General features: G+C 59.3%; 55 protein-coding genes (1 of these 55 running past the window's edge). 25 read left to right on the forward strand and 30 right to left on the reverse strand.

The genetic code is table 11. The features are described from left to right. Nucleotides 1–1103 (forward strand): calcium-binding protein (locus tag BM317_RS31365; protein WP_139236066.1); only part of this gene is annotated, 1103 nt, incomplete at its 5' end. Between the two features lie 90 nt (nt 1104–1193). On the opposite strand, the gene BM317_RS25300 is transcribed toward BM317_RS31365, so the two are convergent. From BM317_RS25300 to BM317_RS25355, 12 genes are all read right to left on the reverse strand, one after another. Continuing rightward, the gene (locus BM317_RS25300) at nt 1194–2018 is read right to left on the reverse strand and encodes a DUF4198 domain-containing protein (protein ID WP_092164722.1); all 825 of its coding nucleotides are present in this window, start codon (nt 2016–2018) and stop codon (nt 1194–1196) included. 8 nt (nt 2019–2026) lie between these two features. Next, on the reverse strand, nt 2027–2359 hold the full coding sequence (locus BM317_RS25305; protein WP_092476693.1) for a hypothetical protein: 333 nt from the start codon (nt 2357–2359) through the stop codon (nt 2027–2029). A 62-nt stretch (nt 2360–2421) separates the two neighbouring features. Then, nucleotides 2422–3540, reverse strand: a complete 1119-nt coding sequence (locus BM317_RS25310; protein WP_092476694.1) for a metal ABC transporter substrate-binding protein — start codon at nt 3538–3540, stop codon at nt 2422–2424. Beyond that, nucleotides 3537–4442 (reverse strand): metal ABC transporter permease, encoded by a 906-nt coding sequence (locus BM317_RS25315; protein ID WP_092476696.1) that lies wholly within the window; start codon nt 4440–4442, stop codon nt 3537–3539. The genes BM317_RS25310 and BM317_RS25315 overlap by 4 nt, the downstream gene beginning before the upstream one ends. Further along, on the reverse strand, nt 4439–5119 hold the full coding sequence (locus BM317_RS25320; protein WP_256574248.1) for a metal ABC transporter ATP-binding protein: 681 nt from the start codon (nt 5117–5119) through the stop codon (nt 4439–4441). The genes BM317_RS25315 and BM317_RS25320 overlap by 4 nt, the downstream gene beginning before the upstream one ends. Before the next feature lie 23 nt (nt 5120–5142). Next, nucleotides 5143–6075 carry a metal ABC transporter solute-binding protein, Zn/Mn family gene (locus tag BM317_RS25325; protein ID WP_092164712.1) on the reverse strand — a complete coding sequence of 311 codons (933 nt, stop codon included), beginning with the start codon at nt 6073–6075 and terminating at the stop codon, nt 5143–5145. After that, nucleotides 6072–6806, reverse strand: a complete 735-nt coding sequence (locus BM317_RS25330; protein ID WP_092476700.1) for a DUF6162 family protein — start codon at nt 6804–6806, stop codon at nt 6072–6074. Before BM317_RS25330 ends, BM317_RS25325 begins: the two co-directional genes overlap by 4 nt. Further along, on the reverse strand, nt 6806–7294 hold the full coding sequence (locus BM317_RS25335; protein ID WP_092476702.1) for a DUF6644 family protein: 489 nt from the start codon (nt 7292–7294) through the stop codon (nt 6806–6808). Before BM317_RS25335 ends, BM317_RS25330 begins: the two co-directional genes overlap by 1 nt. A 39-nt stretch (nt 7295–7333) precedes the next feature. Then, entirely contained in the window at nt 7334–7816 is a 483-nt protein-coding gene (locus BM317_RS25340; RefSeq protein ID WP_092164709.1) for a DUF6644 family protein, read from the reverse strand. Between the two features lie 21 nt (nt 7817–7837). Next, a complete protein-coding gene (locus BM317_RS25345; protein WP_092476703.1) occupies nt 7838–9346 on the reverse strand; it encodes an alpha/beta hydrolase domain-containing protein in 1509 nt (502 codons plus the stop codon). A 33-nt stretch (nt 9347–9379) separates the two neighbouring features. Beyond that, nucleotides 9380–10144, reverse strand: coding sequence for a hypothetical protein (locus tag BM317_RS25350; protein ID WP_092476705.1), 765 nt, complete (start codon nt 10142–10144; stop codon nt 9380–9382). A gap of 64 nt (nt 10145–10208) precedes the next feature. Continuing rightward, nucleotides 10209–10592, reverse strand: coding sequence for a DUF6152 family protein (locus BM317_RS25355; RefSeq protein ID WP_092164706.1), 384 nt, complete (start codon nt 10590–10592; stop codon nt 10209–10211). Between the two features lie 227 nt (nt 10593–10819). On the opposite strand from BM317_RS25355, the gene BM317_RS25360 reads away from it, so the two are divergent. After that, nucleotides 10820–12157, forward strand: a complete 1338-nt coding sequence (locus BM317_RS25360; RefSeq protein WP_092476707.1) for an alginate export family protein — start codon at nt 10820–10822, stop codon at nt 12155–12157. A gap of 126 nt (nt 12158–12283) precedes the next feature. On the opposite strand, the gene BM317_RS25365 is transcribed toward BM317_RS25360, so the two are convergent. The 3 genes from BM317_RS25365 to BM317_RS25375 all read right to left on the reverse strand — a co-directional run bounded on the left by BM317_RS25365 (nt 12284) and on the right by BM317_RS25375 (nt 15820). Further along, nucleotides 12284–12847, reverse strand: a complete 564-nt coding sequence (locus tag BM317_RS25365; protein WP_092476709.1) for a cytochrome b — start codon at nt 12845–12847, stop codon at nt 12284–12286. A gap of 106 nt (nt 12848–12953) precedes the next feature. Further along, complete coding sequence (locus BM317_RS25370) at nt 12954–14408, reverse strand: aldehyde dehydrogenase family protein (protein ID WP_092476711.1); 1455 nt, start codon at nt 14406–14408, stop codon at nt 12954–12956. Between the two features lie 38 nt (nt 14409–14446). Then, the gene (locus BM317_RS25375; protein ID WP_092164672.1) at nt 14447–15820 is read right to left on the reverse strand and encodes an aspartate aminotransferase family protein; all 1374 of its coding nucleotides are present in this window, start codon (nt 15818–15820) and stop codon (nt 14447–14449) included. 215 nt (nt 15821–16035) lie between these two features. Between BM317_RS25375 and BM317_RS25380 the strand changes: the two genes are divergently transcribed. The 3 genes from BM317_RS25380 (at nt 16036) to BM317_RS25390 (ending at nt 19445) form a co-directional block, all read left to right on the forward strand. Then, a complete protein-coding gene (locus BM317_RS25380; RefSeq protein ID WP_092164671.1) occupies nt 16036–17004 on the forward strand; it encodes a helix-turn-helix domain-containing protein in 969 nt (322 codons plus the stop codon). A gap of 58 nt (nt 17005–17062) precedes the next feature. Further along, complete coding sequence (locus tag BM317_RS25385) at nt 17063–17803, forward strand: IclR family transcriptional regulator (RefSeq protein WP_092164670.1); 741 nt, start codon at nt 17063–17065, stop codon at nt 17801–17803. 193 nt (nt 17804–17996) lie between these two features. Further along, entirely contained in the window at nt 17997–19445 is a 1449-nt protein-coding gene (locus BM317_RS25390) for an APC family permease (protein WP_092164669.1), read from the forward strand. Between the two features lie 66 nt (nt 19446–19511). On the opposite strand, the gene BM317_RS25395 is transcribed toward BM317_RS25390, so the two are convergent. Then, on the reverse strand, nt 19512–19895 hold the full coding sequence (locus BM317_RS25395) for a winged helix-turn-helix transcriptional regulator (RefSeq protein WP_092164668.1): 384 nt from the start codon (nt 19893–19895) through the stop codon (nt 19512–19514). Nucleotides 19896–19996: 101 nt separating this feature from the next. Here BM317_RS25395 and BM317_RS25400 point away from each other — a divergent pair, with 101 nt between their 5' ends. Continuing rightward, entirely contained in the window at nt 19997–21115 is a 1119-nt protein-coding gene (locus BM317_RS25400) for an NADH:flavin oxidoreductase (protein WP_092476713.1), read from the forward strand. Between the two features lie 73 nt (nt 21116–21188). Here the strand turns inward: BM317_RS25400 and BM317_RS31370 are convergent, their stop codons facing one another. The 9 genes from BM317_RS31370 to BM317_RS25445 all read right to left on the reverse strand — a co-directional run bounded on the left by BM317_RS31370 (nt 21189) and on the right by BM317_RS25445 (nt 29548). Then, the gene (locus tag BM317_RS31370) at nt 21189–22481 is read right to left on the reverse strand and encodes a methyl-accepting chemotaxis protein (RefSeq protein ID WP_170866282.1); all 1293 of its coding nucleotides are present in this window, start codon (nt 22479–22481) and stop codon (nt 21189–21191) included. Nucleotides 22482–22593: 112 nt separating this feature from the next. Then, nucleotides 22594–23271, reverse strand: a complete 678-nt coding sequence (locus BM317_RS25410) for an energy-coupling factor ABC transporter permease (RefSeq protein ID WP_092476717.1) — start codon at nt 23269–23271, stop codon at nt 22594–22596. Between the two features lie 59 nt (nt 23272–23330). Continuing rightward, nucleotides 23331–23771: a nitrile hydratase accessory protein gene (locus BM317_RS25415; RefSeq protein WP_092476719.1), complete on the reverse strand. Its 441-nt coding sequence runs from the start codon at nt 23769–23771 to the stop codon at nt 23331–23333. After that, complete coding sequence (gene nthB, locus BM317_RS25420; RefSeq protein WP_092476721.1) at nt 23768–24421, reverse strand: nitrile hydratase subunit beta; 654 nt, start codon at nt 24419–24421, stop codon at nt 23768–23770. Before nthB ends, BM317_RS25415 begins: the two co-directional genes overlap by 4 nt. A 19-nt stretch (nt 24422–24440) precedes the next feature. Next, a complete protein-coding gene (gene nthA / locus BM317_RS25425) occupies nt 24441–25079 on the reverse strand; it encodes a nitrile hydratase subunit alpha (RefSeq protein ID WP_092476723.1) in 639 nt (212 codons plus the stop codon). 76 nt (nt 25080–25155) lie between these two features. Next, nucleotides 25156–26670: an amidase gene (locus BM317_RS25430; RefSeq protein WP_092476725.1), complete on the reverse strand. Its 1515-nt coding sequence runs from the start codon at nt 26668–26670 to the stop codon at nt 25156–25158. Between the two features lie 237 nt (nt 26671–26907). Beyond that, nucleotides 26908–27432 (reverse strand): group I truncated hemoglobin, encoded by a 525-nt coding sequence (locus BM317_RS25435; protein ID WP_092164654.1) that lies wholly within the window; start codon nt 27430–27432, stop codon nt 26908–26910. Nucleotides 27433–27538: 106 nt separating this feature from the next. Further along, nucleotides 27539–28405: a transporter gene (locus BM317_RS25440; RefSeq protein ID WP_092476727.1), complete on the reverse strand. Its 867-nt coding sequence runs from the start codon at nt 28403–28405 to the stop codon at nt 27539–27541. A gap of 87 nt (nt 28406–28492) precedes the next feature. Then, a complete protein-coding gene (locus tag BM317_RS25445) occupies nt 28493–29548 on the reverse strand; it encodes an aliphatic aldoxime dehydratase (RefSeq protein WP_092164650.1) in 1056 nt (351 codons plus the stop codon). 562 nt (nt 29549–30110) lie between these two features. Between BM317_RS25445 and BM317_RS25450 the strand changes: the two genes are divergently transcribed. Further along, nucleotides 30111–31046, forward strand: a complete 936-nt coding sequence (locus BM317_RS25450) for an AraC-like ligand-binding domain-containing protein (RefSeq protein WP_092164648.1) — start codon at nt 30111–30113, stop codon at nt 31044–31046. A gap of 104 nt (nt 31047–31150) precedes the next feature. On the opposite strand, the gene BM317_RS25455 is transcribed toward BM317_RS25450, so the two are convergent. Beyond that, complete coding sequence (locus tag BM317_RS25455; RefSeq protein WP_092476728.1) at nt 31151–31696, reverse strand: cytochrome b/b6 domain-containing protein; 546 nt, start codon at nt 31694–31696, stop codon at nt 31151–31153. Further along, on the reverse strand, nt 31696–31962 hold the full coding sequence (locus BM317_RS25460; protein WP_065926014.1) for a PepSY domain-containing protein: 267 nt from the start codon (nt 31960–31962) through the stop codon (nt 31696–31698). Before BM317_RS25460 ends, BM317_RS25455 begins: the two co-directional genes overlap by 1 nt. Before the next feature lie 147 nt (nt 31963–32109). On the opposite strand from BM317_RS25460, the gene BM317_RS25465 reads away from it, so the two are divergent. Both BM317_RS25465 and BM317_RS25470 read left to right on the forward strand, forming a co-directional pair. After that, nucleotides 32110–32772 (forward strand): response regulator, encoded by a 663-nt coding sequence (locus BM317_RS25465; RefSeq protein ID WP_092476730.1) that lies wholly within the window; start codon nt 32110–32112, stop codon nt 32770–32772. Then, nucleotides 32769–34193, forward strand: coding sequence for a sensor histidine kinase (locus tag BM317_RS25470; RefSeq protein ID WP_092476732.1), 1425 nt, complete (start codon nt 32769–32771; stop codon nt 34191–34193). Before BM317_RS25465 ends, BM317_RS25470 begins: the two co-directional genes overlap by 4 nt. 144 nt (nt 34194–34337) lie before the next feature. On the opposite strand, the gene BM317_RS25475 is transcribed toward BM317_RS25470, so the two are convergent. From BM317_RS25475 to BM317_RS25485, 3 genes are all read right to left on the reverse strand, one after another. Continuing rightward, nucleotides 34338–35756, reverse strand: coding sequence for a sugar porter family MFS transporter (locus tag BM317_RS25475; RefSeq protein ID WP_060742453.1), 1419 nt, complete (start codon nt 35754–35756; stop codon nt 34338–34340). A gap of 96 nt (nt 35757–35852) precedes the next feature. Continuing rightward, on the reverse strand, nt 35853–36812 hold the full coding sequence (locus BM317_RS25480; protein WP_092476734.1) for a sugar phosphate isomerase/epimerase family protein: 960 nt from the start codon (nt 36810–36812) through the stop codon (nt 35853–35855). Next, nucleotides 36809–37837 (reverse strand): Gfo/Idh/MocA family oxidoreductase, encoded by a 1029-nt coding sequence (locus tag BM317_RS25485; RefSeq protein ID WP_092476736.1) that lies wholly within the window; start codon nt 37835–37837, stop codon nt 36809–36811. The genes BM317_RS25480 and BM317_RS25485 overlap by 4 nt, the downstream gene beginning before the upstream one ends. A 340-nt stretch (nt 37838–38177) precedes the next feature. Between BM317_RS25485 and BM317_RS25490 the strand changes: the two genes are divergently transcribed. The 16 genes from BM317_RS25490 to BM317_RS25565 all read left to right on the forward strand — a co-directional run. After that, the gene (locus BM317_RS25490) at nt 38178–39203 is read left to right on the forward strand and encodes a LacI family DNA-binding transcriptional regulator (RefSeq protein ID WP_092476739.1); all 1026 of its coding nucleotides are present in this window, start codon (nt 38178–38180) and stop codon (nt 39201–39203) included. Nucleotides 39204–39502: 299 nt separating this feature from the next. Further along, on the forward strand, nt 39503–41203 hold the full coding sequence (locus tag BM317_RS25495) for an AMP-binding protein (protein ID WP_170866283.1): 1701 nt from the start codon (nt 39503–39505) through the stop codon (nt 41201–41203). A 45-nt stretch (nt 41204–41248) separates the two neighbouring features. Beyond that, on the forward strand, nt 41249–41515 hold the full coding sequence (locus BM317_RS25500; RefSeq protein ID WP_170866284.1) for an acyl carrier protein: 267 nt from the start codon (nt 41249–41251) through the stop codon (nt 41513–41515). Between the two features lie 11 nt (nt 41516–41526). Continuing rightward, on the forward strand, nt 41527–42549 hold the full coding sequence (locus tag BM317_RS25505; protein WP_092164630.1) for a hypothetical protein: 1023 nt from the start codon (nt 41527–41529) through the stop codon (nt 42547–42549). Beyond that, the gene (locus tag BM317_RS25510; RefSeq protein WP_139236067.1) at nt 42534–43574 is read left to right on the forward strand and encodes a fatty acid desaturase family protein; all 1041 of its coding nucleotides are present in this window, start codon (nt 42534–42536) and stop codon (nt 43572–43574) included. Before BM317_RS25505 ends, BM317_RS25510 begins: the two co-directional genes overlap by 16 nt. Beyond that, on the forward strand, nt 43571–46186 hold the full coding sequence (locus tag BM317_RS25515; RefSeq protein ID WP_092164626.1) for an aminotransferase class III-fold pyridoxal phosphate-dependent enzyme: 2616 nt from the start codon (nt 43571–43573) through the stop codon (nt 46184–46186). The genes BM317_RS25510 and BM317_RS25515 overlap by 4 nt, the downstream gene beginning before the upstream one ends. Nucleotides 46187–46200: 14 nt before the next feature. Next, complete coding sequence (locus BM317_RS25520) at nt 46201–46653, forward strand: SRPBCC family protein (RefSeq protein ID WP_060742444.1); 453 nt, start codon at nt 46201–46203, stop codon at nt 46651–46653. After that, a complete protein-coding gene (locus tag BM317_RS25525; RefSeq protein WP_092476748.1) occupies nt 46650–47780 on the forward strand; it encodes a hypothetical protein in 1131 nt (376 codons plus the stop codon). The genes BM317_RS25520 and BM317_RS25525 overlap by 4 nt, the downstream gene beginning before the upstream one ends. Before the next feature lie 18 nt (nt 47781–47798). Continuing rightward, on the forward strand, nt 47799–48485 hold the full coding sequence (locus tag BM317_RS25530; protein ID WP_060742442.1) for an ABC transporter ATP-binding protein: 687 nt from the start codon (nt 47799–47801) through the stop codon (nt 48483–48485). Next, nucleotides 48482–50842, forward strand: a complete 2361-nt coding sequence (locus BM317_RS25535) for an ABC transporter permease (RefSeq protein WP_092476750.1) — start codon at nt 48482–48484, stop codon at nt 50840–50842. The genes BM317_RS25530 and BM317_RS25535 overlap by 4 nt, the downstream gene beginning before the upstream one ends. Continuing rightward, entirely contained in the window at nt 50839–51618 is a 780-nt protein-coding gene (locus tag BM317_RS25540) for an outer membrane lipoprotein-sorting protein (protein WP_060742440.1), read from the forward strand. The genes BM317_RS25535 and BM317_RS25540 overlap by 4 nt, the downstream gene beginning before the upstream one ends. 16 nt (nt 51619–51634) lie before the next feature. Then, nucleotides 51635–51880 (forward strand): acyl carrier protein, encoded by a 246-nt coding sequence (locus BM317_RS25545; RefSeq protein WP_060742439.1) that lies wholly within the window; start codon nt 51635–51637, stop codon nt 51878–51880. An 8-nt stretch (nt 51881–51888) separates the two neighbouring features. Beyond that, on the forward strand, nt 51889–53106 hold the full coding sequence (locus tag BM317_RS25550; protein WP_092476752.1) for a beta-ketoacyl-[acyl-carrier-protein] synthase family protein: 1218 nt from the start codon (nt 51889–51891) through the stop codon (nt 53104–53106). Continuing rightward, nucleotides 53103–54074, forward strand: a complete 972-nt coding sequence (locus BM317_RS25555) for an SDR family NAD(P)-dependent oxidoreductase (RefSeq protein WP_092476754.1) — start codon at nt 53103–53105, stop codon at nt 54072–54074. Before BM317_RS25550 ends, BM317_RS25555 begins: the two co-directional genes overlap by 4 nt. Nucleotides 54075–54085: 11 nt before the next feature. Then, nucleotides 54086–55615: an acyl-CoA dehydrogenase family protein gene (locus tag BM317_RS25560; RefSeq protein WP_139236068.1), complete on the forward strand. Its 1530-nt coding sequence runs from the start codon at nt 54086–54088 to the stop codon at nt 55613–55615. Continuing rightward, on the forward strand, nt 55612–56648 hold the 5' portion of the coding sequence (locus tag BM317_RS25565; protein ID WP_092476758.1) for a hypothetical protein. Its footprint extends 199 nt past the window's final position; 1037 of the gene's 1236 nt are visible here — the first part of the coding sequence; it begins with the start codon at nt 55612–55614; the stop codon falls past the right edge of the window. The genes BM317_RS25560 and BM317_RS25565 overlap by 4 nt, the downstream gene beginning before the upstream one ends.

The raw sequence follows: 56648 nt of genomic DNA on the forward strand, positions 1-56648 counted from the left end.
ATCAGGGTCGCGACAGCCTGACCCTCACTTATGCCGCGAGCGCGTCGAGCAGCGTCGTCGACCTGAACCTCAGTAATCTGCGCAACGTCGAAAGCGTCATCCTGAGCGGTACCGGGGCGTTCACCGTGATTGGCAACGAGCTGAGCAACAGCCTGATAGGCAATGCCTCGGCGAACAACCTCCAGGGTGGGGCGGGCAACGATAACCTCGATGGTGGCGCGGGTGCCGATACCTTGAGCGGCGGTACGGGCAATGACATCTACACGGTCGACGACCTCAAGGATGTCATCAGCGAAACCAGCACCTTGGTGGGTGAAACCGACACTGTGCGTTCGTCGGTCAACTGGAGCCTGGGTGCCAATCTGGAGAACCTCACGCTGACCGGCAGCGCCAACCTCAACGGCAGTGGCAACGCCTCGAACAACGTGATGACCGGCAATGCCGGCAACAACGCGCTGAGCGGCGGCGCTGGCAACGATACGCTGGACGGCGGCGCTGGTATCGATACGCTTATTGGCGGCGCAGGCAACGACACCTATGTGATCGACAACGCTCAGGACGTCATCAGGGAAACCTCCACACTGACCAGCGAAACCGATACGGTCGTCTCGTCTGTGAGCTGGATCCTGGGGGCCAATCTGGAGAACCTCACGCTGACGGGGACCACCGCCTTCATGGGGATCGGTAACGAACTGGACAACGTGCTGATCGGCAACGCCGGAAATAACGCCCTGGACGGTGGGGCCGGCAATGACACACTGATCGGCGGCCTGGGTGGGGACAGCCTCCACGGTGGAGACGGAGCCGACCGCTTTGTTTTCAACACGCTGGGTGAACTGGGCAAAGGATTTGGCGGTGACTCCATTTCCGACTTCAATAGCCTGCAGGGCGACAAGTTGGACCTGTCGAAATTCGATGCCAATCTCCTGACCACGTTTGTCGACACGTTCAGCTTCATCGATTCGAATGATTTCACGGCAGCGGGACAACTGCGCTTCGTCGACCAGGTGCTGTACGGCAACGTCAATGGTGATCTGGGCGCGGATTTTGAAATCCAGCTGACGGGTGTCAATACCCTCAACGCCAACGATCTGATCGTTTGATAGCTCGGGCCCTGTGAGGAAAATCCAGGGCCCTTTCTGTATCAAGTGTCGCGTTGTCACCATGTGCCTGCTGCTTGCGCTGGCGCCTGGTCACTTCATGTCCCTGGCCTGTACCCATAGCACTGCATCTTGCGAAAGGGGTTTGCCCTTGTGGGTTTTCGTCGTACCGATGTCGAGCGCCGCAATGCCCCACCAGCCGGCGCGAGGCAGGCCGATGGTCACGATTCCTTGGGCGTCCGAGTACGTACTCTGGGCTTTGAATGAGGCCTGGGGTGCCGTGACGTAGTCTTGCTGGCCGAAGGTATTTTTATCGAGATCAACGGAATGGTTGACGTATTCGATTTCGACTTCGGCGAATGGAACCGGCTTGCCATCGGCCAGCACCACGGCGCGGAACACGCTGCCCGTCCAGTTGGCATAGGGCTTGTTCAAAGGCTGGATCTCCACCGGCAAGCCTTGTGGTTCCGTCCAATTGCCGGGGACTCCGCCCACGTTCACGATCAGCTTGGTGAACTGTTGGATGTAGGCGTCTTCCTCGGTTTCCAGGTAAGGCTCGGGTTCGAGTACGAAGATATGGTCACCCAGTGAGCGCACCAACTCCCGTGGAATCGAGGCACGATAGGCCGTCGTTCGGTTGTCGCGACTCTGCCACTCGACGGGGCGCAGGTATTTGCGCAGATCGATTTTTTCCGCGCCGTGGGAACTGACATGACTGAATGCTCGGGGTGCATCCATGGTCATGGTGGGGCCGCCGGAGAAAGGATGGGTGAACACCAGCGCGAACTCGAGTTGTTCTGCGCGTTGCAGTGCCGTTTCTTCGACGTAGAGCATCTGGAAATGAGCTTGTGCAGCGCCGGTCAAGCCAGTGAACGTCGTCGCGGCCAGGGCTTGAAGCAGTTTTCGTTTGAACGTCATGGTCGTTTTCACTTTGAAATGTCGGAAGACTGAATCGTGATCTGATGACCGGCTCCACCCAGGAACACCACGGAATAGTTTCCGGCAGGGGGCTGGAATGTGTAGGTGTTGTCCTTGCTGACTTCGCTGACTTCGCCTTGGAGCAATACCTTGCCGCTCGGATCCTGGACATGGATTTGTCTGCCGGCGGCCGAGCTGCCATCGGTGAAGCCCGCCTCGCATGTCACCCGGTTATCGTCCTCGATGTAGCAATCGAAGACGGGGCCGTGGGCGAAGGTTGCCTGGCAGAACACCAAAGCGCCTGCCATCGATATCCGCAGTACTGAACCTATGGGTTTCATAGCGTCTCGCAGTCAAGATCGATCATTGGGGAAGGGGCGGGCCATCGCCTAATGCCGGTCAGTTAAGGATCAAGTGACACAAACCTGTGAGAGCAAAGCTCGCTCGCGACTGGGATGAGCCAGTCGACAACGCCGTTGACGGGGCTGCCGCCATCGCGAGCAAGCTTTGCTGCCAAGGATTTGGGGCATGACTGACTGGCACTAGGGGCATCGCCCCTCTTATTGTCATTGCCCGTCGCGGTGAAGGCCGCCAGCAGGGCGTCCAGGTTCGAACTCATGAGCGTCTCGTATCCGCTGGCCGTATCGGCGAGCATTCCCGGGTTGCCCGCATCGAGGATCAATAGCCGCGCGCCTCCGTCCTCGATGGCTTTGGCGATTCTGGCGTCCGGTGCCCACTTGTGGACCACCACGCGGATGTCATGCTCGCGCAGGTAACGAGTCAGTGCGGCGCGGTCGGCGTCACTCCAGTCGATGTCCTGGCGGACGAACCAACCGTCGACAAAGACGCCGAACTCGCCGAACAGGTAGATGAATTCATTGGCCAGCGACAACACGCGCAGGTCCGCCACCGCCGTCAGTCGGGCGCCGTAGTCGGCCTTGAGCCGGCGCAAGCGACCTTCGAGTTCAGCGAGATTGCGCTCTATCCGTGGCGCATCGGCGGGGGACAGACGTGCCAGGTCGGCAGCGATCAGCCCCGACATGCGCATGGCGTTGACAGGGCCGAGCCAGGCGTAGGGCGACGGGCCCTCATCGACATCACTCGCCGCAGCCCAGGGAACGTCGTTCGACGGCGCTTGGGTCACGGCCACGGCGGGCATGACGGTGTCCCATGAGCGCGAGGCGTCGATCTCGACGATCCGCAGGTTGTGATGGCGGGCTGTCGCATACAGCGGATCCGCACGCCAGAGACGGCCGAGGGTGACCACGGCTGCGGCCTGCTGGAACACTGTGGCGTTCAGGCGCGACAACGCGTTGGCCTGGCTTTCCATGGGGACGGCCGCACCTGCTGGAACACGGACGACTTGCAGAGTCGTACCGGTGCTGAGTGCCGAGGTGAGCGCATACACGGCTGGCAATGCGACAAGTACTTGCTGCTTGCCGATATCGGCAAAGGCCGAGAGCGGGACACCCAGCAGCACCAGCAGCGTCAACCAGGCTCCGTAGATTTCTTTCCTATTCATACGCTGGCGCCCCTGAAACGGGATGCGGTAGCGCGCATGACGGTGGTGGCGGCGAACACCAGGGCCGCGACGATCACGATGGCGCCGCCCGTGGGTACGGGGATGTGGAACTGCATGGGGACCAGAATGCCAACCACGCAGGAAAAGGTCGCGATCAGGATGGCGCGCGTCACCAGCCCCGGCAGTGAACGGCTGATGTTGCGTGCTGCCGCGGCCGGTATGAGCAAAAGGGCTTCGACGAGCACGGCGCCGATGATTTTCAGGCAGGCGACCGTCACCAGGGTGACCAGCACGACAAACAGGTATTCGACGCTTCGCACTCGCACGCCACGCGCATGGGCCAGGCTCGGATTGAGGCTGGCCAACAGCATGTCGTTGTACAGCGGCAGCCCGAGCAGCGCACACAGTGCCGTTACGCCAAGCAGCACGTTCATGTCGGTGTAGTCGACCGCCAGGATGGAGCCGAACAGCACACTTTCCATCACATGGGTGTTGATCCTGGCCGACACGAACAGCAGCAGTGACGCCCCGACTGCCAGGGAAATGGACAGGAACACGCCGATCAGCGTGTCATTGGCCAATGTGGTGCGGTGCTGCGTGTACTTCAGCGTCAGGGCGAACAGCAAGCAGAAGCCGAACATCGAGAAGTAGGGGGATGTGTAGGATTCGCCGATCAGCACGCCAATGGCCACGCCGGTCATCGCCGCATTACCGACGGACTGACTGAAGAACGCCATGCGCTTGATCATCACCATCGAGCCCAGCACACCCAGGAGCGGGCCGATGAGCACTGCGCAGAGCAGCGCGTTGATCACGAACTCGTACTCGAACGGTTGCGGCAGCAGGCCACTGGCGGCGAGCGCTTGCAGGTGGTTGCGAATGAACTCGTACAAGGCGCTCATTGGGCTCCCTCCAGCGAATAGGCGACCTGGTCCGGGGCGCCATGGAACAGCACGCGACGATTGATAACGGTCACTGATTGGGCGATGCGCCGGACCTGTTCCAGGTCATGGTTGATCCACAGGATAGTGACGCCCTGGCCATGCAACTCGGCCACCATCGCTTCCACCAGCCGCACCCCCGGTTCGTCGATGCCGGCGGTCGGTTCGTCGAGGATCAACAGCCACGGCATCGGGCTGATCGCCTGGGCCAGCAGCACTCGCTGGCGCTGGCCACCGGACAGGCTGCCAAAGGGTTTGGCGCCCATGCCAGCCATGCCGGTACGCGCCAGGGCCTCGGCATTGGCCGCCTTGGCGGATCGGCTCGAGCCCAGGAAGGCCGGCCGGCGTTGACCCAGAAGGGCCATGAGATCGTTGACCGTCATCGGTACGTTGCGGTCGAAGTCCGGCAATTGCGGGACATAACCCATGGGCGTCGTGACCTCGCCCTCGAAGCGGACCATCCCTGAATGCGGCATCTGGCCCAGCAGCGCGCGCACCAGTGAGGTCTTGCCGCCGCCATTGGGGCCGACCAGGCAGTGCAGGGCACCGGCTTCCACCCGGAAACTGACGTCGTCGAGTACTGGCGTACCTCCCAGTTGCAGGGAGACGTGATCGAACACCAGGGCGGGGCCGCGCATGGCCTGTTTCTCCTTCATTAGGTTCATCGCTGCGTAAACTCAACGGCTTCGGCCAAGGTCTCGAGGTTCTCGCGCATCGCCACCTCGAATTCGTCCGCGCTGTAGGTCGTGCCGGTGATGTGAGACAGCGCGAAGACCTTCACGCCGGTGGCGGCCTCGATGGGCTTGGCGAGATCGAGGGAGAAATTTTTCTCGGCGAACAGCACCCGTACGTTGGCCTTCTTGATCGCGTCGAGGGTGTTGGCCAACTGGCGTGCCGTCGGTGCGACGCCGTGGCGGGGCTCGATCACGGCGCTCACGAACAGGCCGAATTCCTGCATCATGTAGTCGTAGCCGGCATGGGTTGTCGCACAGCGGAACGATGACAGATCCAGGGCGGCGAAGCGGGTCATGAAACCTGCTCGCAAGGCTCGGATGCGTGCGGCATAGGCAAGGGCGTTTTGTCGGTACGCCGCGGCGTTATCCGGATCCAGCTCCCCGAGCCGGCGAGTGATCTCGAAGACCTGCTGTATCGCTGCCGTGGTGGATACGAAGGTGTGCGGATTGACCACCTTGGCACCGTCCTGGTCACCGCCGATGGGAATGAGGGCCACCGACGCATTGGCCTGGATGATCGGCAATGTCGCCCCACGGCCGGCGGCCTTGACGATCTGGAAGGCCCATTCATCGTGGCCGATGCCATTGACGACCAGGGCATCGAGTGTCATCGCCCGAGTGATGTCGTCGGGTTGCGGCTGATAGTTGTGTGGATTCGCTTGCGCCGGGATGAGTGCAACGACCTCGGCCCGGTCACCGACGATATTGGCCACGAAGCTGTAGTAGGGGTGCAGGGTGACGCCGATCTTGAGCTTCTTGCCAAGAGGGGCCGTCGGGCCGGCGAATGCGATGGCGGGTATCAATACCAGCAGCGCAAGGCAACGGCGCCACAGTGGGCGGTGTTTTGCAGGAGCGGTCATGGCTGGTTTCCTTTTACGCGTTCGACTTCACGGGTGCCGTCGTAAGGAATGACCTGGCGCCAACCGTTGCCGACCAGGGATTCGGGCTTGACGATGCCGGGGTAGGGCGCATTCGGGTCGGGGTGGACCCAGATCGTTGCCTGGTTGGCCCACATGACGCCGGCATGGGCGTGCCCAATGACCAGCAGGTAGGCGCTCTGGCCGGGCGCGCGGCCGGCGGAGCCGTAATAGACCGTGGCGCCCTGGCCCTGGGTCGCTTGTGACACTTCGCTGACGGCTGGGGCGGCAGCGTCGTCCTCGTGGTCATCGACGGAACCGGCATGGGGCAGATGGCTGCCAGGCAGAATCAACTGCCAGTGCACCTCACCGTTGGTCTTCCAAAAGGCGTCCCGGTAGAAGGGCGGCAGCAAGATATCCTGGGCACGCTCCAGCGTGATCCAGCCGCCAGTGTCGTTGTTGTTCCAGATGATTTCTTCACCGGCAGGCAGCAGGGCGCTGTGGATAGCCTGGTCGACCGCTCCCAGGCCATCGAAGGAGCGCACCTGCCAGCTCAAGAGGGGCGGTGGGCCGACGTGCTGAGGGCGCAGCAGCACGTAGCCTGTCACGCCGGCAATGATTGCCAGGGCCGCCAGCAGCAAGGCCAGCGACTCCCAGCGACCGGAAGCCGGGCGCACGAGTTTGAATGCACCGTTGGCGTCAGTGTCGGGCCAGGTTCGCGGCAGGCGAGCCATCAGACAAACCCAATCCAGCGGCCGAGGCCTATCACGCACGCCCACAGCGTCAACGAGCAGAATCCGGCGACACGGGCCTGGCCGGGCGGTGGCAGGGTCGTGTCCCATTGGTCGATCCGGCGATAGGCACCCAGGTGGAAGACCCCCATGTTGACGCCCGCCAGCAACAACACGGCCATCTTCCACAAGAACACACTGTTCTGCGCATAGGTGGTGGCATTGGAGGCAAACATGAGCAGGCCGGTGATCACGCAGGCGGCGAAGGCTACCCAGGTGTATGGCAGCAATTCCTGGATCAGTCGGAGCGCGCTTCGACGATGGGAGGCGATGCCAAGCAGGCGCAAGTCCACGACGGCGATTGTCCCGAACACCAGAGCGATGCCGATCACGTGCACCGACTCCAGGTTTGGAAAAATCGAACCCGACTCTCTGATCCGGGCGGCGACAGAGGTGTCCTCGAGGGCTTGCAGTATCGATTGGATGTCCATGGTGAATACCTGAGAAAAACGTTCATCGAAAAGCTGGAATCAGTAGGCGATCCAGCGACCGCAGAAGATCACGACGCACCACAGGGCGATCGATAGCCAGGCCAGCACCTTGGCGGGAGGCTCCTGGTCGTCGCCTTGTGCCTGAGCGGCAGGGCGCAGCAATGGACGCCGGATTGACCAGGCCAGCGTGAACACGGCGACCACCAGGCACATCTTCAGCCAGAACGTCGTGTTGACCAGGACGCGGTCGGGTTCGCCGATGATCATGACCAGGCCACTGAGCAGCAGAACGATGAGGGCGGCGCGCATCCATGGGAAATAACGGCGGATGACGCCGCGCATGGGCTCATCGGTGGCGAGCACACCGGCCAGTCTGAGGTCGGAGATGACGGCGGCACCGAAGATCACCGCGATGGCGACGATATGAATACTCTGGACGGTGGGCACGACCCAGAACATATCCCTGATGGCGGTGCTCACGGGGGACGCGTAGATCCAGGCGATGATGAGTTCTGATGACATCTGCTTTGCTTCCGCGTTGGGTTAGAAGTCTTGAGGTTTCGCGATCGGCCGCAGGCCCGTTGCGTCTTCTGGAAGGAGATAGCCCTGTTTGATCGAGAGCCCTTTGGCGTCTTCGAATGCCTGTTCGTAGCGGCTGAAGCTTCCATAACGCTGGACAAGTACGTCCTTGGGATAGGGCACCTTGGTGTCATAGATCAGGCCACAGCCGGTTTCCTGGTCCGTGAGGTAGGTCGCGCTGGGCACCTGGATCCATGGCGGGCGCACGCCCCCTTGCAGGTTGCCGGTGACGGGGTCGCGCGCGACGGCCTTGCCTTCGTGCACGACTCGCGGGGCCTTCGGCATGGCTTTGCCATCGCGCGCCCATTGGTCCATGCCATCGAGGAGCGCCGAGACGACCAGTTCCACCGGTTCGTCGTACAGCATCCGGCAGCGTGGGTCGTCGCCCTTGCCAATGTCGGCGGCGAACAGCTCGGTATGTTCCGTACCGAGGTCGGCCAGCCGCAGATGAGGCATGCCGGTTATTTCGTAGTAGCGGATCTGGGGGCTGTCGGTGTCCGGCGGCAGGTCGATGCCTTCGAGCACGTCGTGCATCAGTTCGGACTGGCTGTAGACGGTCACGAACGGCACGCCGTCGGGCATCTGGCGCGGTCGCCGGATAACGTCGCCGCCCACCTCGCCATAGGCCATGCGGCCGGTCATGTAGGCATCGATCAGCGGCCGTGTGTCGGGCATGCGCCATTGCTGGTGGCGGCCCTGGTCGAGATAATCCATCCAGACTTGCGCGGTCACCGCCCAGCTATTGACGTAGACGCGATGCACATCCAGGCCGGCCAAAGGGCCTTGCGCCGCATTGGTTTTGAGCAGCAACGCCAGCTGCGCCGCGATCCCCTGTGACTGTGGCACGAACGGATCGGGACCTTCACCGCGGGTGAAGCGCTGCGGATCGTAATAGCTGCCCAGCGGCGCATAGCGTGCATAGTCGAAGCGGCGCATGAACTCGAAGTTCACGATTTGTCCGTACTGGGCCATCTGTTTGGCTTCGGCGGCCGGGGTGTCCGAGATGAACTTGGGATCGACGGCCGGCCGGTTCATGTTCAGCGTGTAGCCGACGTACGCGTAGCCACGCCGTAGCAAGTAGTCACGGGTCAGGATCCAGCCTGCGCCACGCTCGCCGAACCAGCTGAACGGCTCGATCACCACCGTGCCATTGAAGCGCGCGGGATCCGCCGGTTTGCGTACCAGGATGCGCGTGGTGTACGGCGCTTCGAAGAGTTGTTTGCCCGCGGCGGTGATGGCCGGGGCGACGCCTTGCAGGTAAAACTCTTCCTCGATGTAGCCGTACTTTTCCAAATCGCTGTATTCGGTGCCCGGGCGTTTTGCCGACGACAGCGGTGGCTTGTCGGAGGGCGGAACAGGTATGGCCGTGGGCATACGGGGTACCTCTGCAAACGCGCTCGACGTGAGGATCAGCGAGAGCAGGGCGCCTTGCAGCGCCGGCCGCAGGCGGCTGATGGTCATCGCTCGTTCCATCCGGTCATCTCCAAGGGAGCATCGATAGGGGCTTCACTCACGGCTGAGGGACGCCTTGCCCTCGCTGTCGATCACGATCTGGTTGTTCTCGCAGACGTATTCTTGAATGGCGTAGTTGGAGCGCTTGTAGTCGAACGTGAAGCGATACGGGGTGTTGAGCACCTGCGGATCCTCGATCACCACCTGGTTCTCCAAGTGGTCCGGCCCCTTTAGCCTGATACGTTCGGTGATCTTCATTTCCTCACTGTGGGGAACGTCATAGAACGTCACGTCCGTTCGCACACGTTGGGTCTGCACCACGAGCGTGTCGCCTTCCCAGTGGCCGCGGGAATGGCCCTGGTACTTGGGATCGAGCTTCTCTTTGGGCGGCATGGCCTGGTTCAGGAGAATGCGGCGCACCTGCTGAAGGTACTCGCCGAGGACAATCACCTGCTTGTCGTCATGAATGATCTGGATCGGAAACAGCGCCGCCATCATCGTTGGCATGCCTTCGGGCAGACATCTGGAACTCGTCGTGGCCAATGGCGTGCCGGCTTCGTTCGCTGCGGCTTGTTTCTTTTTCAGCGCTGCGTATCCGCTGGCATAGGGTTCCTTCAGGTCCATCGGGCCGCCCGGGTGCACCGGATCGTCGGGGTTCTCACCGAACCAGTCGTCGGGGGTTCTTTCCCAGGTACCGCTGATATCCGGGCGCGTATTGTTCTGGGTCTTCGACGTTGCCGCGTTGCACACCCCGACGCCGGTCGCGAGGACGACGCCAAGGAAGATCATTGCTGCGCTCAAGGTTCGTGTCGGTTTCATTGAAACGTCTCCACGTTGCGGGCTTGTTCGGTTCGGTCGTCATGGAGCTGGAGAAGCACTTCTTCTATCCGCCGCCTGTGAGCACGACGTCACCGATCTTGATCTCCACGAGCAGACCGCCCGGGTCACCGTTTTTCAGCGGCCTGAAGGACACCTCGGCGTTTTCGCCGGCCTTGATGGAGTCAGCGCTCCAGCCCGCACGTTGCAGCGCGTTGACGCTGCCGGTCTCGATCTTGAATCGCTGGGGCGGAGGGCCGGGTGTGTCGAGGTAAATCGTGATGTGCGGATTGGTCCAGGCAAAGCGCTCGACGACGCCCGTTACCGTGACCGTCTTGGTCTGGTCGAACAACGCGAATGAATGGTGGGCAGTGGCCAGGGAGGGTAGGGCACTGCAAGCGACGATGGTCAGCAGGCAAAGCCCCTGACGTAACAGCGGTAATGGGGTCATGACGGATGCCTCGTTCTTATGCGTTCTTATGGCCCCAGCATAGGGCGCACGCATGGGTGGGCCGTAGCCCAAAACGGCAACCGTTCACGTCTCTGGAAATGTTTTCCGGGGGATGTCAGGGAAATGGGGCGTTGGCCCTAGCACATGCTGATTTGGGCTACCGCATGGGCGACCCGAATCGGAACACTCATGACTCGCCTCATAAATATAAAAACAGGAGAGACGTCATGCGCAGCCCCCATTACGCCCCGTTGCTTTCGCTGGTCGCACTCTGTGCGTTCGAGCCGCAGGCACAGGGTTACGAGCTCTACAACGAAAACGAAGGCGGGACCGTTCTGAACGCTGAGCTTTGGGCCGGGTTTGGCTGGTTCGGCAGCAGCAAGAATTACCTCGGCGACCCGCAGCGCGAGCCCGGCAGTATGCGGTGGCAGGAAGGGTTCGCCAAGTATGGTCTCAGCGGCACGACGAATCGGATCGCCGCCGGCTCGATCTACGGCGGCTTCAGCATGATCAGTACGGGATCATGGGGCGACGGCGACGCGGGGGGGATCACCGCCGGAAATGAAAGAGAAACCGCTGTGGAAGATGCCTACCTGGGCTGGAAGTCAGGTGATCTGATTCCGGCATTGGGCACGGACGGGGTTGATTTCTCTTTTGGCCGACAGATCGTTACGGTGGACGGCTTCCTGATTACCGATGATGGGTTCGCCCCCGGGAACGCTTTCAACCCCATCGAGGGCGTAGCGGATGGCCGCTTCAATCGCGGCGGTGCCTTTTACCTCGGCCCGCGGTTGGCGTTCGGGAATACGGCAGTCTTGAAGCTGGGCGGCACGGAAGGTCTTCACGGTAGCCTGATCTGGCTGAAATCGGATAACCCCGGGCAATCCAAGGCCGAAGTGGCGGCCGCCACCGTCGACTACACGACGCCCATCGGCTCGATCGGTTCGACGTACGTGCGCGGCCTGGATGTCGAGGAGCGATATGTCTTTGCCGATCGGGGTGAACGCAAGGGCATGGATATCTACAGCATCCGTGGCCAGGGCAATGCCGGCATCGAGAATGCCGACTTTGCGTTCGAAGTGGCGCGCCAGGAAAAACGCTCGGGATCGCAGCGGGCGATGTTCGTCGACGCGGGCTACACCTTCGCCGATGTCAAATGGCAACCGACGGTGAGCTACCGTTATACGCGTTACTCAGAAGGTTGGGACTTCCTGTTCCAGGGCGGTTTTCGCAAACGCTACCAAGGCGAAGTCGCCGCGAATTACGCAGGCTCAGTGACTTCGAACATGCAGATCAATGACGTGTTGCTCTCGGTCATGCCGACCGACAAGTTAACGCTCAACGCGATGGCCTTCGACTTCCACCAGCTTTCCCGGCGAGGCGAGCAGAACTTCAGCGCCCGCGAGTTCGACTTTTTTCTGGATTGGATGGTGACGGACAACATCACGCTCTCGCCACTCATTGGCTTATACAAGCCTGAGAAGTGGATCGGCAATGGGGGCAACCAGAGTGGGAGCGCATCAACCAATACCTACTTCCAGCTCATCGCCTGGGTGACCTTCTGAGCGGTCGTTCAGGCTGTGAAACAGCCTGAGCGCATTTCGGTGGCGATGTGTTGGTCGTCGACTTTACCGAGGCTCGTTGGTCCGAGCCATGAAGGCGTTGGCACTTTTCGCCAACGCCTGATCAAGTCACAGCATGCGGCGCAGGACGTCGTTTCGAGGATCGCGGTCATAAAACCGGTGCTTCAGGGCACCGGCGACATGCACCAGGATCAGACCGAGCAGGGTGTAGGCAAGCACTTTGTGCAGCCATTGGAAGACCACGAACCAGTCGTCATTCTTGCCCAGGAGTTCCGGAAGGTTCATCCCAAAGAAGAATACGCCGTCGCTCATTGTGTAGGTGCTCGACATCGAATAGCCCATCAACGGCACGATCACCAGCAGCGCGTACAAGGTACGGTGGGCAAGTCTTGACGAAACCCGCTCATACCGTGCCAGCGTCTCTGGCGGTTGTGGCAGCCTGGCCGCTCTCACCCGCACGGCGATCTGGACCAGAACCACCAGGAATGCCAGCACCCCAAAGGATTTGTGCCACGGGTAATAGAACTCATATTTGCTCGCCACTTCGTCAGCCAGCCCAGTCATGTGCCAGCCCGCCCAGAGGAGGCCAACGACGAGTACGGCGCGCACCCAGTGCAAAATCCGCAGGGAGGTCGGATACCGATCAATTATTGTTTGATTTACCGGATTCATCGCAGTCTCTCCATCGATCATCAAGGCATCGAAAAAGCACGTTTGAACGGCCACCCTCTGAGGCACGGGGACTGGGAGGGTGGTCCTGTCAGTGCAAGGATTGTTTTCAGCCGGGCAGCAGCACGGTAATGACCTTCTCCTCGGTGTAGGCCAGCGCGCCGCTGAATCCTCCTTCCCGGCCAATGCCGCTGGACTTGACGCCGCCCCATGGCAGGTTGGCGTCCAGCGGGCTCCAGCAGTTGATGCCCACGGCCCCGGCCTTCACCGCCGCAGCGACGCGATGCGCTCGTGCCAGGTCGCTGGTCCAGACTGTGGCGGCAAGGCCGTAGTTGGAATCGTTGGCGAGTGCGACGGCCTCTTCTTCGCTGTCGAACGTGATCACCGTGCCGACGGGCCCGAAGATCTCGTCCCGGGCGATCGCCATGTCATTGCGTGCGTCGGCGAAGATGGTCGGCCGGACGAACCAACCCTGTTCAGGGTTCGATACCCCACCGGCCAGCAGGGAAGCACCTTGGTCGATGCCCAGTTGGATGTAGCGGTTGACGCGATCCAATTGAGCTTTCTTGGCCACCGGCCCCATCTGCACGCCGGGTTGACGAGGGTCGCCCACTTTGACGGCGCGCGCGGCATCGGCCAGCGCTGCGGCGAAGCGATCGGCGAGGCCGCGTTGGACCAGGATGCGCGAGCCGGCCGCGCAGACCTGGCCCTGGTTGGCGAACAGGCCGAGGGAGCAGCCGAACAGCGCGTCGTCGAAGGCGGCATCGTCGAAGACAATCTGCGGGCTCTTGCCGCCCAGCTCCAGGGCCACGCGCTTGAACAGTACGCCGGCAGTGCGTTGGATCTCGCGTCCGGCTTCGGGGCTGCCGGTGAAGCTGATCTTGTCGACATGGGGGTGTTCGCACAGGGCGCGACCCACCTCGTTGCCGTAGCCGGTGACGACGTTGATCACGCCATCGGGGAAGCCCGCTTCCTGGGCCAGCGTTGCCAGGTGCAGCGCCGACTGTGGCGTCTCTTCCGACGGCTTGATGACCACGGTGCAGCCTGCCGCCAACAAGGCGGCGAGTTTCCAGACCGTGATCATCAGCGGTGAATTCCACGGAACGATGGCACCGACCACGCCCACTGGCTCCCGTACCGTGTACGAGAGGGACTTGGTGCCGAAATAGCCGCCGGAGGGAATGGTCCGCCCCTCGAGCTGGTTGGCCCAGCCGGCGGAGGCGCGCAGGTTGGCGACCGCATTGGGTACGTCCAGCCGGCGCGGTTCGATCGGCGAGCGGCCGATGGCGTCGGCGTCCATATCGGCCAGCACGTCGGTGTCGCGTTCCACCAGGTCGGCCAGTTTCGACAGCAGTCGGGCGCGCTGGGCGCCGTCAAGCTGGCTCCAGGTGCCACGTTCGAGCTGGTGGCGTGCGGCTCCCACGGCACGGTCCACGTCCTCGACGGTGCCGCGGGCGCAACTGCCGTAGACCTGTTCTGTCACGGGGTTGACGAGGTTAATGCAGCGGCCGTCAGAGGCTTCGAAAGACGCGCCTGCGATGAAGTGTTTCAAGTGCTCAGTCATTTTGAAGTCCATGAGTGATGTGCAGGAATCGGGACAGGTCACGCATCGAGGGAGTCCAGGGCGTCGCCGAAAATGTCCAGGGCCTTGAAGAACAGCGCCCGTGAGATCGTCAGCGAGGGCATGACACGCATCACGTTGCTGTAGCGACCGCAGGGAATCATCAGCACGCCGTGGCTCAGCAGGTAACCCATGAGTTGGCCAATCTTTTCCGGTGCCAGTGGCGCTTTGGTGGTCGGGTCCGAGACCAGCTCGATCCCGATCATCAGGCCGCGACCGCGAACCTCACCGACCAGCGGGCTGCCGAAGCCGCGAATACGCTCCTGTGCTTCCAGCCCCAGTGTGTGGGCACGGTTGAGCAGGTCGAGCTCCGGATCCTGGAGGATGCTGATGTTGGTTAGCGCCACTGCCGCGGACAACGAGTTGGCGGCGAAGGTGTTGGGCATCGATCCGTCAGGAATCGCCGCTGCCAGGTCCGAGCGCATGATCAGGCCGGCCATTGGCAGGTCGCTGCCAATGCCCTTGCCAAAGGTGAGCATGTCGGGCTTCACGCCGGAGTGCTCGACCGCCCACATCTTGCCGGTACGCCCGGCGCCGGACTGCACCTCGTCGACGATCAGCAGCGCACCGCTGCGGTCGCAGGCCTTGCGCAACAGTTGCAGGAACTCTGGCGAGGGCGGCACGTAGCCGCCTTCGCCCTGCACCGGCTCCACGATCACGGCAGCCACGTCATCGGCGGCGGTGTAGGGGGTGTTCAGCAGGTAATCCACGTACTCGCCGGCGATCTGCTCGGCGCTTTTGTGCGTGGTATCGAAAGGGAAACGGTAGGCATAAGGGTAGGGCGCATGAATGACGCCACCCATCTGGGCACCATAGCCCTTTCGGTAGGCCGTGCCTGTCGTCAGGGCACCGGAAGCGTTCCACACGCCGTGGTAGCCACCGTGGAAGGCGATGATCTGGTGCCGCCCGGTGACGCGCTTGGCGAACTTGATGGCCGCCTCCAACGCATCGCTGCCGCTTTGCGTGAAGAAGGTAATGCAGTCGCCGCGCAAGCCGTCGGGCGCGATCTCGGAGAGCTTGGCGGCCAGTTCGGTGCGCCGGGTGCTATTGACCTCCAGGGCGTGCATCAGCACTTCGGACTGTTCGCGAATGGCTTGCACCACTTTCGGGTGGCAGCGACCCACGCTGCTGACGCCCACACCCGCGGACAAGTCGATGTAGGTGTTGTCATCGGCGTCCTTGAAGGTCGCGCCGAACGCCCGATCCATGGCCACGGGCATGCGTCCGCCGCCGCGTGCCATGGATTCGGTACGCGCCGACAACGCCAGCGCCTCGGTGGTCCGGGGGCCGGGAATGGTGGAGGTGATCCGCGGGGCATCCGCGAAATGGAGGGCTTCGAGTTTGGCTTCGCTCATGATGGTCTCTCAGGATGTCGGTTTCAGTGTGCCGATCATCCCCGTGGCCCGTTCCTGGCCGGTAGCCCGAATCGGCACATGGTTGGGCCGCCTCGCGCGTCAGCACCGAAGCACAGGCATTTCCCAAAGAAAATTTGCAGAATTCTCTTTATGTGAGAATATCGCTCGGGAAGGCGATCTAAAAAAGAAGAATATCGGCCGAGGCTTTCGTCATCATGAAAAACCAGAACATCAGCCATTTCCATGACATTCATGTCCACGCCGCCACCGTCCAGGAGTGGAACCAGGATTACAACCAGTTGACCGCTGGTACGGCTGAGAGCTCACTTATCCAGTTGACGACGGCGCGCTGCCACGTGTTTCGCGAACAGATCAACCAGCGTGTCGTGCAGCACGGCGTGGCCCCACGGGGCAAGATGTGTTTCGCCGTGCCGATCACCGTCCCGGGTTCGATCCGGATGCAGGGGCGGGAAGTGGACGACAGCAGCCTGTTCTTTCTTCATGGTGGCGAAGAGTTCATGTTCCATATGCCGCTGGGAATGGAACTGCTGGCGATCACTTTCGAGCGTGAGTTGTTCGAACAGGCGTTGGCGCAAACCGCGTCGGCCAAGGAAATCGCTCAGTTGTTGCGTCAGCCGGTGATCAAGGTGTCCACTCAGCGCTATGCCGAGGCTCGCCGTCGAATGCTGGCGGCGTTCTCCCAGGCGCTCTTGAGTGAAGAACTCGACCATGCGCAAGACCGGGAACAGGCGCTGGAGCAGACCATGCTCGGCGAGCTGCTGCAATTGATGACCGACCCCGCCTGCGACAAGCAGCAGCGCACGCCAAGTTCCACGCGCAGCTACATTGTCGAAAAATGCCACCGCCTGGCGACCGGGCAATTGAACAACGTGCCCAGCGTGGACGAGTTGTGCCAGCGACTCCAGGTCAGTCGGCGTACGGTGCAGAACAGCTTCCGCTCGGTGACCGAGACGACGCCGGTCAATTACCTGCGCTCCGTGAGGCTGAACGGTGTGCGCCGAACCCTGATGTCCACCCCCGCGTCGTATCTTTCGATAGGCGATGCGGCGGCCCAGTGGGGCTTCTATCACCTCAGTCATTTTGCGGCGGAGTACCAGGCGCTGTTCGCAGAATTGCCGTCCCAGACCACACGCTCTGCCATCGGCGGTTGCGCCCTTGCTTGAGCCTTTGCCCGCTGCAGCCGACAGCGGACAGGCTTGCCTGCACAAGGATGTCGAAAAGATGAACAGCCTTCGCCGCCTGCTCAAGGTCTTCGACTTGTTTCGCCCTGAACAGCCGGTCATCGATGTGGAGGTGATTTGTCAGGAGCTCGGCTACACGCCCGCCACCGCCTATCGTTATCTGCGCGAACTCGGCGACGCGGGGTTCTTGAAGCGATTGCCTCGCGGCTACGCGCTCGGCCCCCGCATCGTCACGCTGGAGCATCAGATGGCCCACTACGATCCATTGCTGGCCTGCAGCCGGGGCCTGGTGGACAAACTGGTGGCCGACACGGGCCTGGACGCACTGGTCAGCGAATGGCATGGCGACTCAGTGGTCAACGTGCTGATCCAGCGGGGTTCCGACGCCGGCCCCGTGGGTGGCGACCGGGGGCGGCCGATCGATCTTTTCCACAGTGCGACCGCTCGGGTCGTATTGGCCTATCTGCTGCCGCGCCAGATCCGCCGCATCTACGACGTCCACGCCAAGCCCACCGAAGTGCTGCATCATGGGATGGAGTGGAAACCGTTCACCAAGGGGTTGCTCGCCATCCGCAAGCAGGGCTACTGCATCAGTGAAAGCGAGCTGTATCCGGGGCGCAGTGGCGTTGCGGCGCCGATCTTCGACGAAAAACGCCGAGTGCTCGGGAGCATGACCCTGGTGGGGCGTAGCGAGCGGTTCCATGCGTTCCAGCAGAGCTACTTGTGCGACCTGGTCACCGGCGCGGCGTCGGAACTGACGGCGCGTATCGCCTTGCAGTAAGGCGAGAGCAGCTGGACGGCTGGCTTTTTTGAGGGGAACGCGCCGCTTACCGATTTGGGCTAATGGGGCGTTCGGCGGCAGGCATAGGATCGAATCCAGCGTGCGACACGAACAATAACGCTATCCGGTGACGGCGAGCGATTGACTGCGCCGATCCTACAGCGACTGCCTCATACAATAAGGTCAAGAAAACATGAGTGTACCTCTCCCGGTCAATAGCTCCACGGAGCTCAAGCGTGGGGCCCTGGGTGTCGGCTTCATCATCTTCTTCGTGGTTTCGGCGGCGAGCCCCTTGAGCGTCATCGCCGGCGGCTTCCCCATCGGCATCATGCTGGGCAACGGCGCTGGCACACCGGCCTTGCTGATCCTGGCCTTGCTGGTGTTACTGGCATTTTCGGTGGGCTACACCACCATGTCCCGGCACGTGACCAACGCCGGCGGTTTCTATGCCTTCACCTCTCGCGGCCTGGGTGGCTTGGCCGGCGGCGCGGCGGGGGTGCTGGCGATGTTTGCCTACAACATCCTGCAAGTCGGACTGTATGGGATGTTCGGCGGCGTGGTCAGCGGCACGATGGAAAGCGTCTTCGGCCTGGTATTGCCCTGGTGGTCGTACTCGTTGATGGCGATGGCCAGCGTTGCGATTCTCGGCTACCGCAAGATCGATCTGTCCGCCCGGGTGCTGTCGGTCATTGTGATCGCCGAATACCTGGCGATCCTGCTCCTGGATTTCGCCATTCTCAGGACCGGTGGCGACAGCGGGATCAATCTCGATGCGTTCGATCGCAACCACGTGTTCAGCGGCACGCCATCCATCGGCTTGCTGTTCTGCTTCGCGGCGTTCATCGGCTTCGAGGCCACCACTATCTACGGTGAAGAAGCCAAGAACCCGCAGCGTACGATCCCGATTGCCACCTACTGTTCGGTGTTGCTGATCGGCGGGTTCTACGCGCTGTCGGTCTGGTCGATGGTGATTGGCGTGGGCGCGGACAAGATCGTCTCCACGCTTCAGGCCTTGCAGGACCCCACGACGTTTATCTATGGCATGTCCGACCACTTTGTCGGCCCGCACCTGACCCAGGTTATCCGCGTGCTGTTCATGGTCAGCATCTATGCCGGGCTGCTGGCGTTCCACAACGCCGCGGCCCGCTACTTCTACGCCATCGGGCGTGATGGTTTGCTGCCCAGCCGGTTGGGCACCACCCATCGCGTGCACCAGAGCCCGCACATGGGCTCGGCATTACAGAGCCTGATCTCCGCCGTGGTGGTACTGATTTTCGCCGCCATGGATGCCGATCCGATCCTGCAACTGTTCGCCTGGCTGTCCAACCTGGCGACGCTGTGCGTGATTCTGCTGATGGCGCTCACGTCCGCAGCGGTATGGGTCTTTGCCCGGCGCCACCCCGAACTCAAGCTGGGGATCTGGCGGGGGCGGATTTTCCCTGGCTTTTCTTGCGTGGCCCTGCTGGCGGTCCTGGTCATCGCGGTGGTGCATTTCGATGTGCTGACCGGCGCCAGCAAGGCCTTGTCATACGGCCTCTGCGCGATCATTCCCGCAGCTTTGCTGGCGGGTGTGTTTCTGGCGGCGCGACTGCGCAAGGTGGCACCGCAGCGGTATTTGGGGTTGGGGAGTCATAAGCTATAAACGGCCCATTTTGGACAAATGGTTCAGAAACGGTGTGCATCCCTTGTAGCTTGGGGGCTAACCGAATCACTCCGCCAGCTTGAACTCCGCGGCCTCGTCAAACTTTGACCGGGCCGCTTCAACCTCGGGCAGCTTGTCGAGCGTCCATTTATGCAATTCGCGAAATGGCTGCTGCAATGTTCGACCCAACGGGGTGATCTCATACTGCACTGCCACGGGCGAGAACGAAATGATCTGGCGCGAGACGAGACCATTGCGTTCCAGCCGCCGCAGGCACTGGGTAAGTGCCTTCTGGGTGACGCCCTCCAGGCGACGCTTGATGGCGTTAAAGCGATGCGGCCCGTCATCGAGCACCGCCAGAACCATCATTGACCACTTATCCGCGATCTGGTCGAACAACGCCCGGCTTGGGCACTCCGACGAAAAACATTGGGGCTTTAATTCCAGCATCGAAGTGTCCTCACGTATACCTAGGCGATTTTAAGTGCCTAATTGACATCAGGTTTACAAAATATACTTTATGGCCTCCGAAAACAAATGGAGTCCATCCGATGTCGATCCTTGATACCAGCATCTTATTCCGTCCTTTTTCCATCCGGTCGCTTGAACTGAAAAACCGGATTGTCATGGCGCCGATGACGCGTCTGTTCTCACCCGAAGGCATCCCGGGTGAAGCAAGCACTGCCTATTACCGGCGGCGGGCGGAGGGAGGTGTGGGCCTGATTTTGTCGGAAGGTACCGTGATTGATCGCCCGGCATCGCGCAATGATGCCGGTATTCCCTTTTTTCACAGCGAAGCGGCGCTGGCTGGATGGAAGAACGTGATCGATGCTGTCCACACGGCTGGCGGGCGCATGGCGCCGCAGATCTGGCACACCGGCTCCACGCGCTACATCAACGACTGGGAGCCGGATGCTCCCGTTGAAAGCCCGTCGGGCCTGGTTTCGCCAGGTGACTTGCGTGGCGTGGCGATGAGTGAAGAGGACATTGCCGACACGGTAGCCGCGTTCGCAAAGGCCGCAGCGGATGCCAAGCGACTGGGTTTCGATACCGTTGAGATCCATGGAGCCCATGGTTATTTGATCGATCAGTTTTTCTGGTCTGGTAGCAATCTGCGCACCGACCGCTACGGCGGCCCGACAATCAAGGAACGCTCGCGTTTTGCCAGTGAGGTCGTCTCTGCCGTTCGTCAGGCTGTTGGCCCGCAATTCCCGATCATCATGCGCGTCAGCCAGTGGAAGCAACAGGACTACGGGGTGCGCGTTGCTGAAACGCCGGCAGTGATGGAGGACTGGTTGTTGCCACTGGTCGAGGCCGGTGTCGACGTCCTGCACTGCTCGCAGCGCCGCTTCTGGGAGCCTGAGTTTCCCGAAATTGACGGTGAGAACGGGTTGAACTGCGCGGGCTGGGCGAAGAAAGTCACTGGCGCCACAACCATCAGCGTCGGTTCGGTTGGGCTGGAGAATGATGTCACTAACGCCTTCGCCGGCAAGGGATCAGTCCCTGCGAGTCTGGATCGGCTCATCGAGCGTATGGAGCGCGGAGAGTTCGATCTGATCGCAGTAGGGCGTGTATTGCTCAGTGACAAGGATTGGGTCGCCAAGGTGGAAAGAGGCGATTACGCGGATCTGAAGGGCTTCAATCCGGCCTCTTTAGCTGAATTGGTTTGAATTGCGGTGTGGCCCGGGCATACACGCGCAGGCCACACTTTCAATTTCATGAGAATGGATGCCCAGCTTGAACTCAGTACCTCTCGATCATGTCGGCCGCCTGCTGGGTGGCCTGGCTGGTGCGGGTGGCCAGCTTGCGGACCTCGTCGGCGACCACTGCGAAACCCCTTCCGGCTTCACCGGCTCTGGCCGCTTCTATGGCTGCGTTCAAGGCCAGCAGATTGGTCTGTTTGGCGATGCTTTGGATGGCGGCGACTATCTGTGTCAGCTTGGCGAGGTTTTCCTGCATCGCTTGATGCTGGCGTTCCTGAGTCTGGCGCAACTGGCTTTCCTCGCGATGGGAGTGCACGTCTGTGATCGCCCCCACTGTACGCAAGGGCGTGCCGTCGCTGCTTCGCTGGGTCTGACCTCTGCCTCTGAACCAACGGTACTCGTCGTTGCGGTGCTTGAGGCGGTAGGTCACATCGAAGGGTGTTTGGCCGGAGCGGTCGGCGACATGGTCGACAAACGCTTGCACGGCATGCTGGCTGTCTTCGGGATGCAGGCGGGACAGCCAGCTTTCGAACACATTGGGAAACTCTTCGATGGTTTCGTAGCCGAGCAGGCGACGCATCTGTGACGAGAACCAGATGACGTTATGGGGATTGGCTGGATCGCCTGCGACGATATTGATATCCCAGAGCGCGTCCTGGATGCATTCGCGGGAAATATCGAAGCGGGCCGAGAGCATTGTGAATTCTTCGTCCCGCAAGCGCTGTGTGTGGATGTCGCGCAGCAGACCGACGCTGATCTGTGGCAGCCCCCGTTCGTCACGGAGCGTTTCGCCGCAGATCCGGACCCAGCGGTATTCTCCCGAGTGGCTCGCGAGGCGCACCTCCACCTGGTAGGGAGCCTGCCCGCTGCGATCGGCAAGGTGATGAGCCAGGGCATTCAGGTTGGCCTGGCGGTCGTCAGGGTGAAGGCAATCGTTCCAGGAGCCTAGACAGACGGGGAGATCCGCTTGGGTGGGCAGGTTGCCGAACCATTGCAGTACTGCATCGCGTGCGGGCTGCAGGCTGCCATCGAGCTGCAATTTCCAGAGCAGATCACCCGACCCGCTTGCCGCCAATTGCCAAAGTTGTTCTTGATCATGCAGCCGCGTTTCGTATTCACCCAGCTGAAGCTTGAGGCATTGCAGTTCAGCGTTAAGGTCGACCACGCTGGCCTGGAGCGCCGTGCGATCGGCGAGCAGGCGTTCGATGCCCGCCAGTACCCGTCGCAGTGACGGATCCTTCGCCGCTATCGATACTCCCTCGCCGTCGGGCTGTTCCAGCCGGTCGCCGAGCCGCTTCAAATCCTTGCGGGTGCTATTTCTGGAAAACATCAAACACCTCTGGTTCGCTCACGAGGTTTCGGGGCGGTTCTCGCTCTTGATGCCCCCGAGCATTACGGTCTTCGAATGCCCGGGGACAGTCTGGCCTGGACTGGACTCTGTCGACTCAGGCGGCCTGGTACAGACGACGCTCGACCAGCGTGCTACCACGCAGGCGATGTGTTGCCTTGGCACAGGCCAGCACGGCCAGATCCAACAGCGGTTCGAGGATGACGACGGTCATGTAGGCACTGCCGAAGGTCAGAATTGACAGGGCGTTTTCTGCTGTGAAGCCTCGCCCGTAGAAGGCCCAGAAGGCAACCCAGGCGACAATGCCCCCCTGGAAGGCGGTCGACAGCCCCAGCGCTTGTCTGTAGCTCAGTTCCACATACGGCGTGTTTGGCGCGATGACGCGTTTCGCCAGGGCGGTAACTGCGAACAGCGGTACCAGGAGGGTGGTGACGTTCATGCCGTATTGGGGCAGGTCGAATGGCGCGAAGAACAGCCCCTGGATCAGCAGCCCCAGGGCCAGACCCACTGCCGCAGGTGCGGCGCCGAGCAGCAGAAACAGGGTTGACCCGAGGATGAGATGGACCTCGGAGACGCCGACGGGATGATGCGGTAGTAGCTCGAAGAAGCTGAATACCAGGGCCGTGGCAGTGACAGTGCGAGCCAGCAGCGAGAAGACACCACGCTCGCCCATGGCTTGGGCAGCGAGTTTGAGGGTGTACGCGCCGGCACCTGCGGCAGTGACGTAGCTCAGCCAGAGTTTTCCAGCTTCCACCAGGTTAGGTTCGATATGCATGACGATTTCCCCTTGGCCGCTACGCGGCCTCGAAAGTAAAAAACAGGACGACTCCGGCCTCAGCCTATGGCCCGGCTGATCGCCACCGGCTCGTGCCGCGGCAGGTGTTCGTGGCCGTTTCCATGGGCCGGTGGGCAACTCGCATTGAGCAGCGTCACCGGTTGTCCATGGGGGGTATTCAAGTAAGCTTGCTGCCATTCCTCGGTGCGCCGGCTGATGTCTTTCACCTCCGTTAAACCGAGAGTGGTGACCATTCTTTCCAACGCTGTGAGCCACTGCCGGTAGTAAGTGTCGTTGACGCTTTCTCCGGGTTGCGCCGGGGTAGCCTTGATCTCGTCGCTGAATACCTGCACCCAGTCCTCCCAGGGGAACAGACCGATCTGGTGCAGGTGTACCAGCAGGGAAAAAGCCTGGGCCTGCCAAGGTTTGTCGAATACCGGGCCTTCATCGTCGAGAGACAGGCCGGCTATTGGGGGGATGTGATGCATGCTGGCGCTCATACGGCCTCCAGATAGTTGTCCCACAGATCAATGCAAACACTGTCCGGTCGCGCCACTCCCCACAGTTCTGTCGCACTGAAGCGAACGGCATAGACCTGTTGGGGCTGTTCGCCTAGACCGTGGGCCATCGTGTCTGGGGTGGCAAACGCGCCGTGTGCAATCTCGATGGTCCCGACCTTGCCGCGCGCGTAGCGGGGCAGTCGGGTGTGGGTGGTCGGGTTGAGGTTCTTCGTCCGCACCCGGTCACCGACCCGAAAGCGGCCAGAGACGGGTTCCTTTGCCCGGGAAGAGGCGCCGCCGAGCACTACGGCCTCGACGATGTCCGGCGTTAAAACCGTGACGGGCTGTGTCGGTGGGGTTGGTTTGGCCGTACCCTGCAGTTCGCCAGTGCTGATCACGCCTTTTTCCAGCAGCAGGTTCTCGAAGGCATGCAGCCAATGCTCGTAGTAACTGGACTGCAAGTATTCAGCCGGTTCCATGCGCTCAATGGAATGGCGGAATTCGTCGACATTGAAGTGTCCGCCGACGAAGAGCGAGGCGAACAGCGGAAAGACCCTGCGCTCCCAGTCGTGATGGAAGATGGGTTCATTTTCTTCGGTGAGCACCGCGCCGAAACCGTGCATACCGCCTAAGTCGTGTACACCGTTCATGGTTTTCTCCTTTTCAGGTTCAGGCTTCGTCGCCCGGCGTCTTCGGCAGGCCGGTGCCGATCATGGCGTCACGCGTCACCAGCTCGACCAGTCGTTCCTCGCTCCAGCCGTCAGTACCGGCCGGACGTTCCGGCAGTACCAGGTAGCGCAACTCGGCACTGCTGTCCCAGACGCGGACTTCCTTGTCATCGGGAATAGTCAAGCCGAATTCGGCCAGCACGCTGCGCGGATCGATGACGATCCGTGACCGATAGGGCGCGGATTTGTACCAGACGGGTGGCAGGCCCAAGGTCGGCCAGGGGTAGCAGGAGCACAGCGTGCAGACCGTCACGTTGTGCACGGTCGCAGTGTTCTCCACCACCACCATGTCTTCGCCCTGCACGCCGGAAAAACCCAGTTCGGCAATGGCCGCGGTGGCATCTTCCAGCAGTCGATGCTTGTAATCGGGATCGAACCAGGCCTTGGCGACCACCTGGGCGCCGTTGCGCGGGCCGACCTTGTGCTGGTAAGTGTCCACCAGAGCATCCATGGCGGCTGGGTCGACCAAGCCCTTTTCGATCAACAGGGATTCGAGTGCCTTGACACGCAAGGCGATGGCCTCGGGTGGCTCGGTGTGGTCATGATCGTGATCGTGATGATGTTCGTAGGTATGGCTCATGTCTTGGCTCCTCTGAAGTTGATACTCACTTTCAGTGCTACTTGCCGGTGTCTGCTCGCCAATGCGATGCGCAGGTTCACAACGTCCGCCAATCAACAGAAGCCTCGAATGCGGCTGCAGCCTGATAGAGGGTGCCTTCGGCATAATGTTTTGCGACTAACATCAGCCCCACGGGCAGTCCGTCCACCAGGCCACAAGGGATCGACATGGCGGGGTGTCCCGTAATGTCTTGAGCGGCCGTATTGCCAAGCATCTCCAACGCGCGCGTGACGGTCTCGGTGATTGAAGAGCCCGGTTCCGGGAGCGGCTGAGCGGTGATTGGCACCGTCGGCATGACGAGCAGGTCATAGGTGTCCAGTGCCTTGTCATAGGCCGCTCGGGCAAAGCGCGCTATGTTCTGGGCCTTGGCGTAGTAGCGACCGTTGTAGCGCTCCAGGCCGAACTGGCCGACGAACATGCAAAGCTTGAGGGACGGTGACAATGCGTTTGCCTGGTCGCGCCAACCGACCTGTTTGTCCAGCAGGCCCACGTCGTAAAGCCCCTTCCAGTTAAAACCCGCTCCATTGCCGTGCATCATTTGCATGGTCAGGCCTTCACAGCCGATAGGGCTCCATAACGATCCCGCCAGGTTGTGTTCGGGAACCGATACCTCCTCGACCCGCGCGCCCAAAGCTTCTAGCCGGGCGATAGCGCTGCGTACCTTTTCTGCGATACGTGGATCCTGGTTGGCGAGTTGGAAGCCTTCCTGGAGGATCCCGATCCGGAGTCCGCTCACGCCTCGTTCCAGATAGTCGCAATAGGCATCGACCTTGGGGGCGGCCTGGCGAGGGTCGAGCCCGTCGGCACCGGCCATCACTTCGAGCATGAGCGCGTTATCGCGTACGTTGCTCGTCATGGGACCGACATGGTCGAAGGTGGACTCGATCGCCATGACCCCGGTGTAAGGCACTAGACCCCAGGTAGGTTTCATTCCATAAATGCCACACCATGCGGCAGGAATGCGGATGGAACCGCCTTGGTCGCCACCGATAGCCAGGTCGACCGCCCCCGTCGCCACAAGCGCCGCGCTGCCCGAAGACGAACCGCCCGTTGTGAAACCATGGCGAAAAGGGTTGTGCACAGGCGCGGGGTCCGAGGTATGGCTACCACCGGAGAGGCAGTAATGTTCGCAGGTGGCTTTGCCGAGGATGGTTGCTCCCGCGTCGAGCAGACGCGTCACCACAGTGGCATCAAACGACGGTACGAAACCCTCCAGTGGTGCGGCGCCGTTCATCATCGGGACACCGGCCAGAGAGATATTGTCTTTGAGCGCGACCGTCTTGCCGGCAAGCTTGCCCGAACTGGCGCCCATCACCTCAGTTCTGTAGTACCAGGCGTTCAGCGGGTTTTCCGCGCTTGAAGGGCGATAACCGGAACTGCGCTCGTAGCGCACTGAAGGGATGAAATCAGGCAACTCATCGACGAGGTCGTAGGCGTCGAAACTGGATTGCATGAGCGCCAGGTATTCGCTGGCTTGCTCGGGTGTCAGCTGTATGTGCAGGCGGCTGGCGAGATCCTGCACTTGTTCGAGAGTCGGGCGGATGATGGCCATGGGGTGTCCTGTGTCCTGTGCCAACCCGCAGGGGCTGGCAATGTCTGTTCAAACGTCATCTCGGGGATGCCCGGGCACGGTGCGCACGATTGGCGAGCCGTGGCCGGGGCTGGTATCAAGCTATCTCCACAGATTGAGCGGCGCTTGGCTGAGGAGGACAGTCGCTTGGTTGAGCGGGACTCGCTTGCCCCTCCACGGTCGCCCTCCATTGCTGTGGCTCAGGCTTATGCCGGGGTATCAGTCTTCGGATTCAGGCGTGGTCTGTTTCCAAGATGACTTCCCGGGTTTTGGCCAGACAACCCCAACGCTTCTCATGCCTTTGGCAGGGTCCATTTCCGGGTGCGCGAGTACGACATCCCGATAGGAGGGGCTCCCGATCACCGCCGGTTTGAACTTGATGAGGAAGTCATTGACCTCTTTGCGCAGATCCGGGGCCAGAGCGTAGTCGTCGTAGCACGCCTCGAGACAATCGAGCACGGCTTGCCAGTGCACCTCGGTCAGCCCCATCCCACGATGCGCGGTGACCATGTCTCTACCCCTGTATTTGGCGCTTCCACCCCAGTGCTCGGAAAGGAAATCGACAAAATTGATGTGTTCCTTTTGGAACGTCGATTCCGACATATGGGCCCAGATGTGCCCGATGGCCGGGTGTCCCATTGTCTTTCTCAACACTGCGCCTGCGAACTGATAGATCGCGTCATAGCCGCCAAGACGGGTATAGAGGGAGGGTTGTTGTTCCGTGGTGGGTTGCTGGTCGGTCATTGTCTGGTTGCTCCGTTTCGGGTGAGAGGCATCTCATTAGCCAACTGTCGCGTCGTTGGGCACACGCTTGGTTGATAAGGACAACGGGTGGTAGAGACGGGCGGGTCTAAAAGACCCTGACGTAGCGCAGGTTCATGCGAAAGTCTTCTTTGGGGCCGTTCTCCACCGCCAGGTCGCGTCCAAGTTGCACTTGGAGTTGGTCCTTGGCGGTGAAAAACTTTCTGGCCGTGACGCGGAAGTTGGTGGTTTCCATCCTGTCGTCCTGGTTGACACCATCGATCTGGTTTTCCCCGCCCCAACTGTGGCCGAAGCCGATAGCCAGCGCAGTGGTCTCGTCGGGCATGTAGCGCCCCATTAACTGAGCGCCGTAGGAAACGTCCTGCTCCCGGCGGGCGGAGCTGGCGCCGAAGTCGTTGTTGTCTGCGTACCAGATAGCGTCACCGACGAGGTCGATGGCCCACTTCTCCGTGAAGTGCTTGACGTAAGCGGCCTGGAGATCAACCTTCCAACGATTCTCGCCAATGTTGAGCGCGTCGTCTTTGTCATAGTCGCCAGTCGGCACGTACAAGTAGGCGGTCGCACCGAGGGTGTCGTTGGCGTCGTTGAGACGGTACTTGAGCGGCGCAGTGAGAATGAGGTCGCCGATGCCGCTGGCGTCGCCTAGACCAGACGCGTCACCACCGCCTGAGACATGACCGAAGGGCAATAGGAATTGAGGCTCGATGGTCAGTCGCTCGCTCAACTGGTAGACGTGCAGCAGACGCAGAATGCCGATATCGGATGTCAGGTTGAAATCGGAACTGGTCTTGTGACCCTGGGCATAGGCACTGTCCGTGGTGGCGTGCTGGTAGTAGACCACGCCGATGGTCGCTCCCACGGGGAGCGGCTCGTAATCGCCAGGATCCACCTCGAGCGCTTGGGAGGAAAGGCTGGGGAGGAGGGCGGCAAGCGACAGGTAGCGGAACTGTTTCATGATCGACGATCCTTTTTTCGGGCAAAAAGAGCCCCGCAATCGCCAGTCAGGCAATGCGCAGGGCTAAAAGTGGAGTCAGCGATGGAGTCAGGTGGGCGACACTTGCGCGTCGCGCATCATCCCGGTCTGCGGGTGGCAGTTGATGTACTCGAACAGTTGCTGGCTACCGTCCGCTACCGAGACCTCGTGATACAGCCGCAGCTTCGAAAGGCCTCCGATCACTCGGAAGAACGTGGTGAAAATACGTAAATGAGTGGGGTGGGATTCTGCCCAGCGTTCCAGTTTGTCGAGGGATCGCCAGTGACCGATGTCATAGGCGATGTCGAGAAGATTGCCATCCAGGTCGACATTGCGTACGAAGCGGTTGCTGTAGCAGCCCAGCGCCTGCCCCTCGTCACGCAGGAAGTTCATGCCGTCTTGCAGGGGCGGCAGCATCTCGTTGAAATAGAGCGCGCGCTCTTCGTCGCCGGCTTCGACCCAGTCTTGTCCGGAACGGATCAGCGTCAGGTTGTCGTGGCCGCGTACCACGACCCTGCCGCCCTTGGCGGGGTCGCCTGAAATGACTTGCAGTTCGCTGGTCGGCTGCATCCAGTCGGTCTGTGAGATAGCAAAGCGGTCGCGCGCCGAGCCCCAGTAGCCGTGCTCCTCGATCTCGCCGCTGATGCCGTCCATGATCGCACCGACACCTGGCAAATCTTCCTGGAATGCATACAGCGTCTCGAACTGTTCGGCACGTGGTGCGATGACTTCGCGGAAATACCCCAACCCCTCGTTCAGGCGCGCATCGTCGCCCCACCAATCGGCCACAGGCGCTGAAAGTAGCCATCGCTGATAGGCGGCGGGATCACGCCAGTAGCCCACGGCGATGAAGTTTCCATAACCCTGATTGTCGAGGTGGTAGGTCAGGTCGTGATTCCCTGGGCCATCGGCGAGGGCAAAGCTTGCGTCGATGTAGCGCATGGCTTGCAGGGCGGCGGCGCGTTGCTCGTCACGAAATTGCACCCCGAGGTAAGCCATCACCACTTGCTTCATGTTTTCGTCGGCTCGCCCCACAAACATCGGGAAGGGTGGCTGGTAATCGTCGTGAACACGACGGGACAAAGTCCGGGGACATTTGAGATGTTTATCGATTGCAGATTCCATGGGGGGCTCCTTTATTTCCGTCTCAAACGGACGGTTCGCTGTTCTACATCCCAGTGGATGTTGGTGTTTTGCGGTGGGTACCACGCCATCGGCGTTGCAGCACCAAGGTCCCGAGCTGCACCAGGTAAGTGGCAAACTCTTCGGGTGCCATGTCCCATCGCTGTAAAAACCAGGATGAATCGGACAGTCGCTGCTGTTCTCGTGGATGCATGAGACACCTCATCATTCGTGCTTGTAGGGACATGGCGTGGAGTAGAAATTATCCAGGGGGGATGCAACGTGCTTGGCTCGAATGGACAACCGTTTGGTTAAAAAGGACAGGTAAAAAAGGCCGGTATATCAGCGCGCAGCAATGGTGCGGGGCTTGTGAAGCAAGGGGGCGAGGCGCCCCGAGAAGTGGCATGGGGAGTGTTGGAAGGATCGGCCTGGGTAACGCGCAAGCAGCTATCTTCCAAGGTGTCTGACAGCGGGGATGAGGCGATGGAAATGGCCTGCTAATTGCTTGGCTCGCAAAAACGTTACCCCGCTTCTTTTGTTGAAACGCCGCCGCGAGGTGAATGCAATGAGCCAGACCTGTCAGTATTCAACGCTTGCCGTTACGGCCCCCCTCCGGTTCGATTACTGGAAAGAGGTGGTTTGTCACCACTGCCTGGACGCAGACAGCAAACGACTGGCGCAGAGCGATTTTGACGGGGCGCTGGAGGTGCATGGCATGGGCGCATTGGACATCTGCACGTTGTCCGCACCCTTGCACTATTGGGAGCGTTCCGCCCAGCACCTGCGCAGTGATCCCAATGACGACTTGTGGTTGGGCTTTACCCGGAGCGGTTATGGCGAACTGGAGCAGGCTGACCGACGGACGAAACTGGCGGCGGACGATCTGTTTCTTTATGACGCATCCCAGCCGTTCAGATTCAGCTTCGGTGGTACTGATAACCACCTTGTCCGCATTCCGCGACAACTGCTCAGTCAGCGCCTGCCTTCCATAGCAGACTGCACCGCTGTGGTTCTGGATGACCGTCGCCCCGGGGTGATTCCGTTACGCGAGATGTTACGTCAAGCCGCGAGTATGCCTTCAGTCTTCCATAACACAGCAGTCTCCAGTCGTTACTCCAGCACGTTGCTCGACCTTCTGGTGGTCAGCCTGGAACTCCAGGATTTAAAGCAGACTCATGACGAGTTGGATCTGCATGGCCGGATCATGAAGTACATCCACCAGTATTTGACCGAGGCGGACCTGTCGCTCGAACGCATCGCGCAAGCCCACCATGTCTCCACGCGCACTGTGACGCGCGCTTTCGCCCGTCATCAGAAATCGCCGGTCGCAGAAATCTGGAAGGCACGCTTGCTCGCCAGCCGCGAGGCTATTGAGCGCGGTCAAGTCCGCAGTATTTCTCAGGCGGCGCTGGATTTCGGTTTCTCCGACTTCTCTCATTTCAGCCACGCTTTTCGCAAGGCCTTTGGCGTTGCTCCCCATACGCTCCTGCGACGAGAGTGAAAGGGGGCTTTATCGCTTCTGAAGCGAAAGACATTGAAGGTGATCATTTTGCCAAGCTGTACAGGGTTGCAGGCGGCGCATAGGCAAACCAATCAGGAAAAAGATTACGGTGCACGCTCATCCGGCAGGCGCTTCCTGCGACCGGTGAGCATGGATAACGGCAGGTTGTCCCGCAGCTGGAAACTTTCGAACACCGCTGCCAGCACATGGATGCACACCAGTCCCAGCAACACATTTGCCGCGGTTTCGTGGACTTGCAGGGGCCAATCGGCGCCCCATAAAGCATCGACTTCCTGCATCAGGAAGCCGCTGATACCGAGGGTCAACAGCGCCGACAGCATCATCACCATCACCAGGGCGCCGATCGGCGAATGACCCAGGCGATGTTGCGGGCGCCCCCTGAGCAGCGAGCGCAGGTGGGCCGCAAGCCGCTTCGGTGTCGGCCAGAAGTCTGACCAGCGCGCACTGCGCGGCCCGACGAACCCCCACACCGCTCGTACCAGCAGCCAGGCCATGGCGTAGTAGCCCAGCCAGACATGCCAGTCGTCGCCCGCTTCATTGAAGAAGTAATTGGCAACAAAGACCCCGGCGATAGACAGGTGAAACAGCCTCACCAGCGGGTCCCAAAGGCGCAGGGATTCGCCTTGCATCAGCCTTTTATCTCAGTCTTCACGGCCTTGCCGGTCACCGGGTCGTGGTAGATCTCGACTTTGCGCTTGTCCTTGTCGAAACCGTAGATCTCATAGCAATTGCCGTCGGTGACCTTGAACTTGCTGATTTCGTAGCCTTCGGCCTTGAGCTTGTCCTGGAAGGCTTTTTCGTCTTGCCATTGCGAGCGTTCGGCGGTGGTGCATTGCGGGCCGGCGAGGGCCAGAGGGCTGGCGATAATCAGGGACAGCAGGAGAATTTTGCGCATGGAAAAGCTCTCAGCGTTTGTGGGAGATTGCACAGTGCAAAATCAACCTTAACGCAACCTTAGTTGGTAATGAGCTGTAACATCTTTGCCGGAATAGCCTCCGATAGAACCCGGCATGATGCCGCCGATTCCTAGAGAGATTTTGTGATGCGCCTACTCCTTGTCGAAGATGATCGTGCCCTCGGCCAGGGGATTCGCGTGGCATTGGGCGCCGAAGGCTACACCCTTGACTGGCTGCAGGATGGCCTGGGCGCATTGCATGCCCTGCGCAGCGAAAGCTTCGACCTGCTGCTGCTCGACCTCGGCCTGCCACGCCTGGATGGCCTTGATCTGTTGCAGCAATTGCGTGCCGAGCAACACGACCTGCCAGTGCTTATCCTCACCGCACGCGACGGCACCGCCGAGCGTATCGCCGGGCTGGATGCGGGCGCTGACGATTACCTGGTCAAACCGTTCGACGTGGAAGAACTCAAGGCCCGCGTGCGTGCGTTACTGCGCCGCAGCCAGGGCCGCGCACAACCGCTGTTGGAGCATGCTGGCGTCAGCCTCGACCCAGCCACCCAGCAGGTTCGCTATCAGGACGAGGAGATCATCGTCACACCGATGGAGTACCAATTGCTGCACCAGTTGATGGTGCGCCCCGGCAAAGTGGTGACACGCGAGCGGCTATCGCGGGCGTTGTACGGCTGGCAGGACCGCGTCGAGAGCAATACCCTCGAAGTGCTGATCCATAACTTGCGCAAAAAAATTTCCACCGAACTGATTCGTACCGTGCGTGGTGTCGGCTACGTACTGGCGTTCAAACCATGATTTCCGTCCGCGCGCGTATTCTCGTCCCGGTGCTGGTGCTGATCCTGCTGGGTGACGCCCTGATCAGCTGGCTGGTCCTGCGCGACAGCCACCACGAAATCGAAGAAGTCTACGATGCGCAACTCGCTCAAAGTGCCCGCCTGCTGCAAGGCGTGCTGCACCAGCGCGCCCCCGGCGAGGCCGACTGGGACCGTCTTTACCAAGCCTTCGACCAGGCCATGAGCCGTGTCGGCGCAGACGGCGTAGCCCATCCCTACGAAACCCGCCTGACCTTTCAAGTCTGGCGCACCGACGGCCAACTGCTGGTGCGCTCCGCCGAAGCACCGATCCTCGATGCGCCGCCCGTCACCCTTGGCTCCCACGACCTGGTGGACAACGGTAACGACTGGTGCGCCTTCCTCCTGGCTGACCCGCAACAGGGCCTGTTGATATGGGTGGGCGAGCGCGACGACATTCGCCAGGATCTTATCCAGCGCATCGTTCGCCACACGCTGTGGCCCACACTGATCGGTGTGCCGTTGCTGGCATTATTGATCTGGCTGGTCATCGGCTGGGGCCTCAACCCCCTGCGCGCCATGGCCCGTTCTATCCGCGGGCGCACCACCGATTCTTTGCAGCCGTTGCACCTCAAGCCGCTGCCGAGCGATCTGGAGCCCATGCAAACCGCGCTCAACCGCCTGTTGGATCAGGTGGATGATCTATTGGAGCGCGAGCGCCGCTTCATCGCTGACGCCGCCCACGAACTGCGTACACCCTTGGCAATCCTGCGCATCCACGCCCAGAACGCGCAAAGCGCCGTCACCGAAGAACAGCGGCGTGAGGCATTGGATTTCCTGGTCAATGGCGTCGACCGCGCCACCCGTATAGGCAGCCAACTGCTCACCATGGCCCGCATCGAACCGCAACTGAACAACCCCCTGTATCAACGCGTGCAACTCACCGAGCTGGTCCGCGAAGAACTGGCCGAACTCACGCCACTGGCCATGGAGAAGGGCGTGGAGTTGGTGCTGGAGTGTGATGAAGCGTGTTGGGTGGAGACCGAGCCGGTAGCGTTAGCCATTGCCATGCAGAACCTGGTCACCAATGCCCTCAACTTTTCTTCCCCAGGCAGCGAGGTGACTGTCGTGGTGCGTCAGGACGAGGGGGGCGTGGCGCGCTTGAGGGTGGAAGACGCCGGGCCGGGAATAGCAGAAGGGGAGCTTGGCAGATTGTTCGAGCGATTTTATAGCCGAGGCAATGCCAATGGCGCGGGCCTGGGATTGGCCATCGTACAGATGATTACTTGTAAAATTGGTTGCACCCTGCACATTTACAATCGAACAAGCGGGGGCGTATGTGCAGAGCTCGGCCTGAGCAAGGCCAGCAGTCCCTATGACGCTCTCGCAAATTCGAATAACGCATCTGCCACCATGACAACGTAGGTGAACTCCGAACGAAAACCACTTCCCGCTAAAAGCAGCCTGAACTCGGGCACAGCCATCGGCAGAGGAGAGCCGCTTCCCAAAAAACACGGAACGGAACAGGGAAGCGGAGGAACGGCAGTTAAGGGGAAACTTCATCCTCGCCTAACCATACAGCCGCTGTTCAATCTCTTCGAGGGTGCTGCCTCGTGTCTCCGGTACCCATACCGCGACGAAAGTCAGAGATAGAAGTCCTGCTCCCACGAACACAAAGAAGGTTTGCCCGATCCCGATCGTCGCAACCAAAGATGGAAAGAACATGCCGATCATCACGTTGGTCAACCAGAACGCTGCGATCGCCATACCCATGCATCCGCCGCGGATACGCATTGGGAAGATTTCCGCCAAAAGTACCCAAAAAGCAGGCCCGATCAGCCCTTGCATGGAGGCCAGGAACATCGCCATGGCTCCGAGAATGAGCATGGCGCGGGTGACGGAGGGATCGACAAAAACCGAAACCAGGCCAATCAACAGTAAAGACAATGTGGTACCAGTGAAACCGAGCAGCATCATTGGGCGACGGCCCACGCGGTCCAGCAGAGCAATGCCCACGAACGTTGCACCAATCGAGATAACGCCGTTTACGACATTGGCGATCAGTGCACTACGTTGCTCCAGGCCTGCTTCTGTGAGGATCTGGGTGCCGAAGTACATGATTGAATTGACTCCGGTCAGCTGCGACGTAACAGCGATACCGATGCCAATCAAAAAAATTCGTCGCGCGCCCTTTTGAGACAGGTCGCGCCAGCCGCCTTTTTTGATGAATCGCTCGTTGCTGATCTGCTGGGTGATGGCCTCCATTTCAGCCTTGGCGTAGTACTCCTCCCGTACCAGTTTCAGCACCTCCAGGCCCTCTCTGAAGCGCCCTTTGGTGGCCAGCCAGCGCGGGCTTTCCGGCATGTAGAGCATACCCAACCAGAGTGCCACTGCTGGCAGGGTTGCCAAGGCAAGCATCCATCTCCAAACACCGTCGAGATCGCTGAACAAATTGCCCAGTGTGGCGTTGGTGGTGAAGGCCAGGAATTGCCCAGTGACGATCATCAATTCGTTGCGAGTGATGATGCGACCGCGGATGCTGGATGGGGCCATCTCCGCCAGATACGCCGGCACGACGACCGATGCGCCGCCCACCGCTAACCCCAGCGTGAAGCGGGCGGCCACCATGACGTTGAGGGTGGGCGCCAGCGCACAAGCCAACGCGCCAAGAAAAAACACTACGGCGAGGAAAAGAATGATACGGCGGCGACCCTTGAGGTCCGATAGGCGACCGCTGAACAGCGCCCCCATCATTGCGCCGATCAATAGGGCGCTGGCCACCAGACCTTCCGTAAAGGGTGTCAGGCCCAGGTCATCTTTCATGTAGAGCAAGGCGCCATTGATGACGCCGGTATCGAAGCCGAATAGCAGGCCGCCAAACGTGGCAATCCAAGTGATTTTTTGCAGGTAGCGCTGTGCCTGGTGTTTTTCAGGACTTACAAAAGTGGCTGAAGTGTCTGCCGTATTTCCGTAGGAATTAATTGTCATTGTGATATTCCTGACTGAAACTCATGGGTGATGCTCACTCGCCGTTGCGGTGAGCGTTTCAACATGCAATTACATGGGTTTTTCTCGTGGTGCGATTCAGATGGGTTGGGGTTTGAAATCGCTGGTGGCTACCGGCATGACGCTCTGTAGCAGTCTTACGGACTTTTCCAAACCCTCGAGGCTGTTGAGTAAAACGTCCTCATGCTCGATCGATAGCCAGCCATCGTAGCCAGCCATCTTCAAGCGGTAGCAGAACTGCCGCCACCATTGCTCACCGTGGCCGAATCCAAGCGTGATGTAGGACCAGCTTCGGGATGAGATATCCATCAACGAGCCATTTTCCAGGAGTGAATCCACGGCCTGGACTGGCGCGTTAAGCAAAGTATCTTTGGCGTGCACATGGTAAATGGCGTCGCCCAGCGCTTCGGCGGCTACCAGCGGGTCAGCGCCCATCCAGAACAGATGCGAGGGGTCAAGGTTGGCGCCAATCACCGGTCCGATTGCGTTGCGTAGCTTCAGCAGCGAGCGGACGTTGTAGACGCACTGGTTACCGTGCAATTCCAAAGCGATGCGCTCCACACCATTTTCCTTGGCCAGATCAGCTATCTCGCTCCAGAAGGGCAGCAGGCGTTCTTCCCATTGATAGCGCAGCATTGTCTGGGTTTCGGGAGGCCATGAGGCAACCACCCAGTTCGGCATCTTGTCGCCGGCGTGACCTTCAGGTAAGCCAGACATGGTGCAGACGGTCTTGACTCCCAACTCACCGGCTACGCGTATCGTGTCCTTGAGACACTGGCCTTGTGCAGGCTGCGTGGGATGCAAAGGGTTGCCGTTGGCGTTCAAGGAAATGATTTCCAGGTTGTGTTCCTGGAAGCTGCGTTTGAGGGCTTTGCGTTCATCGGCGCTGGCGAGCATCTGCGCCAAGTCAAAGTGCGGCGCGGTCGACCATCCGCCGGTGTTGATCTCCAGGCCCGGCACTCCCAGCCGTTCAGCCTGCTTGAGCATCTCCCGCAGGGGCAGGTTGCCGAGGCTATCGGTGACGAATCCCAGCTTCATGACGTAGCTCCTTCTCGCGATCGGTAGAGGGGCGGTGCTTCCAGCGTCGGCAGCACTACCCGGCGACGCTGATGGAGTGCCTCGATGCCGGCTTGGGCGACAATGGCTGCGCAATAGCCGTCCCAGGCATTCGCGGCATGGACAGGGAACCTACCTGTGTTGATGAACTCCACGAATGCTTTGTTCTGCAGGCGGTAGGCGTCGGCGAAACGCGGCCGCCAATCGGCCGCGTACCTTTCAAAACCCTGAAGACGGGTGTTGAAGCGAGCATGTACGGGGGTGGCCAGTTGCACGGACCCCAACTCGCCCACCAGCTCGCCACGGACGTCGTACCCGTAATGGGCGTTGTTGTTGATTTCGATGTTCACCAGATGGCCTTCCCGGGTTTCCAGCACCATGAATACCGGGGCGCCGACGCCATCCTTAGACGTGTGGGGGGGTTGGAACACCGAAATGGCAACGTATTCAGTATCGAGCACGTGACGTGCCACATCGAACTCATGCGGCGCGGAGTTACTGATTGCCATTTGCCCGCTGAAGTTGGCGGGGGCTTCTACGTTGCGGTGGAAGTTGTGCATCATCACAGCCCGACCTATCACGCCGTCGCCCAAGGCACTTTTCATTTCCCTGTACGAAGGGTCAAACCGGCGCATGAAGCCCAGTTGCACGAACTGGCGACCCCGGGATGCCTCTTTGTCGATGACCGCCAGGCACTGGTCCGGGCTTTGAGACAACGGCTTTTCACACAGTGCGGGTTTCCCTGCATCAATGGCTGCCATGGTCAGGACCGCATGGGTTTCGTCCGGGCTGGCGATGATGATTGCATCGACATCGGACCTTGAAAGCGTGAACAGTGGGTCAGTGGAAACGTCAGCGGCTCCATAACGGTCAGCTATGAGCTTCGCTCGCTCTGGCGACGCATCACACACCACATGCAAAGTGGCTCCCGGAAGGTCCTGGGCAATGATGCGGGCGTGATCCTCCCCCATAATTCCCGCGCCGATAACGGCGATTCGTATGCTCATATTCAACTACCTATCAATGGGCGAAAGTCATCTACGCAGCGTCGAACGGGCGAGCACGTTGACTGAGAAGGGAGGTGCAAGGCGGGCCACGAGCGGCTTGGCCGTGGCGGTCGAAACCAACCGATGAGGCGAGTTATTCATGGGGCTGTCCTGGCGGTTTGTTGTGTTTGTTATGCCTCGATTATTAGCGCCGAAAAAGCAAGCATCAAGGAGCACCATAAGCGGTTTATGATGTGAAAAACCTCAAATTTAAGAATGCAGTACCCTTTTTAATTGCTCTTGAAGCCGACCATCTGGAATGTTTATATGGTGTAAATAACATCAAAAGAGGGCGTGCCATATGACCACGCAAACATCAGCGCGCTTATGGAAGGGCCCCACCGTTCAACAGGTCGCCAAGGTGGCGAGGGTCGGGCCTGCGACCGTCGATCGTGTGCTGAACAACCGTCCCGGCGTTCGGGAAAACACCCGTCTGAAAGTCCTGGCTGCGCTGGATAAGCTAAGGAAAGACTTGGCTGACGGCATGGCAACGTTACAGATCAAGCTCTTTTGCGATTCGGGCGAAACCTTCAATGCAACGTTGGCCGACGCCGAGGCATTGGTGAACGCTTCGACACCAGGCGTCGTAGTGCATGGCTACTATGAACCGACTAACCAGGTCGATCCCGCCACTTTTGCTGATCAGGTTCAGGCACAGGGCGCCTCGGCGGATGGTGTGATCGTGGTATCGCGTGAGCATCCGGCGATCAATCGCGCGATCCGCAAACTGTGCAGCCTAGGTATACCAGTCGTTTGCCTGACCACCGACCTGCCTAATTCCGGGCGAAGCGCTTATGTAGGCAACGATCAATATGCGGCGGGCAGTGTCGCCGGGCTACTCATAGGTAATGCGTTACCCAGGGAACCGGCAAAAATTCTGTTAGTGACCAGTGTGCCGTTTCGCTGTCAGCAAGAGCGGGAGATGGGGTTTCGCAGGGTGCTCCGTTCCGAGTTTCCGTATCTGAAAGTCGACGAACGAGTGATGTCCGACGATCGCCCTCAGACCACGACTGAACAATTGACGCGTTATTTTTCCAAGCACGACTACCCGGCAGCCATCTACAACGTGGCCGGTGCCAATCGGGGCGTTGCTCAAGCGATAGATACCATTGCGGCTGAGGATCGGCCTATTTTCGTCGGCCATGAGCTTACAGTTCATACGCGGGCGATGCTTGAGTCCGGCGTCATGGATTATGTTATCTCTCATGATTTCGTTGGCGAGACGGCCGCAGCGGTGCGCTGGATACGAGGAGCGATCGAGGGAGCCGCGACAACGCCACCTTCAACACAGATCTTGATTCACACTCGATACAACTGTGGGGCGTAAGGCCACGTTGCGTTCTATCCAGCCGTGTCCCTCGGCAAAACCAAGGATGGAGGCCTGTGTCGGAGTCAGTACCGATCGAGAACGGTGCTCCTTGCCACATTGATGTTCCCGGTTGCGCCACTGATGTCGCGGAAGATTCCGGTAAAAATAAAAAATCTATATAAATCAATATGATGATTTTGATTAGCTAAAAGCTTTACGCTTTCGTCGTTTTATTGGCTGATTAATATCAAAGAGCCATATTGACAGATTGTTGGACAATATTTAGTCTTTGCAGGATGTTTCAAGGACTGAACGCGATGACTAATGGATTAGTTGCACATGCCCGCCTGTGCCTCATAGAAAAATTCCTGTTGTGCCCACCGGACCGTCTCACAACGGTTCTTGATCATGATTCTACCGTTTGCTTGACGCAGTCCGATCTCAAGTCGAAGGTTTATCAGGCGCGTCAGGTACTCCGCCAACGTGCCCTTGAACCGGGGCAGGTCGTAGCGATCTGCATGCCTTCGAGCATGGAGGTGCTGACCGTGGTGCTCGCCGCGTGGGCCGAAAGATTGGCAATCGCGCTTCTGCCGCACGATTTAACTCATACGACAATGCGTGATGGCAGCGGGTTGGCCGCCATGCTGGAGTTGATTGAACCTGCGTTGATAATGACCTGCGGGGCGATAGCGACGAAGTTGCCGGGCTCATGGTCAGACGTCGCCCTGACGGATGACGAGTTGCTCAAGCAGATGAGCGCGATAGCCGATTACGTCGATGAGCCAGCCTTGAGCCGCCCTGAAGACTTGGCGATTTTACAGTTCACATCTGGCAGTACCGGAATGCCTAAAGCGGTGTGCATCAGTCAGTCGATGCTCAGTTCCAATTGTCAGGCAATTGCCGAGCGTGTAAACGTCGACACGACCGACCGGATGGTCAGTTGGTTACCGCTTCACCACGACATGGGGCTTTCCGCATTGACGCTGGCCTGGTGGTGTTCTATCGATCTGGTGCTGATGCCGACTCACGAGTTTTCTCGACAGCCCATGGCTTGGCTGCAGGCACTGTCTCGCTTCAAGGGTACCTTGTCACCGGCGCCAACTTCTGCATTTGCCTTGCTCAGCCGCCTCGCCGGCCGCGTGCGCGAAGGTGAACTGGACTTGTCCCATTGGCGCTATGCCTGGGTGGGTGCCGAGCCAGTGTTTTATGACCACCTCCGTCAGTTTGAAATTGCCTTCGCAGTTCATGGCCTGCAAGTGGGTGTACTGCAACCGGCGTACGGTATGGCGGAAGCAGTGGTTGCGGTTTCACTCAACGCGCCTGGACAAGGTATGCGCGTTCGCTGGTTGGACACTCAGAGCCTGCACAGCTCAATGCTGGTCAAAGAGCAAGCGCCCGGCACTCCCGGCTCTGCACCTTATCTAGGAAATGGCACGGCAGTCGGTGAAACCGAATTTCGAGTCGTAGATGAACACCAGATTTGTTTGACGCAGGGCCAGCTTGGCCGGCTGCAGATCAGGGGCGACAGTATCATTCGCCGTTACTTGAAAATGGATCCGGTGCGACCCCAAGCAAAAGATTGGTATGACACGGGTGATCTGGGCTTTCTGCTGAACGATGAAGTGTTCATTACCGGGCGCAGCAAGGACCTGATTACGCGTGCAGGCGTCAACGTCAATCCGCACATTATTGAATGGGCGCTGGAAAGTGCCTTCAATTTAGCTGCTGGTTCTGTCGCTGCCTTTTCCTGCATCGACATTCAGCGTTCAAAGGAATGCGTTGTAGTGGTCATGGCGAGTAATGCTCTTGGCACTCGGGATCCCGCGGAGTTGCGTCGCGAAGTGGCGCAGATCGTTGTACGCCAAGCCGGCGTCCAGGTGGATGAAGTGCTGCTGATCCGCCGCTCGGAATTCCCTAAAACCACAAGTGGGAAAATCCAGCGTCAGGCATTAAGTCGACTGTATTTGAGTAACCGTTTGAGTTCTGCTGCCGTCAATACTGACCGCGTTTCCGCTTAATCATCTTTTACAACAGCACGGATTGCATACGTGCAAGGAGCACTTGTGTTTGATGTTATTTGCCAGACTATAAAAAGCCTTTCAATACAGGGGATTCTACCGGCTCATTTGAACGGTTCCGCGATAAAGGCTAACGATACGCTGTTGGACTTGGGCTTGGACTCAATGGGGCAACTAACGCTGCTTTCCGAGTTGAAAGGTCGCTTATCGCTGAGCTTGCCTGCCGACCAAGTTGATGCGACGACAACGCTTCATGAGTTGGCGATGATACTTGAGCGTGCTAACACACTCGCGTTTTCCGCAGCGGTATAAAGGGAGCGTCAATGTCCACTAATACGTCTGTAAAAATGCCGTGGTTCGTCAGTGCCAAGGTCGACACGCTGGCTATTCTGGTTGGAGGCCCATTGATTTCGGTCGCGCTGATACTGGCTATTATGCAGGGACCGGCGTTTCTGGTGGGCGCGTTGTTGTTTGCGCTGTTCCTAGATATTCCCCATGTGCTGCATACGCACGTTCGATTGTTCGCTGAGCCGCTGGAGTATCAGCGGCACAAAGTGCAATTCTGGGCGGGATTAGTTGTTATCAGTGTCTTGTGCCTCGCCCTCTACAGCCTGAATGCTTTACCTTGGCTTGTGGCGATCTGGGTTTATTGGCAGCCCTATCATGTGTGTAAACAGCATTTTGGTGTGGCGGCACTTTATGCGAAGAAAGCCGGGTATAAGCATTCCACTTTGCCGATTCGCAACATGGTATTGGCCGGGTTTGCTGCGCCGCTGATTTATCGCATCACTCACGGTGGTTTTCATTTTGGAAACTACGAACTGTTTGAGCAGACGCTGCCGTTTGCGAACATCTCAATTCCAACGCCGGCACTCGCGCCGTTCTGGGCTTGGTTGGCATACGCTGTATTCGCAGGCACGACGCTTCAATTTCTGGTTGCCGAGCGGCGACAGCAGCGTCATCAAGAAGGCTTGCCGCGGTTCGTACTGGTCATGCTGGCGGTTTCGCTGGGGCTGTATAACGCCGCTTACCTGCTGGTGAGCGATCTGTACGCGCTTATTTTGATCGGTACCAGCATCCACGCGCTGCAATACCACTTGGTGTGCACGTCTACCGTAATGGCTGGACTGCGCCGAACGGAAACCCAGCCAGCCGTCACAGGCGCCTTGGGTGTTGCACACGGTTGGGTCAAGCGGATGGGGGCTAAACCGTGGATCTGGTTCAGTACGCTGGGGCTGGCCAGTCTGTTGGTGCTCAGCCTGGAGATGCCTTCCGTAGGGCTGGTACCGCTGATCATCGTTCTGCACCACTTCTACCTGGATGGTGTCATTTGGAAACGTCGGTGAAGCCTGTCGCAAACCTGGACGGGCGTACCTTCGTGGACGAGTTGCGCCCATTGATCGAGGACTTGCGACGCCATCATGTATGGCGCTATCGCTTGGACTTCGGGTTGAGCATCGGATTGTTCTGGGTCGCACTGTCCATGCTGGAAGGCGCCGGTTCTGTGACTTGGTCGTTATGGTATGGCACGGCGGTGTTCACGCTTTACCGGTCGGCCATGTTCATTCATGAGCTGAGCCATATGCCGCGCCGCGCTGTACCCGGGTTCAACCTGATGTGGAACCTGGCGTGTGGTATCCCACTGCTGTTGCCATCGTTTTTGTATTTGAGCCATATCGACCACCATACCCTCGGGCGCTACGGCACTCGCCAGGATCCAGAGTACCTGCCCTTTGAGCAGCAGTTTGGCCGCAGTGTGATCACCTTATTGGTCGGTACGCTTTTTACGCCGCTATTGCTGTTGGTCCGTTTTGCAGTACTTGGCCCGGCCTCTTGGTGCATTGCGCCGCTGCGTCGACGGGTCATCGAGCGATACAGTGCGGTCACCTTACATGCCGCCTACCGAAACACGGCGACGCGTTTTCGCAGCGCGCGCGGCTACAACTACCTGCTGGAGATAGCGACCAGCCTTTATGCGTGGGGGCTGATCGCAGCAGCAGGCTCAGAGATGTTGCCGTGGTCGCGTGTCGGCCTGTTCCTTGCCGTCATTTATGGTGTGTTGTTCATCAACATGTTCCGTACATGCCTGGCGCATCGGTATGCATCCAGCGGTGAACCGGTATCACTTCAATGGCAATTGGCCGATTCGTCGACCCATGATCGCCAGGGAAGTTGGCTGGAACTGCTTGAGCCCCTGAGCCAACGCTATCACGCCATGCATCATCTTTTTCCGGCATTGCCCTATCACTCTTTGAGACCCGCCCATGAACGAATCATGGTGGCCGAGGGTGTGGCGGCGGATCTTTATCGACAGACAGCGGGTCGGCTATCGCCCGTTTCGTCACCCTACAGCACAGAGAATCTTTCATGAGCCGTTGGCAGCAAATCAGTCCATTTGAGCAGCATGTGAATCCTGCGGTCGGCGAATTGATTCGTCGGGTAGGGCTCGACAAAACGTTTGTACGCGGCGAGGGCTGCTACCTCTATGACGCACAAGGACGGGCTTACCTGGATTTTCTCGGTGCGTACGGTGCGCTGCCATTCGGCCATAGTCCGGACGCGTTGCTGGCCGAACTGGCCAGCTTTCAACTGAGTCGGGAACCGATCTTTGTGCAGCCATCCTCCCTGGCGGCAAGTGGGTTGCTGGCACAACGACTATTAGCAATCGCGCCAGGCGATTACCGAAGCGTGACCTTTCAAAACAGTGGCGCCGAAACGGTAGAGGCGGCACTTAAAGCCTGCCTTATCAAGACAGGCCGCAAGCGCATTTTGTCGACCCACCAGAGTTTCCATGGCAAGACGCTCGGAGCGCTCTCAGCGACAGGCTCGGATAAATATCAGGAAGGTTTCCAAGCGCCGTTGCCTGGTTTTGATTTTGTTGACTATGGCGACATTCAGGCCCTTGAAGACCAATTACAGCGCCACCCTGACGCCTACGCTGCAGTAATCATTGAACCGGTACAGGGCGAGGGTGGAATCAATCTGCCGCCGCCCGAGTACTTGCAGCAAATCAGGGCCGCCTGTGATCGCAGCGGCACCCTGTTGATTATCGATGAGGTTCAAACCGGACTGGGACGCACCGGGCAGATGTTCGCCAGTGCGGGGGTGCAAGCGGACTGCCTGCTGCTGGCGAAAGCCCTGGGCGGCGGGGTCATGCCGATCGGTGCCTGCCTGATCAGCAAGAACGCGTACAGCGAAGACTTCCAGAACAAGCACTCATCTACTTTCGGCGGGAACACACTGGCCTGTCGCATCGGGCTGAAAGTGCTGGATCTACTGGACGAACGTCAAGACCTGCTGGACAGCGTGCGAGATAACGGACGCTACCTGCTGGAACAGCTCAACGAGCTGGCGGCAAGACACGCCTCGTTCATCAAGGAAGTACGCGGTGCGGGCTACCTGATCGGCATCGAGTTTGATCTTGATCGCAGTCACTATCCGCAATTCTACGGCGGCTTCACCGGCATCATGGGGGAGCAGGAAAGCCTTGTTCCCATTCTCGCAAGCTACCTGCTCAATGTTGAAGGTGTACGCGTTGCACCGACCCTCAACGGCGCGAACGTGATGCGTGTCGAGCCTCCGCTCATTGCCGGGCGAGCCGAGTGTGAAGTGTTTATCCAGGCGCTGGCTCGCACGCTGCAATGGGTGGAGGAGGGGCGTACGGGCACATTACTTGCGCATCTGCTTGATGCTCAGCCCTGCTCGTCGGGACCACCGCCAGCGCCGCTGCATCAGATCAGCTTTACCGAGGCAGTGCCTGATAACCATTTTGCATTTGTTCTGCATCCCCTGGAGCTCTCGAACTATGCCGAATTCGATGAAAGCCTGAGTCATTATTCTCAACAGTCGTTGCGCATGCTTGAAGAGCGCTTGAATCCGTTGATGGACCCATTTTTCGTCTCTACGGTGGAGCTTACATCGCCTGCCACCGGTCGCAGAGTGACCGGTGATCTGATCATGGTGCCACGCTCCGCGGCGCAGTTTGCGGCGATGCCCGTTGAGGAATCCTGTGAACTGATCGGCCAGGCCATCGACATGGCCAAGCAACGCGGTGCAACGTTGGTCGGGCTAGGAGGGCATACCTCAATCGTGACCGGTGGTGGCTTGCGTTTGTTGGATAAAGGCGTGGCCCTGACGACGGGTAACAGTTACACGCTGCTTACAGCGGTCGAGGCATCGTGCCGCGCAGTTGAAATGACAGGGCGCCGTATGCAGGACATGCGCGTTGCGGTTATTGGTGCCACCGGAAGCATAGGCTCGGCCATCGCGCGGTTGATTGCGATGCAGGCCGGACAGGTCACTCTGGTGGGTAACCCGATGAGTGCACGGTTCAACACGCCGCGCTTTGCCTCTGTCATTACTCAGTTGGTGAACTTCTGCACGCAGGGCGTGCCGGCGCCCGGCAGCGTACTTGCCGGAATCGCTGAGCGTTTGAACGAACACGATAGCGCGGATCTCGCAGCCTTGTTGGTGACTGAAAACGGTGAGCGTACCGCGCTGCGCTGGAGTAACGACATCAACCTTTCGTTGGCCGACGCTGACTTGGTACTGATTGCGACTAACAGCGCCGAGCGTTTTATCAGCGCCGACGACATCGCCGAAGGTGCCATCCTGTGTGACATCTCCCGACCTGCCAATGTCAGCCAGGATATCTCAAGTCGCCGGCCGGACGTGCTGGTGCTTGACGGTGGCATTGTCGAAATGCCCGGAGAAGCACGCTTGGGTTCACGTTACGGTATCCCGCAAGACCTCGCATACGCCTGCATGGCCGAAACCATGATGCTCGCCCTCGAAGGTATTTCCTGCCACACGAGCCTTGGTCTGGACCTCAGCAATGATGACCTTGAATTGGTTCAATCGTTGTCCGTGCGCCACGGTTTCATGCTGGCTGGATTTCGCAGTTTTGATAAAGCCCTCGATCCCGATCAGTGGCGCAGATACGCCGAACGATTCAGCACCGCTACCGCTGTCGAAACCATCTAAGAGAGGATCCGAGTATGCCCGTATTGGAAAAAACCACCCTCATCAAGGGGCGTAGCTGTGCCGAGGTATTCGACTTCTGCATGGAAGGTGTGAACTTCCCGAAGATCTTCCCTGAGCGCGTTACCCCACTTGGAAACATAGATATTGCTGACCTGCGGATCGAGCAAGGGCGTCAATTCCGTTTCCGGCATTGGATGTTCGGGTTTATCCCTGCCAATTGGACCGTTGGCATCCGCGAAGTCAAAGACAACGAGTATTTCATTGATGAAATGATCAAGGGGCCCCTGAGTGCGTTCCGGCATGAGCATCGCGTTGAATCCGCTGCCGGGGGGACGCTGTATACGGATCGAGTGACTTATCACGCAATAGGCGGTGCGTTGTTTGAGTGGTTATTTGTCGACGCCTATATGGACCGGATATTTGAAGCACGTCACCGCAACATGCAACAGCTTTTGGACCTCTCATGATTACTGTCGAAGCAGTGGATACGGCAAAGCGGTTAAGGCAGTTTATCGACCTGCCTTTTCGTCTGTACGCCGACGACCAGCACTGGGTTGCGCCCTTACGCAGCGACATGAAACGGATATTGTCACCACGACATAACCCCTTCTTTCGCGAAGCGCAGATTGAGCATTTTCTGGCGCTGGATGATCAAGGTCAGGCCCAGGGTCGAGTCAGCGTATGTATTCACGCGGCATACAACCTGCGCTTTGGTCATGAGCACGTTTTTTTCGGTTTTTTTGAAGTCGCGTCAGACCCCGCCGTCACGCGGGCATTATTCGATGCGGTAGGTAAATGGGCGAGAGCGCGTGGCAAATCGAGGTTACTGGGGCCTTACAGTTATACCTCGACACAGGATGCTGCGTTGTTACTCGAGAACATCGACGGCCGGCCTCCCACGTTGCTGCAAACCTATAACCCGCTTTGGTACGCCGACGCTCTCAAGCAGGCGGGTTTCGATCTGGCTTTCACCTTCAGCACGTATGGGGTTGACGTGGAGCAGTACCGTGCGCGACGCAAGGCCAGCCGCAGTGAAAAAGTATTGCCAGGTAGCCAGTTCAGTGTGCGCAGTGCTACGCGGGCTGACTTGCGTTCGAATCTGGAGGAGATCCGCTGTTTGTTCAACAGTGCATTTGCCGAGAACTATGAGGTCGCGCCGATCTCCAAGGCCAGTTTCAAATTCCAGATCGATAGTGTGAAGACGTTTATCGATCTGGAAGGCATCAAGCTTATTGAGTTGGACGGCCAGGCCGTAGCATTTTTCCTGATTTTGCCGGACCTCAACCAGATCTTGAGTCGGCTCAAGGGGCATTTCGGTCTGTTCGACCTGTTCAAGCTAAATCGTTACAAGCGCGGCGTCACCGGTGGTGTCATCGCACTTATCGGTGCCGACCCATCTGTCCAGGGAAGTGGTCTAGGCCGGTTGATCGGCGATGAGATCGTGCGTTACGCCGAACCGCGCTTTCAACGTGTTGACACCATGTGGATCGACGACCGCAATCCTTCCAGCTACGTACTTGCACGTAATGTCGGAATGCGTCGGACCAAGCGCTACGGTGTTTTCGGACTCAATCTAGACCAAACCCCGGGTTGAACTGGAGCTGTAATCGAAATGGATAACCCCTTGATTTCTCTTGTGGGACTGAAAAAATTCTACCCCAGCGGCGACGGGCGCAGTTTAGTGCTCAATGACATCAACCTGACGATACCTCGCGCCAGCATGACGGTGATCAGAGGTGTATCAGGCTCGGGCAAAACCACGCTGCTCAACGTGCTGGGCGGTTTGGATCGTGTGGATGAGGGACTGGTCCAGGTCGCAGACGCACGCCTGAACGCCATGGACTTCAAGGCATTGACGCGTTTCAGGGCGGAGCGGGTAGGGTTCATCTTCCAGTTTCACAACTTGATCCCGACGTTGACAGTGAAGGAAAACGTGCTGACTGGGCTTGAACCGATCCGCTCAGTCACTTTGCAGGATCATGCGCGCGCGCAGGAATATTTGCGCAAAGTCGGTCTGCACGAACACGCCGAAAAATTCCCTTCAAAACTCTCCGGGGGCCAGCAACAGCGGGTCGCTATTGCGCGAGCGCTTATCAAGGAACCTCAGTTGATTCTCGCGGACGAGCCCACCGGCAGTCTTGACGAAGAGACAGGCATGCGTGTTTTCGAACTGCTGCGTCAGATGCAGGAAGAGAAGCAGGTCACGGTGGTCATCGTCACGCACAACCCCGCACTTGGGCAGCACGCCGATGACGTCTACGAGATGCGCTCCGGCAACCTGCACAGGGCCGAACCATGAACATGCTGATGCGGCATGTGCTTCGCTCGGTTCTGGTCATTCGCTATCGCTTGCTGACCATCGCACTGATCTGTGCCTCGACCTTTGGTGTGCTGGTGGGTGCCTATTCGGCGATCGACAGTCTGTTCGATACGGTGGAGGACATTCAGTCCCACGCATCGATGGCCGATCTGGAAGTCATCTTTGCGCCGGACGATCTGATCAACCTCCCGGCATTTGATGACATTGCCGGCGTAACCGCGACCCATCACCGCTTACTGATGCCAGGGTTGGCGCCTTTGGGCGGTAATCAGCCGGTCGCAGGATTGATGGTGAGTGCCGACGCAGCGGATTTCTCGGCGGTCAATCGACTGAAGGTCTTGCAAGGTCGCCTGCCGAATGCAGCGGATGTTGCAGGGATTGCCCTTGAGCGTAACTGTGCGAAATTCCATGGGAAGGGCGTGGGTGACCGTTTTGATTTTATTGCCGGCTCTGCCAGGTATCCGGTGGAGGTTATCGGCATCGTTGAAAGCCCGGAGTATCTGGTCGCGCCGCTGAACCCCAGTGTGTACGTGCCCAGCAACGGCTCCCTGTGTGTGTTGTTTGCTGACCAGGGGCTCATGCGCCAGCAGTTGGGTTTTTCAGCCAGCAACAGCTTGTTGTTCAGCGTGTCGCCGCATGCGTCGATGAATGAGGTCAAGCAGCGCATTACCGCGCGAGCGCAGTCGCGTCTGGCCGTCGATTACGTGCTGCCGCGCCAGGAGCAGTTCAGCCAAAAGTTCCTCGAGTTGGACCTCAATACCTTCAAGGTTTTCCTGCCTACGGTTGTGCTGATTTTTGCGCTGTCATCGACCCTGGTGGTGTTTTTCCTCATGTTCCAATGGGCCAAGGAAGAACGCCCATTGATCGCGATGTTTCTCACGCTGGGCTATACGCGTCGACAGGTCGTTTGCGCTTACAGCCTGCCTGCGCTGATGCTGATTGTGCTCGCTTTGGTGCTGGGTTGCGGCCTGGCGCTGTTTGATATGTATGCATTCGGCTGGAACTATGCACGCGCCATCGGCATGCCCGAGCCACAGTTGATGTTCAAGCCAGCTTATCTATGGCGAGCCGGATTATTGTTGTGCTGCACCGTCGCCCTGGGCATGTACTTGCCGATGCGCTCGATCATTCGCATCACGCCGATGGACGCCCTGCGTGACGTTGGCGCAGGTCAGGAGCAAGCGTTTGCGCTGCGCATGGTCGCCTGTCTGCGTCATATCGGAGGACCGTTCTGGTTTCGTTATTCGTTGCGCAACTTGCTGCGCAGCTGGCGCATCAGCCTGGTCACGGTGCTGGCAATGTCGGCGAGTATCGCAATCACCATTGCCTTCTATATTTCCCTGACGTCCATGGAGCGAACCGCGATCAGCAACGTGGAGCGCGACAACTGGAGTCGCGTGGTCGATCTGGATGTGCCCTGGTGGGATGAAGATATCGGCCGTCTCGAAGGCCTGGCGTCAGGCAGTCGCTGGTCGACGTTCGTCAAGGGCGGGGCGCAGGTTCTGGGCGAAGGGCAGCTGGATAACGCCAGTCTCCTGGGTATCGAGCCGGCAGACAGCGTGCGTCACGTAAACCTGATGGAAGGCCGGATGTTGTTGGACGGCGATCTTGACGCGCTGGTTATTGAACGCCGCATCGCCATCTCCCATGACGTCCACCCAGGTGACCGTTTGAATCTAAAAGTGCGAGGAAACGTCTATCCGGCCAAGGTCGTCGGGGTGTTTTCCGGGGCGCTGCCGGGTGAAGTGATTACGACGCGCCGCTTCGCTCAGCAAATGCTGTCACTGGATGAGCAGTTTACCGGCGCGTACCTGGTGGATGCGGGGAGCAGTGGCCTGGACGATGCGAGAATCTATGAGTTGGCAGGCGTGGTACGGGTTACGTCCAAGCAGAACATAGTCGCCTCCATCCTGGAGATCAGTTCGCATATCTGGGTGATCATTCACATCTCGGCGTTGATGAGTATTGCGATTGCACTGCTGTTTGCGGTGACCAGCATGAACTTCAGCATCGTGGGGCGTCGCGGCGAATATGGCGTGTTGAGAATTCTCGGTTTCAGCGACCGAAGTGTGTCGCTCATCATGCTTTGCGAAACCTTCAGCGTTGCGCTGCTTGCTGGCGTGGTGTCCATCCCCCTGGGCTATGGTCTCGGAGGCGTCCTCAATCATCGCCTGACGGACGTCTGGTTCAAGATCAATACCGACCCCGCCTTCAGTGATTTCTGGAGAGTCATCCTGCCCGCCTTGGTGATTATTCCATTCGCAGCAATGCCTGCCATTCGTCATGTATTGCGTATTCCCGCGGTAGACACGCTCAAGCTCAGGAATTTTGGATGAACAGCAAACTGCTAACTGCCTTGCCTCTTTTAATGCTTTGCACATGGCCAGCCTTCGCCGACGATGCGCTGGCGGTCATGCAGGATTCTGATCGCCGTATGAAGGCACAGGACGAAAAAGTCGACTATCGCATGGAGCTGTTCGAGGGCGAGCGGCTGACCTTTACACGCCAACTGAGTCGCTTGGACAAGCGTATGAGCGACCGCATGGGCACCCTGGTACGGTTCACCGCGCCCGCGGCCGTCAAGAATGTTGCGCTGTTAATCGAGGACAGTGGAAAAGCCGCGAACGACATCTGGTCTTATACCCCTTCGACCAAAAGTCTGAGACGACTGGCCGGTTCTCAAAAGCAGAACTGGTTCATGGGTACAGACTTCACCTATGAAGACTTTGAGGACTACAAGCTGCTGAACTACACGTTCACCAGCCTCGCGACCTCCCAGCCCTGCCTCAGTTGGCCGGCATGCCGGCAGATTGAAGCGAAGGCGCGTAGCGAAGAGGCAGATATTTCCGGCTATTCACGCAAGGTCTATTACCTGGAAGAGAAGAGCCGTTACCCGGTGCAGGTGGATTACTTTGACCGCCAGGGGGTGCTGGTCAAACAGCTTAAAAGCGACGGCTTGCAAGTTGTCGACGGATTCAGCAGGCCTACGGCCCAGACCATGCACAATCTGGCAGCCAATAAGAGCACGCGGATGATTGTCGAGAAAGTGAGCATCAACCCTGGCATCTCGGATGCTGAATTCACTCAACGTGCCTTGCGCACTGAACACTGATCCCGAGAGTCCCCGTATGTCGACTGAATCGCTGCAAACCCTGGTGCTGGAGTTGCTCGCCAGCACGCTGGAACTGGATATCACTGAGCTGGATACGCAACTGAGCATCGAAGAGCTGGGGCTCGACTCGCTGGACGTACTGAAGCTCACCTACGCAATTGAAAAGCGATTCGCTGTCAATTTATCAGCGTACAGCCATACCGATATCAGCTCCGTGTCTCGCCTGGTGGAAATACTTGCTGAACGGCTGGCCTCCAAGTGAGCGGTTTCATGAACACAGTTGTCATCACCGGAGCGGGGTGTGTGTCACCGTTTGGTGTGGGTCGAGCGCGTCTTTGGGAGGGGTTGGCCACAGGACAATGTGCGATCGCACCAGTGCCTCGTTTGATCGACGTTGTCGGCGGAACATGTAACGCGGGGGCGTTGCCGGGGGATGCACTTGATGGCCTGTTCACGGCCAATGAGTTGTTACTGTTAGACCGCGCGAGCCAGTTTGCACTGCTGTCGGCGGCAGAGGCGCTGGCCATGGCCGGTCTCAACCCGGCAACGGTTGACCCCTACAGGTGCGCGGTCTACATGGGCACCGCCGTGGGTGGCAGCGAGTCGTTGCACAGCGCCTATCTGGATCTCTATCAGGCCGGCAGCGCTACACTCGCGCCGTGGACGGTGCCCCGGGTCATGGCGAATGCCGCAGCCAGTCACATAAGCCTGAAATACGGTTTCAAGGGCCCGGCGCTCACCGTCAGCACCGCGTGTGCCTCTTCCACACAGGCGATTGGCGAGGCTTATCGGTTGTTGCGATGCGGTGATGCAGACCTGGTGATGGCAGGTGGCACTGACGCATGTCTTAACGCACTGGTCTGGAAAGCGTGGGAGGCGTTGCGAGCCATGGCCCCCGATACCTGCCGGCCATTTTCCGTTGGCCGGCGTGGCATGGTGCTGGGCGAGGGGGGCGGTGTATTGGTTCTGGAGACCCTGGCGCATGCCCGAGCGCGCGGCGCACCGATACTGGCTCACGTGTTGGGGTATGGGGTCAACAGTGACGCTGGCGACCTACTCAAGCCATCCGTGGAAGGCCCTGCTCAGGCCATGCGCCAGGCCATTGCCGACAGTTGCTTGCCCGTCGAGGCATTCAGTTACATCAACGCCCATGGCACCGGCACTTTACTCAATGACCGGTGCGAAACGGCGGCGATCAAACAAGTATTCGGCGCTCATGCGCCTTCGCTGGGCGTGTCATCCGTCAAGTCCTCGATAGGTCATCTGATGGGCGCTGCGGGCGTGGTCGAGTTGATTGGGGGGCTTATGAGCTCGACACACAATCAGATTCCCGGAACCCTCAATTACCTGGGGCAGGATGCCGAGTGCGACTTGGACTATGTGACTGGGGGCGCGCGCGAGGCCAATGTGAAAGCGTGGCTGAAAAACTCCTTCGCGTTTGGTGGCCTTAATGTTTCCTTGGCTCTGGCTGCGCAGGGCGCTCAATGATTCTGGTCACCGGCGCCAGTGGATGCCTGGGCAGTCATATCGTGCGGGAGCTGCTGGAACAGGGTGAGAACGTGGCAGTGCTGGTCTTGCCGAACGATCCAGCCGCAGCGTTGCAGAGCCTGCGCGAAGGTTTGGTCTGGCGCGAAGGCGATCTTCTGGATCCCGCCAGCCTAGGGGCCGCGCTTGAAGGCGTCACACAGATCTACCATGCCGCCGGTTTGGCGCTGCCTTACGAGTGCGAGCGCAAGCGTATGTTTGCGGTCAACGTGCAGGGCACGGTGAATTTGCTGCGGGCCGCTCGCGACGCGGGGGTCGAGCGCATCTTGCACGTATCGTCCATCGCTGCCGTTGGCTATCCGGCCGAGGAAGCGGACGAGTCAATGATCTATAACGGCGATGCATTTCGGCTGGCCTATATGCACAGCAAGCGTGATGCAGAAGATCAGGTCCGTGGTTTCTGTGCGTCGGGCATGGATATTGTCATTGCGTGTCCCTCTGCGGTCATCGCCTCCAACTGCGATGTGCTGCATGGATGGGGCAAGGTCATGCTTGATCTGCAGCTTCGACGCCTGCCGTTTATCCCACCCGGCGGCATTGCGGTCATCGGCGCGCAAGATCTGGTGAGGGGGCTGCTGGCCGTCATGGCCAAAGGCAAGAGCGGGGAGCGATATATCCTGAATGCTCATAACGTCAGCTATCTCGAATTATTCACCTGCATGGCCGCTGCGATGGCCGTCGAAGCACCGCGTTGGCAGCCTCGTACATTGGGATGGATCGTCGCCCTTTTGCGGCCGTTGGACGTATTGCTCACGAGAATACCCCTTAGGCTCTCGGCCGATGTCGTTGCGTTGCTGGGCAGGCAGGTTCATTACCGAAGTGACAAGGCTCGTCGGCAATTAGGCTTCGCGCCGACACAATCACTGGAGCATATGGTCCATGAGGCTGCAAGCTGGTTGACGAGTCGATAGGAGATTAGTCGTTGAATGCATGGATGATGCTTGATCCTCAAGCACGGCAGGACACGCCTGCTGTGACTGAGTTGAATGCATGGTTGCAGGACTGGGCGAAACGCCTGGACTTTCGCCTCATGGATGAGCGCCGTTGCCTGCCGCCGCACTTGGTGCTGGCAGTCGGGAACCGGGGTTTACTGGGAATGCAGGTGCCCGCCGACTATGGCGGCCGGTTGTGCTTGTCCAACTTCGAATTGCTGCGAGTACAGCGTCAATTGGGCGCCATTGATCTGACCTTGGCTTTTTTTATCGGTCTCAACAACGGGTTGGGTATCCGTCCTATTCAACGCTTCGCGGCGCCAGCCATCAAAGAGCGGTACCTGCCGCAACTGGCGAATGGTCGAATGCTCGCCGCGTTTGCGTTGACTGAACGGGTGGCGGGCTCCAACCCGCTGGGCATGGCGGCCTGCGCGCAACGTGAAGGCAATGTGTTCAGGCTTGATGGGACTAAGTCCTGGTCAGGTTCGGCTGCATGGGCGGGCGTCATTTCGGTATTCGCCCGGCATATTGATGACCAGGGGCGTGAGCTCGGCTATCTGGGACTCTGTGTAGATGCAGAGCAACAAGGTATGCGCCAGGGTAGCGAAGCGATGACGCTTGGCCTCAAAGGCATGGTGCAGAACCAACTGCATTTTGAAGCTGCGCTGGTCAACCAGGACCGAGTCCTGGGAAGTGCCTATGCAGGCCTGGCTGTGGCCAGCGACACGATGGCGTTCGGCCGGCTGGGAATTGCCGCTACCTGTGTCGGTGGGTTATGGCGGTGTGTTCAGTTGATGATCCGCTATAGCACCCGACGTAGCCTGGGCGGTCACCGTCTTTGGGATCATGAGCATACTCAACGTGTGGTTGATGACGCGCTCTGTGCAGCGACTGCAATTGGTAATTGGGTCGATGACCTGGCGCTACGACTGGATCAGGGCTTACCTGATGCTCCCCCCGAGGTCCTGGCAGCGACGAAGTGGTTGGCCAGCGAGGTGCTTGGGGAGGTCAGTGATAGCGCGCTGCAGATGCTAGGGGCTCGCGGCTATTGCGATAACAATCCCATTGGACAACTCTGGCGCGACGCTCGTATTACGCGTTTATTCGAAGGGCCTTCGGAAACGCTGGCGGCTTTCATCGGCCAGCGCGTGCTGGAACAACCCCACACGGTCATCGCCTACCTTGACCAGACTGCCCATGGCGAAATTACCCGAGCACGAATCCTGGAGTGGACCGACGAAGAGGTGTCCGCCTCGCGTTTATCTGCGGGTACGCTCAGGTTGGGGGAATGTGCTGCCTGGTTGATGCTCTCGTCGCAACCGCTGGATGAATTCTGTCGCCGTTGGGTGGGCTATCGACTGGAGAGGGCGCTGCACGCGTGGGAAAGAACACGTTTGCCTATCAGACAAACGAATTACTCAAGCGATTGGGCAACGATTGATGCAGGTCTTCAGGATTGCATCCAGCCCGGTGAAGAGCGCGAGATCGACCCTTTGCTTGCCTCACAGGTGAGCCTATGAACGTACCGGCAGTGAAGGTTGGCTTTGCATTAGCGATACTGAGTAATGTCTGTTACGGCGCCGCTCTCGACGCACTCGATTTCAACGGTCGTCTGGAAACCCGACAAGCGTTGACCCGCGAAGGCGAGTGGGGGCTCAACGAGTACTCCGCATTGTTGGGGGGGAGCTGGCAGGATGCATCGGGCTGGCGCTACAAGTTGCAAGTCAGGGCTTTGCAGGAAAATAAACTGGACGGCGACTATCACGAAGTCGAGCCCCGTGAACTCTTCGCTGAATACCAAGGCGAACGATGTACCTCCACGCTGGGGATACAACAAGTCGTCTGGGGCAGCGCTGACCGGCTCAGGGTCCTGGACGTGATCCATGCGTTTGACCGTCGCGAAGGCTATTTCGGCGACTATGTCCAGCAACGACGCCCATTGGCCATGCTCAACAGTGAATGCTCGGTATTCCAGGATCAATCCTTACAGCTGCTGTTGATCCCCCAGACGCGTACGGACCTCCTTCCCGATAGCGGTGCCCGTTTTGCTGAAACCAGGGTCAGCGATTATTTGGGCAATATCCCTCAAACCGAAGCGGATGGTCCGGATTGGCGTAAACCCTCCGACTGGACACCCGCCTTGCGTTGGAGCGGCAACGTCCATGGGGTGGACTACTCCCTGAATGGCTGGCACGGCTGGCAGACTGAAGAGACCTACTCCGCCCGGCTGACACCCGCTGGTCTGAGTTATCGAGAAGCACTGAAGCGTCGCACACTGCTTGGTGGCTCATTCGCGATGCCGATAGGGCCGGTGGTGTTCAAGGGGGAAGCGGCCTTCGTACCTGATGCCTATCGTTACTCCCAGGCACAAACCGGCATCGTTGAGCTGAAGAAGAACCGTGAGAAGCAATTGCTGCTGGGCGTGGATTACTTGAGTGGGGACTGGTTCTTCGGCATGCAGTACTACAACGTCTGGAAGGATGCCGTGGCGCGTGCCGTCGATCAGGATCGCACGCAAATGATCAGCTTGGCGGTACGTCGCGAGCTGTGGCA

Origin of the sequence: Pseudomonas sp. NFACC24-1 (genome assembly GCF_900115235.1) — a bacterium.
Taxonomy (GTDB): Bacteria; Pseudomonadota; Gammaproteobacteria; order Pseudomonadales; family Pseudomonadaceae; genus Aquipseudomonas; species Aquipseudomonas fluorescens_AA.

Bases quoted from the DNA above. Each gene is read 5' to 3' on its own strand.
- BM317_RS25355 (WP_092164706.1), bottom strand. From the start codon at position 10,592: ATGACCCCATTACCGCTGTTACGTCAGGGGCTTTGCCTGCTGACCATC.
- BM317_RS25410 (WP_092476717.1), bottom strand. From the start codon at position 23,271: ATGCATATCGAACCTAACCTGGTGGAAGCTGGAAAACTCTGGCTGAGC.
- BM317_RS25480 (WP_092476734.1), bottom strand. From the start codon at position 36,812: ATGAAGCTGGGATTCGTCACCGATAGCCTCGGCAACCTGCCCCTGCGG.
- BM317_RS25540 (WP_060742440.1), top strand. From the start codon at position 50,839: ATGAACAGCAAACTGCTAACTGCCTTGCCTCTTTTAATGCTTTGCACA.
- BM317_RS25550 (WP_092476752.1), top strand. From the start codon at position 51,889: ATGAACACAGTTGTCATCACCGGAGCGGGGTGTGTGTCACCGTTTGGT.
- BM317_RS25320 (WP_256574248.1), bottom strand. From the start codon at position 5,119: ATGCGCGGCCCCGCCCTGGTGTTCGATCACGTCTCCCTGCAACTGGGA.
- BM317_RS25545 (WP_060742439.1), top strand. From the start codon at position 51,635: ATGTCGACTGAATCGCTGCAAACCCTGGTGCTGGAGTTGCTCGCCAGC.
- BM317_RS25465 (WP_092476730.1), top strand. From the start codon at position 32,110: ATGCGCCTACTCCTTGTCGAAGATGATCGTGCCCTCGGCCAGGGGATT.
- BM317_RS25470 (WP_092476732.1), top strand. From the start codon at position 32,769: ATGATTTCCGTCCGCGCGCGTATTCTCGTCCCGGTGCTGGTGCTGATC.
- BM317_RS25335 (WP_092476702.1), bottom strand. From the start codon at position 7,294: ATGGACATCCAATCGATACTGCAAGCCCTCGAGGACACCTCTGTCGCC.
- BM317_RS25370 (WP_092476711.1), bottom strand. From the start codon at position 14,408: ATGACTGAGCACTTGAAACACTTCATCGCAGGCGCGTCTTTCGAAGCC.
- BM317_RS25455 (WP_092476728.1), bottom strand. From the start codon at position 31,696: ATGCAAGGCGAATCCCTGCGCCTTTGGGACCCGCTGGTGAGGCTGTTT.
- BM317_RS25375 (WP_092164672.1), bottom strand. From the start codon at position 15,820: ATGAGCGAAGCCAAACTCGAAGCCCTCCATTTCGCGGATGCCCCGCGG.
- BM317_RS25325 (WP_092164712.1), bottom strand. From the start codon at position 6,075: ATGACCGCTCCTGCAAAACACCGCCCACTGTGGCGCCGTTGCCTTGCG.
- BM317_RS25430 (WP_092476725.1), bottom strand. From the start codon at position 26,670: ATGGCCATCATCCGCCCGACTCTCGAACAAGTGCAGGATCTCGCCAGC.
- BM317_RS25310 (WP_092476694.1), bottom strand. From the start codon at position 3,540: ATGAATAGGAAAGAAATCTACGGAGCCTGGTTGACGCTGCTGGTGCTG.
- BM317_RS25400 (WP_092476713.1), top strand. From the start codon at position 19,997: ATGTCGATCCTTGATACCAGCATCTTATTCCGTCCTTTTTCCATCCGG.
- BM317_RS25445 (WP_092164650.1), bottom strand. From the start codon at position 29,548: ATGGAATCTGCAATCGATAAACATCTCAAATGTCCCCGGACTTTGTCC.
- BM317_RS25415 (WP_092476719.1), bottom strand. From the start codon at position 23,771: ATGAGCGCCAGCATGCATCACATCCCCCCAATAGCCGGCCTGTCTCTC.
- BM317_RS25515 (WP_092164626.1), top strand. From the start codon at position 43,571: ATGAGCCGTTGGCAGCAAATCAGTCCATTTGAGCAGCATGTGAATCCT.
- BM317_RS25450 (WP_092164648.1), top strand. From the start codon at position 30,111: ATGAGCCAGACCTGTCAGTATTCAACGCTTGCCGTTACGGCCCCCCTC.
- nthB (WP_092476721.1), bottom strand. From the start codon at position 24,421: ATGAACGGTGTACACGACTTAGGCGGTATGCACGGTTTCGGCGCGGTG.
- BM317_RS25385 (WP_092164670.1), top strand. From the start codon at position 17,063: ATGAACAGCCTTCGCCGCCTGCTCAAGGTCTTCGACTTGTTTCGCCCT.
- BM317_RS25525 (WP_092476748.1), top strand. From the start codon at position 46,650: ATGATTACTGTCGAAGCAGTGGATACGGCAAAGCGGTTAAGGCAGTTT.
- BM317_RS25380 (WP_092164671.1), top strand. From the start codon at position 16,036: ATGAAAAACCAGAACATCAGCCATTTCCATGACATTCATGTCCACGCC.
- BM317_RS25390 (WP_092164669.1), top strand. From the start codon at position 17,997: ATGAGTGTACCTCTCCCGGTCAATAGCTCCACGGAGCTCAAGCGTGGG.
- BM317_RS25530 (WP_060742442.1), top strand. From the start codon at position 47,799: ATGGATAACCCCTTGATTTCTCTTGTGGGACTGAAAAAATTCTACCCC.
- BM317_RS25440 (WP_092476727.1), bottom strand. From the start codon at position 28,405: ATGAAACAGTTCCGCTACCTGTCGCTTGCCGCCCTCCTCCCCAGCCTT.
- BM317_RS25330 (WP_092476700.1), bottom strand. From the start codon at position 6,806: ATGGCTCGCCTGCCGCGAACCTGGCCCGACACTGACGCCAACGGTGCA.
- BM317_RS25475 (WP_060742453.1), bottom strand. From the start codon at position 35,756: ATGACAATTAATTCCTACGGAAATACGGCAGACACTTCAGCCACTTTT.
- BM317_RS25365 (WP_092476709.1), bottom strand. From the start codon at position 12,847: ATGAATCCGGTAAATCAAACAATAATTGATCGGTATCCGACCTCCCTG.
- BM317_RS25360 (WP_092476707.1), top strand. From the start codon at position 10,820: ATGCGCAGCCCCCATTACGCCCCGTTGCTTTCGCTGGTCGCACTCTGT.
- nthA (WP_092476723.1), bottom strand. From the start codon at position 25,079: ATGAGCCATACCTACGAACATCATCACGATCACGATCATGACCACACC.
- BM317_RS25555 (WP_092476754.1), top strand. From the start codon at position 53,103: ATGATTCTGGTCACCGGCGCCAGTGGATGCCTGGGCAGTCATATCGTG.
- BM317_RS25495 (WP_170866283.1), top strand. From the start codon at position 39,503: ATGACTAATGGATTAGTTGCACATGCCCGCCTGTGCCTCATAGAAAAA.
- BM317_RS25305 (WP_092476693.1), bottom strand. From the start codon at position 2,359: ATGAAACCCATAGGTTCAGTACTGCGGATATCGATGGCAGGCGCTTTG.
- BM317_RS25485 (WP_092476736.1), bottom strand. From the start codon at position 37,837: ATGAGCATACGAATCGCCGTTATCGGCGCGGGAATTATGGGGGAGGAT.
- BM317_RS25460 (WP_065926014.1), bottom strand. From the start codon at position 31,962: ATGCGCAAAATTCTCCTGCTGTCCCTGATTATCGCCAGCCCTCTGGCC.
- BM317_RS25300 (WP_092164722.1), bottom strand. From the start codon at position 2,018: ATGACGTTCAAACGAAAACTGCTTCAAGCCCTGGCCGCGACGACGTTC.
- BM317_RS25315 (WP_092476696.1), bottom strand. From the start codon at position 4,442: ATGAGCGCCTTGTACGAGTTCATTCGCAACCACCTGCAAGCGCTCGCC.
- BM317_RS25535 (WP_092476750.1), top strand. From the start codon at position 48,482: ATGAACATGCTGATGCGGCATGTGCTTCGCTCGGTTCTGGTCATTCGC.
- BM317_RS25505 (WP_092164630.1), top strand. From the start codon at position 41,527: ATGTCCACTAATACGTCTGTAAAAATGCCGTGGTTCGTCAGTGCCAAG.
- BM317_RS25490 (WP_092476739.1), top strand. From the start codon at position 38,178: ATGACCACGCAAACATCAGCGCGCTTATGGAAGGGCCCCACCGTTCAA.
- BM317_RS25350 (WP_092476705.1), bottom strand. From the start codon at position 10,144: ATGAAACCGACACGAACCTTGAGCGCAGCAATGATCTTCCTTGGCGTC.
- BM317_RS25340 (WP_092164709.1), bottom strand. From the start codon at position 7,816: ATGTCATCAGAACTCATCATCGCCTGGATCTACGCGTCCCCCGTGAGC.
- BM317_RS25520 (WP_060742444.1), top strand. From the start codon at position 46,201: ATGCCCGTATTGGAAAAAACCACCCTCATCAAGGGGCGTAGCTGTGCC.
- BM317_RS25395 (WP_092164668.1), bottom strand. From the start codon at position 19,895: ATGCTGGAATTAAAGCCCCAATGTTTTTCGTCGGAGTGCCCAAGCCGG.
- BM317_RS25345 (WP_092476703.1), bottom strand. From the start codon at position 9,346: ATGGAACGAGCGATGACCATCAGCCGCCTGCGGCCGGCGCTGCAAGGC.
- BM317_RS25435 (WP_092164654.1), bottom strand. From the start codon at position 27,432: ATGACCGACCAGCAACCCACCACGGAACAACAACCCTCCCTCTATACC.